The organism is Actinomadura rifamycini DSM 43936 (genome assembly GCF_000425065.1).
GTDB classification, from domain to species: domain Bacteria; phylum Actinomycetota; class Actinomycetes; order Streptosporangiales; family Streptosporangiaceae; genus Spirillospora; species Spirillospora rifamycini.
In genome coordinates, this window is record NZ_AULB01000037.1 from 1 (window position 1) to 55,400 (window position 55,400).

The following is a 55,400-nucleotide window of genomic DNA, read 5'->3' on the forward strand; positions in this document are numbered from 1 at the left end:
TGAAGGCCGCCAGGATCTGGGGCCTGGTCCGTGAACTGGCCGCCTCCGGGCTGCTGGTCCTGGCCGACAAGGGCTACGTCGGCGCCGATCCGCACATCCAGACGCCCTACAGAGGCAAGAACAAGCCCGAGCCACTCAAGGACGCCAACCGCTCCCACGCCAAGCTCCGCGGACCGGGCGAACGAGCCAACGCCCAGCTCAAGACCTGGAAGATCCTCACGAAGCTACGTTGTTGCCCCCACCGGGCCGGTCACCTCGCCAAGGCCATCCACGTCCTCCAGAACCGCGAGCTCAACGCATGTTGAAAAAGCTTCACTCACCCACCGCGCTCACGACGTCCGTGAGAGCCGTTCCCCGTATGCCCGCGGTAACGGCCCGGGGCGACACGCGAAACCGGGATAGCGGGCAACTCAGACGCGCCCAGAAGGGTTTCAGTTCCCTCCCTTTACCTTCTGGGCACGATGGAAAGCCTCTGGGACCCCCGCGGCCTGGAGGCTTTCCGCATGCCTGGACACAAAAAAGCCCCGGAGCCTCCCGCGTAAAGCGCAGGAAACTCCGGGGCGAAGGTGTTGCCACGGTGGGGCGTGCGGCGGAAAGTGCGGGCGCGACAGCGCGGAAACTTGAGAGACGCAACCGGCCGGCCTGCTATGGAACGCACGTGCGAGTTCCGCCGGGGACGGCGTCCGGCGGAAACCGCTAGTCACTGGTCGGTTTCCGCACTTCCCGGTATGATGGAAAGTCATCGGGACTCGCGGCCCCGGGGGTTTCCACATCTCTGGAAACGCAAAAAACGCCCCGGAGCCTCCGCGGTTTACACGGAAACTCCGGGGCGCAAGTGTGGGCGGACAGTGACAAGCGAGGGTGACAAGCCGGGGGAAGTGTGGGCACCCGCGGCGACACGCATGGAAAGTCGTGTCAATTCGCGGCTGACCGCAGGGCCGCACGGTTGACGTTCGCTGGTCACTATGGAAACTCGTTAGCATAGCTAAGTGTGTACAGTATGTGACCAACTGTGCGCTGTGGGCACCTCGAAACCCGTACAAAAGCTCTCCGCCTATGACCCACCGTTCGCCAACCTTGCTGGTAATCGGGCCACACCCCCGGGGGTCCGGTCACTCAGCGTGACGCGAGCCCACTTCCGGAGGTCGTTCGATTCCGCGTTCAACAACAACGACAACGCGAGCACGCACACCCGCAGGGCGCGGCGATAGGGGCGCTCGCGGGGCGTCCGCGGGACACGCGCCGTACGCTGCGCACGCATGCGCGACGCTCCCGGACGGAAAGGGGGGATTGCTCCTCCGCGGGGGATTTCGCGGGGAGCCAGTGCGTTCGGGTGCGATCAGTCAGACACACCAGCACCCGGCGACACGCACCGGGTGGCCTTTGCTCGTCTCTCAAATGCCCATGAACGGCCGAATAGGCGGGGGGATGTGTTACTTTCCGCCCCGCCTATTCAGCGCGCGTCAGGGACCGGCTCAGCGCGGCATACCGCTCCGCTTCCGAGTCTGGCAGTAGGCGTTGATTTCCGCCCACCCCATGCCCCGCTGTCGCATTGCCATGATCTGATCCCGTGTCGGTGCGGACGTGTCAAAGCCGTAGTGCACCGCGCTCGCGTCCCCCGCGGGGGTACCGAGCAGGGACTCCGCCACATGCATGGGCGGCACGCCGTAGCCGGTCACCACGAACGCGGTGCCCGCGGCGTGCGACGCCGTCAAGGCGTTGCTGTCTGCGGCGTCCGCGGCGACCGTGGCGTCTATCGCGGCGGTCACGTCCTCCTCCGCCGCCCCGGACGCAACCAACTCGTCCAGGGCGCGCCGGCGAGCCTGCCGGCGGGTCTCGACATCCCTGCCGCTGTGGAGACCCTCCGGCGGTACCGCGTACAAATCGTCAGTCACGGCCTTCCACCCCGAACCGGTTGCGCAGGTACTCAGTCGCCCGCGTGGCCTGCTCGGTCAGCTCGTAGACGCGCACATCGTGCCCCAGCGCGGACAGCGCGGCGTCCGGCCCACCGAACTTGTCGGGCGCGTTCCACGCACTGCCGCCCGCGGCGCGGTGCTGGATGGTCGCGGCCCGGTTGACCTCGCTCTTGAACTCCTCCGCCGTGCGCTCCAGTGCGGCGATGGCGTCCTTGAACGAGGCGAGCGCGGCGTAAGCGCGCGTCTTCGCGGCAGGCATCGCGGCAGGCAGTTCGGCCGCGATGGCGTCGCGAGCGGCCGCATCCAGTCGCTCGACCTCGCGGCGCTGCGCGGCGAGATGCGCGAGCACCTCCGCGCGCCGGATCGACGCTGAGTGGATCTCGGGGGGCCGCTTCGTGTCGCGCTTACCGTTCCTGTCGATCTCAGCGGCCGTGAGCGCGGCCTCCCGGGCGTGCGCGCGGTCCTGCCAGTCGTCCGCAAGCAGATCGTGATGCTTCGCGACCTCCGCCGCATAAGCGGACTCAGCGTCGAAGGCTGCGTCAGTCGCGGCCTCCGCGATACCCGGGATCGGGTGCGTTCGGAGGTTGATGTCCAGTTCCATGGTAGTTCTCCTTCGCGGAGCGGGGGAGCGGGTGGAAGGGGCGTCCCGCACCCGCTCCAATAGCGGGACGCCCCTGGGCTCAGTTGCCGATCGGCAGAACGGCGATGGTGGACCGCATCAGCCTTCGGGCCCTTCCGCAAGCGTGCGGAGCTGTCTGGTAAAGCACGCTGAGTCCGCACGCATACGGATCACACGGTCGGTGAGCGTCTCCGTGCGCGGCGGAAAGTAGTACCCCGGCGTCCGGTACGTCCGGCCGTGCTCGCGGGGGTGCGCGGCACGCTCCGCTGCGCTCGCGGGTTCGTCCGTGAGCGCAGCGAGGTTCAGCGCGGCGGTCACGGGGCGTGCTCCGTAACGTTCTGGAGTGCGTCACACCATGCGGCGTACATGGTGTTGACTTCGTCGTCGCGGAAGCGGCGGACGCGCTCCCCTAGCCACCGGGCGAGCACCTTGACGGATGGGAACGGATGACCGTCCGACGGACGCGGGATGCCAGCCGGCCAATCCGCGTCGGCAGGAAATACCGGCGGGGCGGGACGAGCGGTCACGCGGGGCAGCTCCGCGAACGTGAGAGCGTGGCGAGCATGCGGCACCTGGGTGGGCGGCGCATGGTCGCGGTACATCCATTTCAACCATTCGGCCTCTATTGCGGCAGCACGTGCGGCACGCTCCGCACGGCGCGCGGCCTTGCGGCGAAACGCGATCTCAGCGCGGGAGAGTTTAGCGGCGTACATCACTGGGCTTTCTGTAGGCGCGCCAGAATCCACGGGCACGCGGGGAATGCGGGGACAAGGGCGGGCTGTAGCAGGGTGTATCGGGGTTAGTAGGCCGCTCTAAGGGAAATTTATTCGTCCCCCTAGAGCGGCCTTGCAACCCCGCTACACCCTGCTACAGCCGCTGGATCTGCTCGAAAATCCGGTCTCCCGGCTCCGCGTCGACTCCAGCCGTTCCGGCGAACCGGATCCCGGTCACCAGTCGAGCGGTAGCGGGTACGCGGGGAATGCGGGGGGGCTGCCCGCGGTGATGAGGGCGGACGCCCTGCGTGACGGTTGTGACGCTTTTTAAGCCAAATCTATAAACTCCCCCATAGAAGAAGCCATAGGGAAGTAATAGGGAAACAGCCTAAAAACCGTCACAACCGTCACATGTGAGCTAGATCCGTGCCTGAATTCCGGGGAACCGCTCATCGGAAGCGGTCTTCACCATGCGCACGCCGCGAACGCCGCGACCCAACCGCCCGTCCTGCCGCGCGCGTGCCGCCTCCGCCCCGGGGATCTGACGCAGAACGGCTTGCGTGATCGCGGTCTTCGACTTGCTCTTTGGGACGCCGTGGGCGTACGCGCTGTCCGCGAGGTTCGCCGTAAGGATGAATCCGCCGTCCGGGCACGGTTCTAGGTACCCGTCGATCCAATCCGCGAACGGATCGGATTCGTTCCGGTATTCGTCAGTCGCGTCCGTGACGGCCTTCGGTTCGGTCAAGCCGTCCTCGAACCATCTGACCGCCCCTTCCACGACCCATGCCGCGATGCCGGTTAGCTCCGCGTCGCTCAACAGGTCGGATTTCAACGTGCGGTCCTCGCGGCCCACGAACGATTGCGCCCAGTTCACGCACCGAAACCTGCGCCATATGCCCTCATCCGTTCCTGTGATTCGCGGCTTGTCGTTGCCGCTCATGATGATCAGCCCTTGCGGCTTGAAGTCGTACGCGGCCTTGTGCTTCGGATCCGCTTGAAGCGGCGACGCCGCAGCGACCATCTTCAGAAACTGCTCGTCTAGGCTCCGGTCGCTCATCTCGTCACTGATGACGAGTCGCGCACCGTGAAGCATGGCGATCGTAGACCCCTTCCGCGGACCGCGGTACCAGAAGTCCGCAAGCGGCGTGACGGTGATCGGTGCGAAGGCATGCGCGAGCGTCTCGGTAAAGACTCCCTTGCCGTTCCGGCCGGAGCCGTAGAAGAACAGCAGGCACTCTTCGCTCGTATAGCCAGTGATCCCGTAGCCGGCGGCGCGCTGGAGGAATTCCCGCACCTCCGCGTCCGGCTGACTGGATTCCAGGTAGCTTTCCCACCGGTCGGACGTCGCGTACGGGTCGTAATCGATGTCGACCAACCGCGTGAGCATGTTCGCGGGGTCGAAGCGCGGTTCCGTGAAGTTGCCCGTGCGGAGATCGACCGTGCCGTTCCGGAACGTCAACAGCTCCGGGTCGCCGTCCAGCTCGTGAACCTCGCGGGCGATCTGCGGCATGGCCTGGATCTCTTTGAGTACGCGGTCAATCACGTAGCTCTGACGGAACTTACGCGCGATATCCACCAACGTGTTCGTGAGGTTGGTGTCGTCGTCCGCGAAGTTCGCGGCGGTCGCGAGGATTTCGCCGGTCACGCGCTGGACTAGCGCCCGCACGGGGGCGTCTGATGACGTTCCGGCCCATACGGTTCCGGTCCACACGAACCATCCGGGACCAGGGATGTGGATAACCACACCGTCCAGTTCGTTCGCCATGAACACGGCGCGGTCAACGTCGCTGTCCTGATCTCCGATCAGCCGCGAGCGGATAGCCTCGCGGGTCGACATGTCCGCCAACGTGAGTGACGCGACGCTGTACAGTTTCTCGTCTTGCAGAATCATGGGAGGCTTCTCCGCGGGCTTCATTGGGCTTCGGCCGGCCGCCCTTCCCGCGAAGCCCGTAGCAGGAAGGGCGGCCCGTGTTGCACGGATTGACTCGCCGTGCGCGTGAGTAAGAGCGGCGGAACGCCTTTCTCCCACATACTAGTCATGTGCCTGTAGGGCGCGGGTGTTCGCAGAAATCTCCGTTGTCTTCCCGTCGCCCCGCGTCCGCCCAGCTCAACCCGGATGCGACCCCGCGAAATCACTTCGCGGCCCGGTCGTCGCGGTGGGGGCAGGATGGGGCAGATGGGGCAGATTTTGACCCCAAGTTGCAAAGTCCCCCCTCTATAGAAGGGGGGGTTTCCAAATCGGGGTTCAAATCTGCCCCATCTGCCCCATGTGCCCCCCGCAGGGACGACGACGGTGCTTCACCGCGAGGGTGCGTGAGCGCGCCCCTGACACGCGAGAACCCCCGGGACCTACCGAGGATCCCGGGGGTTCACGGACGGCCCTCTACGGGCCGCTGAGCCTGCTACGCGCCGCGCACGCGAGCAGGACCGGAGCAGAAGACGTAAACGTATTCGAAGACCTCCACAACGTCCGCGGACACGTCGTCCTCCGCGATCAGGTCGAGGTATCCGCACATGCGCATGTCCGCGGCGTAGATGGCGCAAGCGGTGATCGTCGCTTCGGTGCCGAAGTCGTACGGGACGTACACCTCCGCGAAGACGCTGCGGTCAGCGTGCATGACCGTGTGGACGACGATGCCGTCGTCGTGCTCCGTCTCCGCGGTGAACGTGCCGGTAGCGTCCGCGACGACGCCGGTAAACTCTCCGAACATGACGTGACTCTCCTTGGCAGGGTCGTGTCCAGGGACCGGCGGGCGTTGCCGCGCCCGTTCGGTCCCGCTTGTGTTGTGGGTGTGGACAGTGCGCGCCCAGGGCGCGCGAGGACGGTCTACGGAGTGTCTGCGGTGCGTTCCCACCGCATGCGGATACTGACGCGGTCTTCGACGGGGACCCGCCTGGACACGTCACCTCCGCGACGGGTGCGGAACACGCGGACCTCCGCGAGCGCCGCGGCGAGGATGGCGCGGCGCGTCGCAAAGCCCGCGGTGTTCCATGCGTCGCTTACGGCTTCGTCGTCCGTAAGCCAGGTGACGTCGATCTGTGCCGCCGCTTCCAGTTCGCCGAGCCGCACAGCGGCGGACTCGCGGTCACGCTGAATCGCCGCTTTCTGGCGTTCGTAGTCGTCGGGGTCGTCTTCGAAAAGCCCGTCAAGGAACGCCTTCCGCAGACGTGCCGCGCGTTGCTTCACCTCTGCGACCGTGCGACGCGCCTCGGCGAGGTCCGCGGCGTCCGCCGTCTGCGTCTCGCCGAACCACGCCGCGGCTACCTCCGCGAGCGCGGTAGCGTCCCGCTCGTCCGCAGGGTCTAGCGCGGTCAACTTGCCGAGCGCGGTGTGTACCACGTGCGGCGCGATGTGGCGGTCTTGCACCGTAACGGGATCGGGGCAGGAACCCGGACGCGATTGGTTCCGCGAGCACCGCCAGTAGGCCGTTCCGTTCCACGACATCGGGCCGGCACACCCGTCGCACGTGAGGTTGCCGGACATCAGCCGGTTGCCCGTGTTGGGCTTGACCGTCCCGAACCCTGCCTTACCGGACAGGGCGTCCCGGGCGTCCTGGACCACATTCGCGGGGATCGGATCCGTACCGTCCGCGAGTCCCCAGATAGGGCGGCCGTTGATGAGTATGCGCTCCGACTTGTAACCGGTCGCCTTCCCACGGCGCGTGAGCCACCCGGCATAGATGTCATTCATGACCATGCTGCGGATTGTGGCCGTGTGCCACGCCCCGCCCTTCGCGGTGGGGACGTCGTCCGCGTTCAGTCCCTCCGCGACCTTCCGCAGGGACCGCCCCTCGCGGATCTCGTCGAAGATCCGGGCAACGATCGGCCATTGTTCCGGGTGATGGGTCAGCTTGCCGACCGCCTTACCGTAGCCGTCACGTAGGCGCGTGAGCCCGTACGGCGGACGCGTGCTGTATTCACCCTCCGCGCGCTGGCGGGTCTTCGCGTCCGTCACGCGGGCGGACAGCTTGGTCGTGTAGTCCCGCGCTTCGCGAGCCTTGACCGTCAGCATCACTTCCGCGCCAATGTCGTCGCGAGCGGAGTCGTACCCGTCGAGAATCGCGATCAGCCGGACGTGCGGGGGGAGTTCGTGGAGCAGGTGACGAAGCCCCATGCGGGACGCACGGTCAACCGCGTGAACGATCAGCACGGTAGCGAGGCCGGCGCGGAGCGCGTCCAAGACCGCGCGCCACCCGGGCCGGTCCGTCCGGTCGTCCTTGCTCGCGGACTCGTTGTCGAGGAACGCCCCCGGGTACTCCTCCGACATCCCGGGAAGCTCCGTGAGCGCGGGAAGGTCATTCGCGGGGAGGTACTCGCATATCGCCTTGTGCTGGTCCCCCGCGGACGCAACGCGCTGGCCCTTCCCGACCCGCCGCGACTTGCGGACATACGCGATAATGGAAGTCACTTGGTGCCCTCCGTCAGGGCCGCGGTGACGCACTCCGCGATGGCGGTCGCGCAGTCATCGCATACGGTGGGACCGACCTCCCCGGCGGGGAGGCGGCGGGTGACGAACTCGATGGTCAACTCCGTGTATGCGGAGTCCGAGCGGCAGAGAGCGCAGGTGAACATGTGGCGACGTCCTTCGGTGCGTGTCCCGGGCACCTGCGTCATGCGCCCGGAACGGGTGAACTGTTCGCACCGATTGGTCGAACGTCTTCATGCTGGGGCGGCTGCGCGCCGGGGAGACGCTGCTCGCGCACGGCGGCGGCAGCGGCATCGGGACGCTCGCGATCCAGCTCGCGAAGGCGCGCGGCGCCCGGGTCGTCTGCACGGTGGGGAGCCCGGAGAAGGCCGAGCGGTGCCGGGAGCTGGGCGCGGACGCCGCCGTGAACTACCGCACCGAGGACTTCGTCGAGTCCGGCCCGTACGACGTGATCCTCGACCTGATCGGCGCCAAGTACCTGGCCCGGAACGTGGACGCGCTCGCGGTCGGCGGCCGCCTTATGATCATCGGTCTGCAGGGCGGGACGAAGGCCGAACTCGACATCGGCGCGCTGCTGCGCAAGCGCGCGATGGTGCACCCGACGACGCTGCGGTCGCGTCCCGCCCGGGAGAAGGCGGAGATCGTCGCGGGCGTGCGGGAGAACGTGTGGCCGCTGATCGCGTCCGGGGACGTTCGTCCGGTGGTCGACCGGCGGATCCCCATGGCGGACGCGGCGCGCGCGCACGAACTGCTCGAAGAGAGCGGACACGTCGGCAAGATCCTGCTGACCGTGTGAGGATGAGGGGATATGAGCGAGCCTTCGAAGAACGAGTCCGGACCGGAGCCTCAGGTTCTCGTGGTGGGCCCCGGCGGCATCGCCATGGAGGGCGGTGACGCGGAGAAGGGCGACAAGTCGGTCGCCGAGATGGTCGAGCAGCCCGCGAAGGTCATGCGGATCGGCGGGATGATCCGCCAGCTGCTCGACGAGGTGAAGGCCGCGCCGCTGGACGAGGCGAGCCGCGCCCGGCTGCGCGAGATCCACAAATCGTCCATCAAGGAGCTGGAGGACGGCCTGGCGCCCGAGCTCGTCGAGGAACTGGAGCGGCTCTCGCTCCCGTTCACCGAGGGCACCGTGCCGAGCGAGTCCGAACTGCGCATCGCGCAGGCCCAGCTCGTCGGCTGGCTGGAGGGCCTCTTCCACGGCATCCAGACCACCCTGTTCGCCCAGCAGATGGCGGCGCGCGCGCAGCTCGAACAGATGCGCCGCGCTCTTCCCGCCGGGATGGTTCCCCCCACGGAAGACGAGCAGCAGCAGCACGGCACGCGCCACTCGACCGGCCCGTACCTGTAGACGCCCTGACGTTCGGGCCGCGCCCGCCCCGGGTGCGGCCCGCACACCCCTAGGCGGCCCCGGTCACGGGAACAGGCGCTCCAGCACCTGCGCGACGCCGTCGTCGTCGTTGCGGGCCGTCCGGTGCGTCACCGCCGCCAACACCAGCGGGTGCCCGTTCGCCACCCCGTACGACGTCCCCGCCCAGCCCAGCATCGGCAGGTCGTTCGGCATGTCCCCGAACGCCACCACGTCGGCCGCGTCCACCCCGCGCTCCGCGCAGAACTCCGCCAGCGCCGTCGCCTTCGTCACCCCGAGCGCGCTCATCTCCAGCAGCCCCCGGCCCGACGAGTGCGTCACCGTCACCAGGTCGCCGACCGCCTGCACCGCCTTCTCCGCCAGCACGTCCGGATCGGCGTCCGGATGGAACGCCAGCAGCTTCGTGCCCGGCCGCTCCACCAGCTCCGCGTCGTCCACGAACCGGCCGCCGAGCGCCTCGGCGTCCCACCGGCCCAGGCTGTAGCGGGAGTCGAACACGAACCCCGACGGGTACTCGACCGCGAACCGCAGCTCCGGCGACACCCCCCGCAGCCGCCCGATCGCCTCGGCCAGCACGTCCGTCGCGATCTCGTGCGCGCGCAGCACCGTCTCGGTGTGCAGGTCGTACAGGACGGCCCCGTTCGCGCAGATCGCGGCGCCGTGGTGCCCGACCGCCGCGGCGACCTCGGTCATCCAGCGCGGCGGCCGTCCGGTGACCATGACGAGCAGCGCGCCGGCCCGCTCGACGCGGGCGAGCGCGTCGACCGTGCGGGCCGAGATCGTCCCGTCGGACCGGACGATCGTGCCGTCGAGGTCGGTGGCGATAACGCGGGGCGCAGGCTTGGTCATGTCACCTTCCAGTGCAGCTGGATCACACCCTAGGCGACCGCACAACCCACTTGTCCGCCGAGTGCCCCTTTACCTCGTTCGTCCCGGATGCACCGCGGCCCGGGACGGACGTCCCGGGCCGCATGCGTCGAAGCCGTGCGCCGAACGATCAGCGGGCGACGGGCTCCAGCACGTCCGTCCCGAGGAACCGCCGCAGCGCCTCCGGCACCCGCACCGAACCGTCCGCGCGCTGGTGGTTCTCGAGGATCGCGACCATCCACCGCGTCGTCGCCAGCGTCCCGTTCAGGGTCGCGACCGGCTGGTTCCTGCCGTCCGCGTCCTTGTGCCGGACCGACAGCCGCCGCGCCTGGAACTCCGTGCAGTTCGACGTCGACGTGACCTCCCGGTACGTCCCCTGCGACGGCACCCACGCCTCGCAGTCGTACTTGCGGGCCGCGCTCGCGCCGAGATCGCCCGCCGCCACGTCGATCACCCGGTACGGGATCTCGACCTTGGCGAGCATCTCCTTCTCCCACTCCAGCAGCCGCAGGTGCTCCGCGTGGGCGTCCGCCGGATCGCAGTAGGAGAACATCTCGATCTTGTCGAACTGGTGCACCCGGATGATGCCGCGGGTGTCCTTGCCGTACGAGCCCGCCTCCCGCCGGAAGCACGACGACCACGCCGCGTACCGCCGCGGCAGCGCGTCGATGATCTCGTTCATGTGGTACGCCGCGAGCGGCACCTCCGAGGTGCCCACGAGGTACAGGTCGTCCTCGCCCAGGTGGTACACCTCGGCCGAATGGGCGCCGAGGAACCCGGTGCCCTCCATCGCCTCCGGCTTCACCAGCACCGGCGGGTACATCGGGACGAACCCGTTCGAGACGGCCTGCTCCATCGCGAGGTTCAGCAGCGCGTACTGCAGCCGCGCCCCCACGCCCGTCAGGTAGTAGAACCGCGCGCCCGACACCTTCGCGCCGCGCTCCATGTCGATCGCGCCGAGCGCCTCGCCCAGCTCCAGGTGGTCCTTCGGCGCGAAGTCGAACTCGGTCGGCTCCCCGACGTGCTCCAGGACGACGAAGTCCTCCTCGCCGCCCGGCGGGACGCCGTCCTCGACGACGTTCGGGACCGCCTTCAGCAGCGCGTCCAGCTCCGCGCCGAGCCGGTCGGCCTCGCCCTCGGCCTCCTTGACCTGCTGCGCCAGCTCCTTCGCCCGCGCCAGCAGCGTCTCCCGCTCGTCCCCGCTCGCCCGCGACACCGACTTGCCGAAACTCTTCTGCTCCGCCCGCAGCGTCTCGAAGGACGTCAGGGCGGAACGCCGCCTCCCGTCCAGATCGAGCAGCCGATCGACGATGCCGTCATCCTCCCCGCGCGCGCGCTGCGATGCACGCAGCCGCTCGGGGTCCTCTCGAAGAGCTCGCAGGTCAATCACAACAGCGAGGCTATCGCCCCCGCGCCGCGCCCCGGATCGTTTTTCAGGCCGCGCCGCTCGCCAGCAGCGCGTGCGCCGGCAGCGCCACGCCCCCGTCCCGCTCCGGATACCCCGCCACGACCTCGTCGTACCGGTCCTTGATGCGCGCGACCGTCGCCGCGTCCTGCCGTCCCACCACCACGCCGTTGCTGCCCACTCCCGCCAGCGCGCCCAGCTCCCACCACTCGTCCGGGTCGACGACGTGCTCCCACGTCGCCTCCTCCACGGCGACGTCCGCGAACCCGGCCCCGGCCATCAGCCGCCGGAACGCCGTCGGCTCCCCGTGCTCCATGAACGGCGGCACCGGCACGTCCGCGGGCCACGGCACCTCCGCCCGGTCGATCGCCTCCCGCACCAGCCCCAGCGCGCCCGTGCCCGGCATCGCCCAGCAGCTCACCGCCAGCCGCCCGCCCGGCCGCAGCAGCCGCCGCAGCCGCGCCAGCACCGCCCCCGGATCCCCCACATGGTTGATCACGAAGTTCCCGACGACCGCGTCGAACGCCCCGTCCGCGAACGGCACGTCCGGCAGCACCGCCACCCGCACGTCCGCCTCCGGCACGTTCCGCCGCGCCGTCTCCGCCATCCCCGGCTCGGCATCGACGGCCGACACCTCCGCGCCCCGCCGAACCGCCTCGGCGGCCACGGTCCCCGGCCCCGTCCCGACGTCGAGCGTCCGCGCCCCGTCCCCGACTCCCGCCGCGTCCAGCAGCGGCCCCACCAGGTACGCCGTCAGCCGGGCGAACCCCCGCTCGTAAGCGGAAGCCCGCCCGTCCCACATCCCCCGCTCGAACACATCAAAGTCCACCCCGCCAGTGTGCCCGGCCGCCGGGTCAGGGGGTGGGCGGGGTGCCGCCGATGGCGGTGAGCCAGGCTGCGGCGGCGGTGTAGTCGTCGTCGTGGGTGCCGCGGCGGATCTCGGGGCGGACGCGGTCGGCGCGGGGGTAGGAGCCGACGTAGCGGACGTCGGCGCAGATGCGGCGCAGGCCCATCAGGGCCTCGCCGACGCGGGCGTCGCGGACGTGGCCCTCGAAGTCCATCCAGAAGAGGTAGGAGCCGAGGCCCGCGCCGGTGGGGCGGGACTGGATGAGGGTCAGGTTGATGCCGCGGACGGAGAACTCGGTGAGGATCTCCAGGAGGGCGCCGGGGTGGTCCTCGCCGATGAACGCGACGACCGTGGTGCGGTCGGTGCCGGTGGGCTCGGGCGGGGCGCAGGGGCGGCGCAGGACGATGAAGCGGGTGACGGCGTCGGCGATGTCGTGGATGTCCTCGGCGAGGACGGTGAGGCCGTAGCGGGCCGCGGCGAACGAGCCGGCGAGCGCGGCGTCGTAGTGGCCGTCGGCGACGCGCTGGGCGGCCTCGGCGTTCGACGTGGCCGCGTGCCATTCGGCGTGCGGGACGTTGTCGGCGAGCCAGCGGCGGCACTGGGGCTGCGCGATGGGGTGCGAGGCGACGGACTTGATGTCCTCGATCGCGGTGCCCGGACGGACGAGCAGGGCGAACGTCACGGGGAGGTGGATCTCGCCGACGATCTGCAGGGGCTCGCCGGTGGCGAGTTCGTCGAGGGTGGTGGGGACCGAGCCCTCGACGGAGTTCTCCAGCGCGACGACCGCGGCGTCGGCGTCGCCGCGGCGCAGGGCGTCCAGGACGGCCGGGACGGTCGCGTACGGGACCTGCTCGGCGTCGGCGGCGCCCGGGACCGACAGGAGCGCCGCCTCGGTGAACGTGCCGCGCGGACCCAGGAAGGCGTAGCGTTCCGGCCTGGCGTCTGCGGTCACGAGGTCCCCCGGCGGTGGTGTGGAAAGGCACGCCTGACGTGGGCGTGGCGAGAGAGACCGAGTCTACTTGCCGCCGTCAGGTGCGGGTCGTCGCCTCGTCGCCGAAGTCGGCGAGGGGGTCGTCCATGGAGACGACGGGGCCCTTGCCGAGGCGGGCGGCGCGCAGGGCCTGGTTCTCCTCGGGGGAGAGCCGCTCCATGGGCTGCCCCGCCTGGACGGCCTTGGCGTAGGTGCGCGTCTCGGTGCGCCCGTTGATGGAGCTGACGACGACGCCGTCGCCGACGGCGTTGAGCAGCGCGAGCGAGAAGGAGCGCCGCCCCGTCATCTCCTTGAGGGCGTCGTAGTGCACGATGGCGAGGTCGCGCAGGGCGCACTCGTCGACCGTGCCGCCCGCGATCTGGAGCTGACGCCGCAGCATGTGCCCGCATTCGTCGACGACCTGGTTCACCCGGTTGTGGGCCACCACCGCGATGGACAGGCCCACGACTCCGGCGACCAGGCCGGCGACGGCCACCGTGACCAATATCACGGGGTGAGCGTACCCACCTCCGCCCGCTTCTGCGAAGGATCCGGAGGGCTGCCGTCGCGCAGCGTCCTGTCGACGAGCCAGCGGCCGAGGACGAAGACGGACGCGATGGCCGCGAGACCGAACAGATCTTGGATCACACGGCCGAAGAATTCGGCGATATATCCGTGTTCGGGGCCGATCATCCGGGCCCCCCACCAGGGCAGCGGCCACAGGAAGTAGAACCACGTCGCCGCGCCGAAAAGACATCTTCGCGTGTCTCGCCCGTCGCCTACCAGAGCACCGATGACGGGGATCATCCAGACGAAGTGGTGAATCCACCCGACAGGGGACAGCAGGACGGACAGCAGGCCGGTGATCGAGACCCCGGCGAGCAGCAGGCCGTAGGACGCCGGGCGGTCCGCGGCCGGGAGGTGGTCGGTCCCCGGGAAGGTCCGGGACGGCGGCCCGGCGAGCGCGTCGGCGGCGTGGGTCGCGCGGAGCGCGAGCCGGAACCCGATGTACGCCATGGCCAGCCACAGGACGAGCCACACCGCGGACCGGGCGGTCCCCTCCGGCAGGACCCGCGCGACGATGCCGTTGATCGCCTGGTTCGTCGTCCCGTCGATGGCGCCCGTCCGGTCGCCGCCCTGCAGCAGCGCGCCGAACCAGTAGTCGACCGAGTCGGACGGCAGCAGCATGAACCCGAGCAGGGTCGCCCCGACGGCCGTCATGACGGCGTTGCCCGCGGCGCGGAACCGTCCGGTGACCAGGAAGTAGATGAGGAAGACGCCCGGCACCAGCTTGATCGCGACGGCGAGCCCGACGAGGACGCCGCGCGGCCAGCGCGGGGAGCGCGTGCAGCAGTCGGCCAGGCACATCGCGAGCAGGAACAGCCCGACCTGCCCGAAGCGGATCTGGTCCCGGTCCGGAAGGATCCACGCGGCCGCCCCGACGAGCGCGCCGGTCGCGAGCGGCGCCCAGCGCCCCGTCCGCCGGAGCAGGTCGCGGAACGCGTACCGGACGACGACCACGAGCGCCGCGTAGACCAGCGCCGTCCAGACGATCTGGGCCGCGCCCCACGGCAGCAGCGTGAACGGGACGGCGAGCGCGGCGGCGAACGGCGGGTAGGTGAAGGGGAGGAACTGCGGCGGCTGGGTGAGCACCTCGTACAGCGGCGCGCCCCGCAGTACCGCGCGTCCGCCCTCGCGGTAGACCTCGAGGTCGACGAGCCGCTGGTCGGGCGGGTTGGTGAGCCAGTGCGCGGCGATCGGCGCGATCGCGGCGGCGGCGACGGCGATCCCGGCCAGCACGATCAGCAGGTCCGCGGGCCTGCCGCCCGCCGCCCGAGATCCCTTGACCCACATTTCGCCGAGTCTATTTGCGCGGCCGCGTCCCCCGGCTCGCCGCGTGCGCCCGATCCCCTCGCCGCGCACCGGCGGCGCCGGGGCGATCCGGCGACGCCATACACTCGACGCCATGGTTCAGCGGGGGACGAGGGCCGGAATTCTCCTTGCGACCCTCGCTGCGGTGGTCGCCGGGGCGGCGGGGCTGTCGGTCCTGCTCGCTCCCCCGGCGGCGGCGGCGCCCGAGGGGCGCGTGGTCGTCGTCGGCGTTCCGGGGCTGCTGTGGAGCGACGTCGACCGGGAGGGCACGCCCGCGCTGTGGGGCCTGGTCGAGGACGGGTCGAGCGCGGCGCTGAGCGTGCGGACGACGCGGCGGCTGACGTGCCCGTCGGACGGGTGGCTCACGGTGTCGGCGGGCCAGCGGGCCCGGCTGCCGAACGGGAGCTGCGCGCTGCCCGCGACGCCCGCGACGTCGGGCGCGGGGGTCCCGCAAGGCGGGGCGGTCGCGCCGGGGTGGCCGGCGATCGTGAAGGACAACGCGGGCACCGGCTACCGCGCGAAGCCGGGGCTGCTCGGGGACGCGGTGCACGCGGCGGGCGGCTGCACGCTGGCGGTGGGGCCGGGCGCGGTGCTCGGGCTCGCCGACGGGAGCGGGCGGGTGGACCGGTACGCCGGCTCCCCCGGCGACGTCCGGTCGGCGGACTGGGCGGCGTGCCCGGTCGCGGCGGTGTCGGTGGACGACGTCTTCCGCGCGCACGTGGACGCCGGGGTGGACGCGGACGGCGACCCGGTCGAGTTGGGCGCGGACGAGCGGGCCGCGGCGGCGGCCGCGGCGGACCGCGAGGTCGCGCGGGTGCTGGCGGGCGTGCCGGACGGGACGACCGTGCTGGTCGCGGGACTCGCGGACGCGAGCGCGGACCCGCATCTGCACGTGGCGGCCGCGAAGGGCGACGGGTTCGGCGACGGGTACCTGACGTCGGGCGCGACGCGCCAGGAGGGTCTCGTGACGCTCACGGACCTGACGGCGACCGTGCTGCGGGAGCTGGGGCTGGAGCAGCCGGACGCCGCGGTGGGTTCGGTGTGGCGGGGCGAGGCCACGGACGACTCGGCGGCCGAGCAGGTCGAGGCGCTGGACGACGACGACGTGGCGGCGCAGGGGATCAGCGCCGTGCAGACGTCGTTCTACTGGGTGCTGTTCGCGGCGCAGCTCGTCGCGTACGGGGCCGCGGCGCTGGCGCTGCGGCGGCTCGGCGGGGACCGGCGGTCGCGGGCGCGGATCCTGGGCGGGACGCGGGTGATCGCGCTGTTCGGCGGCGCGGTCCCGGCGGCGACGTTCCTGACCGGGCTGCTGCCGTGGTGGCGGGCGTCGAACCCGACGGTGATGCTCGTCCTGACGGTGCTGGGGTTCGGGGCGCTGCTGACGGGGGTGTCGCTGGCGGGGCCGTGGCGCAGGTCGGTGTTCCTGCCGGGGCTGGTGATCACGGCGGTGACGGCGTCGGTCCTGGCGCTCGACGTGATGACGGGGTCGAACCTGCAGCTGAACACGCTGATGGGGTACACGGCGCTGATCGCGGGACGGTTCTACGGGTTCGGCAACCAGGCGTTCGCGCTGTTCGCGGTGGCGGCGATCCTGACGGCGGCGTGGCTGTCGGAGTTCCCGCTGCGGCGGGAGCGCAAGGCGGTCGCGGCGGCGCTGGTGGCGGTCATCGGGGTGGTCGCGGTCGCGGTGGACGGGCTGCCGGCGTGGGGCAGCGACTTCGGCGGGGTGCTGGCGATGGTGCCGGCGTTCGCGATGCTGGGGATGCTGGTGACGGGCCGGCGGGTGTCGCCGGTGAAGCTGGGGGCGTTCTGCGCGGCGGGCGCGGTGGTGGTGCTCGGCATCTCGTACTGGAACGCGCAGAGCGACAATCCGACGCATCTGGGGCGCTTCTGGAAGGACCTGGTGGCCGGCGAGGCGTGGAGCGTCGTCGTCCGCAAGTTCAACGCGATGATCGGCAGCCTCGGGTACTGGCCGTACACGGTGGCGCTGATCGCGGCGGTGGTCTTCCTGTTCTTCGTGCTGGCGCGGCCGACGCGGTGGCGGGTGTCGCTGCTGGGGCGGGCCTACGAGCACAGCCGGACGATGCGGCCCGCGGTGATCTGCGCGCTGGCGGTCGGGCTGATCGGCATGCTGGTGAACGACTCGGGCGTGGTGATCCTGTCGGTGGCGTTCAGCCTCGCGACGCCGCTGATGCTGGCGGCGGGGCTGCGGTCGCTGGAGATCGACCTGAACGCAGGCACAGAAGCACCAGTGCCAGCAGAAGCGCGAGCAGGATCCACGGGACGACCGTCGGCCGAACGGTCGTGAAGAGCCACGCCAGGTCGTCCGGCATCCTTGCGAGCTTCGGCGCGCGCGCGGGCAGGTAGGCGAGGCTGAGCGCGGTGGTGTGGGCGAGCAGGACCCAGTCGACGCGCGTCCACGGCAGCAGCGCGAGGAGCGCCCACCCGAACCCGTCGTACCAGGGCAGCGCGTAGGGGGCGGCGAGGAGCCACGCGAGGACGAACGCCGCCGAGACGCGCGTGTGCTCGGCGGCGCCGTCCCGGGGGAGGGCGCGGACGAGCAGCGCGAACAGCACGAGGGCGAGCAGCACCATGCCGATCTTGATGAGGTCGCGGTTGGAGCCGCGGCCCATCGCGTCGTCCAGCAGGTGCCAGGGGGTCGCGAACGACACCATGTCGCTGGCGCGGTTGATCTGGTCGAGGGCGTGCGGGCCGGCGAGGGCGTACCCGGCGGCGACGGCGGCTCCGGCGCCGCCGAACAGGGCGAGGAGGCGGAGCCGCGCGTGCCGGTCGCGGAGCAGGGTCCAGGCGGGGCCGCCGCCGACGAGCGCCGCGGGGAGCTTGATGGCCGCACCGGCGCCCGTCAGCGCGCCCGCCGCGAGGGCCCGCCCCCAGCCGCGTCCGGAGAACACGGCGAGCGCCGCGACCATGGGGGCGATGGCGAGGACGTCGTTGTGCCCGCCCGACACCAGTTGGTAGAGCAGCAGCGGGTTGCACGTCCATAGGAGGGCGGTGCGCAGGCGGCGCGCGCGCGTCCGGGACGTCTTGTAGAGGATCCACGCGGTGAGCGCGAACGCCGCGACGTTGAGCGCCGAGAGGGCGAACACGGTCAGCTTCACCGAGTCGCCGCCGACCCAGGACGCGAACGCCTGCCCGGCCGTCGTGATCGGCCCGTACACGCTGGGCGTCGTGCGCCACTCCTCCGGCGCGCCGATCACCGGGTCGTGCGGGACGTCCGCGGCGGTCGTCGCGTACGGGTCGTGCCCGGTGGCGGCCATCCGCCCGTACGACGCGTAGTTCAGGTGGTCGGCGGACCCGACGGGCGGCAGGAACACGAACGCGACGGCCGCGAGGAGGCCCGCCCCCACCAGCGGCAGCGGACGGACGGTCCAGCCGCGGCGCGCGGCGGCCATGCAGGCGCCCAGCCCGCCCGCGCCCAGGACGATGCCCGCGGCGACGAGGGCGGTCACCAGGTACGGCGACGGCGCGGTGTCGAGGGAGTAGGGGGGTTCGGCGGCGGCTCCGGGGAGCGCCGGCTGGAACGCGGACGGCCCGAGCAGGGCGGTCACGAGGAAGCACAGCGTGCTCGCGCCGAGGGCGGCGAGCCCGCAGCCGCCGAGTCCGGCCGGAGCCGGGCGGGTCACGGGCGGGGGCCGCGCACCCGGGCCAGCCGCCCGGCCACCGCGGGGTCGCGGACGGCCAGGGCCCGCGCCACGTCCCGCAGCTGCCGGGCCCGGTGCGCCTGCGCGCGCCAGTCGGTGCCGGTGGCGCGGTGCGCGAGCGGCACCTCCACCTCCGTCACCCGGAAGCCGCGGCGCAGCAGGTCGATGGTGAGGGCGGTCTCCACGCCGAACCCGGCGGCGAGCGGCCGGGCCGCCTCGAACGCCGGGCGGGTGAGGCAGCGCTGCCCGTTGAGCGGCTGGGTGGCCTCCCAGCCGGTGGCGCGGCGGATGCCCTCGCGGGACAGCCGCACGACGAGCCCGTGGCCGCCGAGCTTGACGGTGGTGGCGAACACCGCGATCGACATGTCGGCCTCGCCGCGCCGGACGGGCTCGACGAGCGGGGCCGCCTCGCTCGCGGTGCCGGCGAGGTCGGCGTCGAGGAACAGCAGGTGGCGGGGCTCCTCGCGGCCGTCCTCGAGCAGCTTGACGGCTTCGGCGCCGCTCTCCATGGCGCAGCCCTTGCCGCGGTTGCGGCCGTGCCGCACGACGCGCGCGCCGGCCCGTTCCGCCACCCGGGCGGTGCCGTCGGACGACCCGTCGTCGACGACCACGACGAGGTCGGCGCCCGGCAGTCCGCGGGCGGCCTCGACGGTGTCGGCGATGCGGTCGGCTTCGTCCTTGGCCGGAATGATCACCGCTACGTCCTGCATACCGGCGATCGTAGTGCGCGCACCGCACGCTCGTGCCGGTTCGGGCGGCGGTTCACCCGATGTTCCCGCGGTCGGTCCGGTGCGCGGTTCGGTGGTCGGTTCGGTCGGGTCAGCCGGCGTCCATGGCGGGCGCGGCCTCGGTCACGGTGAACACGGTGTCGAGCCCGGTGACCTGCAGGATTCGCTTGACGGCGGGGCGCGGGGCGGCGAGTTCGAGCGCGCCGCCCTGCTCCTTGAGCCGCTTCATGGCCGACAGCAGCACGTTCATGCCGGTCGAATCGCAGAACTCGACGCCGCTCATGTCGACCGTGATGCGGTCGACGCGGTCGCGCAGCAGGGCCGCGAGCGCGGCCTGCAGCCTGGGCGCCGTGTACAGGTCGAGCTCGCCGGTCGCCGTGACGACGGCGTGACCCCCTTGAGACGCGGTCGAGACGTTCAGCTCCACGTTCGGCACACTATCCCGCCGAAGGCCGATGGGCCAGACGGTTCGCGGAGTGCCCCATGACATGGGGGCGTCCGGGCGTGTCGCCCGTCCCGACCTGCCCATACCCTTTGCGTACTACGCACGGTAATGGGATGTTTTCGCCCTTGCTCGTGGCCGCGATCTTCGCCGTTCGCCCCTCGCGGCGGCCCCGTTTGGGGGACGCTGAACCCGAACGGCGGCGGACGGCTCCGCCGCCGCGCGGGCCGAGCATTGGGGGGTGCGCCGCACATGACGGCCGAAGAGCGCGAAGCGCGGCTGCGCGAACGCCTGGAGACGATCCGCGCGCGTTCCGCGAAGGCGAGCTCGTGGCGCTCGTCCACCGGGCACCTCACCCGGCTGGTGAACAAGGACGGCTTCGTCCCCGTCAAGGCGCGCCTCTCCCGGGAGGACGTCGCCTTCATCACCGGCGCCCGCGACGAGGTGCTGGCGTTCGCCGACCTGGCGCTGCGCCTGCTCGACCTGCACCGCCCCCAGGACGCGGGCGGCATCTCCAGCGACCCCGACCGCCCCATCCGCCGCTGCCGCGCCTGCATGACCCGCTGGCCCTGCGCGACCGTCCGGCTGATGACCGAAGCCGTCGAGGGCTGACGGGCGCCCCGCCGGGATCAGACCGGCAGGGAGATCTCGAAGCGGCAGCCCGTGCCGGAGTTGGCGACGCCGATCTCGCCGGCGTGGGCCTCGACGATGCCGCGGGCGATGGCGAGGCCGAGCCCGGCACCGCCGCCGGGGCTGCGCGCCGCCTCCCCGCGGAACGCGACGTCGAAGACGCGCGGCAGGTCGTCCTCGGGGATGCCGCCGCAGCCGTCCGCGACCGACACCCGCGCCCGCCCGTCCCGGACCTCCCCGACGATCTCCACGGTGCCGTCGCCGGGGGTGTGCCGGATCGCGTTCACCACCAGGTTGCGCAGCGCGCGGCCCAGCTCCCCCGTGTCGACCCGGACGGGCCCGGCGCCGCGCACGTCGCCGGTCAGCCGGACGCCCTTGGCGCGGGCGAGCGCCTCCGCGCCGGCGACCGCCTCCGCGACCAGGTCGGCCAGCCCGATCCGGCTGCGGGTCAGGCGCAGCGCGCCCGCGTGGATGCGGGACAGCTCGAACAGGTCGTCCACCATCTCCGTCAGCCGCTCCGCCTCCACCCGGATGCGGGCGTGGTAGCGGTGGACGGTCGCGGCGTCCGCGACGACCTCGTCCTCCAGCGCCTCGGCCATCGCGCGGAGCCCGGCGAGCGGGGTGCGCAGGTCGTGGCTCACCCACGCGACCAGCTCCCGGCGGCTGGCCTCCAGGGCCTGCTCCCGCTCGTGCGCGGCGGCGAGCCGCGCGTAGGCGGCGTCCAGCTCGCGGGACAGCTCGGCCAGCTCCGCCGGGAGGCGCACCGCGGGCGGGCGGAACCGGTCCGCGCGGACGGCCTCGACCAGCGCCCGGTTCGCCGCGACGAGCCGGCGGCCGAGCAGCAGCGACACCGCCGTCGCCACCAGGCCCGCGGACGCCACCACCGCGAGCACCACCGACCGGTCGTGGTCGTTGATCAGCATCAGCAGCGAGATGACGAGGATGCCCGCGACCGTCGCGAGGACGGTCGCGGCGCTCACCACCACGAGCTGCGTCGCGACCGACCGCCCGCGCAGCGCGTGCAGCAGGACGAGCGCGACGGCGGCCACGGTGCCCGCCGCGAGCGTCGCGTAGCAGGCGACGAGGAGCAGGTCGGCGAACGGGATCACGCGCCCTCCCCTTCCGCGGCGGGCTCGTAGCGGTAGCCGACGCCCCACACCGTGACGATCCGGCGCGGCGCGGTCGGGTCGTCCTCGATCTTCTCCCGGAGCCGCCGCACATGGACGGTGACGGTCGAGGCGTCCCCGAAGGACCAGTCCCACACCTGCTTCAGCAGCTCGTCGCGGGTGAACGCGCGGCGCGGGTGGCGGACGAGGAACGCGAGCAGGTCGAACTCGCGGGCCGTCAGCGCGAGGGGCGCGCCGTCCAGCACGGCCTCGTGCGCGGCGGCGTCCACGACGAGGCCGCCGTCGCGCCACGGCCCGCCCGGGCCCGCCGGGACGGACGGGACGGCGGGGCCGCGCGCCCGGCGCAGCACCGACTTCACCCGCAGCGCCAGCTCGCGGGGGCTGAACGGCTTGGTCACGTAGTCGTCCGCGCCGAGTTCGAGCCCGGCGAGCCGGTCGGTCTCGGCGCCGAGCGCGGTCAGCATCACGATCGGGACGGCCGAGGACGCGCGCAGCCGCCGGCACACCTCGAGCCCGCCGACGCCGGGCAGCATGAGGTCGAGGACGATCAGGTCCGGCGGGTGGTCGAGGGCCCGGCGCAGCGCCGTCCGCCCGTCCGCCACGCACGTCACCTCGTGTCCGTCGCGGGCCAGGTAGCGGGCCACGACCTCCGCGACCGTGGGGTCGTCGTCCACCACCAGGATGCGGCCGGGGGCGGTCACGGGGCCACCGGCCGGGGGGTTCTCTCGCACGTCACGGGTCCCAAGCTACGGACCCCGCCGGGCGGTTCACCGCACGCGTCACCACTCTGTAAGGACTCGGGAGCGGAGCGGAGCGGGGACTTCACACTCGGCGACGATCGACGCTTTAATGGCCGAATGCCGCAAACTCGCTCCGCGACCTCCACCGGCGCCGTCGTCGCGCTCATCATGGTCGGGGGCGCCCTCGCCACCGGCGTCGCGATCGTCCTCACGATCTTCCGGAACTACCACTCGCTCACGATGATCGAGTTCCGCGCGTCGACGGTGTACTTCCTGATGGAGTGCTTCTTCGTCGGCCTGGTCGTCGGGGGCTCGCTGGTGTTCACCCGTCCGCGCGGGCCGCTGGCCCCGATCGGGGCGGCGATCGCGGCGTTCGTGGCGATGGAGGTGGGCGTCCGGATCGGGGCGTACCTGGCCATCATGCTGTCGGTCCAGCGCTTCCCGGGCACAGGGCCGATCGGCGACCTCATGGAGCCCGCGCCGGTCAAGTTCATGTTCTACGAGCTGCTCGCGTCGCTGGTCGCCGCGGGGCTCGCGCTGGTGAAGGTGCTGATGTCGTCCGGCGCCGGGACGGCTCCCGCGTTCGGCCCCGGGGGGCCGGGGCAGCCGTTCGGCGCTCCCGGGCAGCCGCCGGCGGGGCCGCCGTACGGGGCGCCCGGCCAGCCCGCCCCGGGCCAGCCGATGCCGGGCCAGCCGATGCACGGCCAGCCCATGCACGGGCAGCCCGCTCCGGGGCAGCCGCAGCCGCCGGCCGGGCCGGCCGGGCCGGGCGGGTGGGCTCCGGGGCAGCCGATCGACCCGCCGCCCTCGCCGGGCGGGCAGCAGTACCCGGGCGCCCAGCCGCCGCCCGCCCCCTAGGGGCGTCCCCGACCCGCGTCGGGGTCGAGGTCGTCCTCCAGGGTGATGACGGGCGTCGGTGGCGCCGCCTACCGTGGAGGCATGGGCAAAACAATCCTGATGATCCTCGGCGTGGTGCTGGCGGTGTGGCTGCTGTTCACCGTCGTCGGCGCCATCCTGTCGATGCTCAAGTTCTTCTTCTTCATCGGGCTCGTCGCGGTCGTCGTCGTGCTCGCCGTCACCCTCGTCTCGAAGATGTCCAGAAGCGGCTAGGAACCGGGACACCTGTCCCTTGCCGCCCGCTCGCCGATGGCCGCATGATTGCGCGGTAAGTGTGCGGTTATCGGCGAAAGGACGCATCGTGCCTGGTCTGACCGAGATTCTGCGTGAGCGCGCGCGCTCGCACCCCGACCGCATCGCGTACATCGCGGGCGACGCGCGGATCACGTACGCGGACTTCGACCGCCGCGTCGACCGGGTGGCCGCGGCGCTCGCGGAGGCCGGCGTCGGCGCCGGCGACCGGGTCGCCATCCTCGACAAGAACTCGCTCGAGTACGCCGAGCAGCTGTTCGGGGCCGCGCGGATCGGCGCCGTGCAGGTCCCGGTGAACTACCGGCTGGCGCCCGACGAGGTGGCCTACATCGTCAACAACGCGCGCGCCAAGGTGTTCATCGTCGGGCCCGAGTTCGTCCCGGTGCTCGACGCGGTGCGCGACCGGCTCGAGCACACCACGCACGCGGTCGTCATCGACGGCGCGGACGGGCACGCCCACGTCGACTACGCCGCCTGGGTGAACGCCGCGCCCGACGCGGTCGCGGACGCCGAGATCGCGACGTCCGACGTGTTCGTGCAGCTCTACTCGTCGGGCACCACGGGCCGGCCCAAGGGCGTGATGCTCACGCACGACAACTTCCTCGCGGGCCTGCCGATGGTGAAGGACGCCTGGTACGTCGACGAGTCGAGCGTCCTCATGGTCGCGATGCCGATGTACCACGTCGCGGGCAACGTCCTGACGGTCTGCGCCGTGCACGAGGGCATCACGGGCGTGATCGCGCGGGAGCCCGACCCGACGCTGATCGCCCGCGCGATCGAGGAGCACCGGGTCACGCACATCTTCCTCGTCCCGGTGCTGCTGCAGTTCATGCAGCTGATCCCCGAGGTGGCCGAGGCCGACCTGTCCAGCCTCCGGCTGCTGATCTACGGCGCGTCGCCGATCAGCGAGGAGGTCCTGCGGGGCGCCATGCGGATGCTGCCGAACAGCGGGTTCATGCAGGTCTACGGGCTGACCGAGACGACCGGCGCGATCACCATGCTGCCGCCCGAGGACCACGACCCGGACGGCCCGAACACGCACCGGCTGCGCAGCGCGGGCCTGCCCAACACGGTCACCGAGCTGCGGATCGTCGATCCGGCGTCGGGCGAGGAGCAGCCGGCCGGGCAGGTCGGCGAGATCCTCTGCCGCACCCCGCAGAACATGAAGGGCTACTGGGAGCTGCCGGACGCGACGTCCGCGGCGCTGCCGGGCGAGGGCTGGTTCCGCACCGGCGACGTCGGCTACCTCGACGAGGACGGCTACCTCTACATGCACGACCGGGTCAAGGACATGATCATCTCGGGCGGGGAGAACATCTACCCGGCCGAGGTCGAGAACGCCCTGATGAGCCACCCGGACGTCACCGACTGCGCGGTGATCGGCGTCCCGCACGAGAAGTGGGGCGAGACGCCGAAGGCCATCGTCGTCCTGTCCGCCGACGTCTCCGAGCAGGACCTCATCGACTTCTGCCGGGAGCGCCTCGCGCACTTCAAGTGCCCGTCCTCGGTGGAGCGCCGCGACGAGATCCCGCGCAACCCGACCGGCAAGATCCTCAAGCGGGAGCTGCGCGCCCCCTACTGGGAGGGCCGGGACCGGGCGGTCCACTAGCCCGCGCCGGCCTCCGCGAGCGCGCGCCGCGCGACGTCGGCGAGGTGGCCGGGGCACCGCCGGCGGGCGGGCCCCGGCCCCTCCTTGTCCTGGTACTGGTTCGGCCGGAGGAACGCGCGCTTCTCGGGGTGCTCGTAGGGCAGCGTGCCGAGGAACGAGTCGTACACGAGCGGGACGAGCCGGGCGAGCTGCGGCGGCGTGTACGTCTCCGGCGGCTCGGCCGTGCGGCCGTCGGTCAGCGGAAGCGGACGGCCGCCGACAGCGGGCGGTGGTGCGACTCCTCCACCGGCTCCGCCGGGACGCCGCAGGACACGCTCGCCGACTTCGACATGAAGATGAAGTCGTTCTTCTCGACGGCGGTGCCGCGCCAGTCCTGGAGGGTCTCGTCGCCCGTCCGGGTCGTGCCGGGGCCCTGGTCGCACTCGTTGTAGGCGTCGTAGAGGGGGTCGAGGGCCGCGCTCTTCGGGCCGTCCGCCAGGTCGCCGCCGACGACCACGCGGCCCGACCCGGCGATCCCGGCGAGCGCTTCGGCCTGCTTCGTCCGCCACTCCCCGGCGGGGTCGGCCTCGGCGGGGGTGAACTGCGTGACGCACACGCGGGCGCGCCACGCGTCGACCTCGCCGCACAGCGCGATCCGCCCGGCGCCGTCGGGGGCGGGCAGCTTCTCGGTCTTCTCCGCGGCGAGCGCCGCCTCGGTGCCGATCGCGAGGCCGAGCCGGCCCTGCTCGTCCGCGCACTCCCCGCCGTCCGGGTACTCGGCGAACGTCCAGCTCCAGCCGTCGAGCCCGTCCTCCTCGCGGAGCGTCTCCACCTGCCCCTCGCAGACCTCCTGCAGCAGGACGGCGTTCGGTTCGACGTCGCGCCCGCCGACCACCGTCTTCCCGGCGCGCTCGGCGATCCGCTCGGCCAGCTCGTCGGGGTCGCCGCCGAGCGGGCAGCCGGGGCGGGCCTCGCCGCACACGTTCCAGGTCACCGCGTTCACCGTCGCCGACGGGAGCTCGCGCACCGCGCTGTCGGCGTGGGCGGGGCCGCCGCCGGGCACGCCCTTGATCGCGGCGCCGGCGCCGGCGATCGTGACGACCACGGCGGCGGCCGTCACGGAGAGCAGGGGAATCAGGGCGCGGGGGGTACGCACACGTGCTCCATGTGGGGGAACTGCGGGGGGGCGACGTCGGAATCTCACCACATCAAGATCGCCACCGCCACCGGTTCCCGGCGACTCGGCCCTGCAAAATATGACAATTCAACCGCTTGACAGGTGTCCGAAACCCGCCCCGCACGGCGTTCACCGACCGCAGAAGGCCGGGCGCGCGCCCACCGGCGCGCACCCGGCCCGACCGTCCGCGGCGTCCGCCCGTCCCGCTAGTCGAGCAGCTCCACGACGGTCCCGGCACCGACCGTCCGGCCGCCCTCGCGGATCGCGAAGCCGAGCCCGGCGGCCATCGCGACCGGCCTGCCGAGGTCCACCGCCATCTCGACGTCGTCGCCCGGCACCGCCATGCCGCCCGCACCGAGGTCCACCGACCCGACCACGTCCGTGGTCCGGAAGTGGAACTGCGGCCGGTACCCGTGGAAGAACGGCCTGCTCCGGCCGCCCTCCGCCGCGGTCAGCACCCGCACCCGCGCCCGGAACCGCAGGTGCGGCCGGATCGAGCCCGGAGCGCTCACGACCTGCCCGCGGCGCACGTCCGTCCGCTGGACACCGCGCAGCAGGACCGCCGCGTTGTCCCCCGCCTCGGCGTGCTCCATCGCCTGCCCGAACGTCTCCAGGCCGGTGACGACGGACGTCAGGGTCCGCTCGTCCAGCCCGACGATCTCGACCTCGTCGCGCAGCCGCACCGCGCCCTGCGCCACCACGCCGGTCACGACCGTGCCGCGCCCGGTGATGCTCAGCACGTTCTCGACCGGCATCAGGAACGGCTTGTCGAGCACCCGCTCCGGCACCGGCACGTACGCGTCCACCGCGTCGAGCAGGTCGCCGATCCGGGCCGTCCAGTACGGGTCGCCCTCCAGCGCCCGCAGCCCGGACACCCGGACGACCGGGACGTCCTCGCCCGGGAACCCGTACTCCGACAGCAGCTCCCGGACCTCCAGCTCGACCAGGTCGAGCAGCTCGGCGTCCTCCACCGCGTCGGCCTTGTTCAGCGCCACCACGATGTGCCGGACCCCGACCTGGCGCGCCAGCACGACGTGCTCCCGCGTCTGCGGCATCGCGCCGTCCTGCGCCGACACGACGAGGACGGCCCCGTCGATCTGCGCCGCACCGGTGATCATGTTCTTCACGTAGTCGGCGTGGCCGGGCATGTCGACGTGGGCGTAGTGCCTGGTCGCGGTCGAGTAGTGCACGTGCGCGATGTTGATCGTGATGCCGCGGTCGCGCTCCTCGGGGGCGCGGTCGATCCCCGCGAACGGGACGGCCGACGCCAGCCCGCGGTCGGCGAGCACCTTCGTGATCGCGGCGGTCAGGGTCGTCTTGCCGTGGTCGACGTGCCCCATCGTGCCGATGTTCAGGTGCGGCTTGTCGCGTTCGAAGACCTGCTTGGCCATGGTTTCCGTCCTCACTCCTGGCTGGAAGGTGAGAACCCGCGCGGGCGCCGGGCGTCCGCGCGTCCTCCCGTCCACCCCCCTCCGCTGGTTCTCCGGAGGCGGGACGGAGAGGGGTCAGCGTCGCAGGCCGTCGAAGGCCGCCGCGTCTGCCGCCGCCGCGAAGAAGGCGGCCGGCACCGCGCTCGGCAGAACGGTGTCTGCGAGCGTCCGGGCGCCGGCTGCGAAGAACATGCCCCGGACACTACGGCGCGTCCCCCGCCGCGTCGATCGAATTTCCGCCCGGACCGTCCGGCGGCCCGCCCCGGTCGCGGGACCTCGGGAAACCGCGACCTAGACTGCGAGTGTGACGGAGACGACAGCGCACGAGCACCGGGTCACCAGTGAGGTCGGGCGGCTGCGGACCGTCCTGCTGCACCGGCCCGGCGCGGAACTGAAGCGGCTCACCCCGCGCAACAACGACAAGCTGCTGTTCGACGGGATCCCCTGGGCCGGACGGGCGCAGGAGGAGCACGACGCGTTCGCCGAGGCGCTGCGGTCGCGGGACGTCGAGGTCCTGTACGTGACGGAGCTCCTCCAAGACGCGCTGGAGTACGAGAACGCGCGGGAGCAGGCCATCGCGGACGCGATCGTCGACCTGCGGCTCGGCGACCAGCTCCGCCGCGTCGTCGAGGGGTACCTGCGCGACCTCGACCCCGAGGACCTCGCGCACACGCTCGTCGCCGGCCTGGCCCACGAGGAGCTGAAGGCGGGCCACGGGCTGGTCTACCGGCTCCTCGACGAGCAGGACTTCATCGTCGACCCCGTGCCGAACCTGCTGTTCACCCGCGACCAGAGCGTCTGGATCGGCGACCGGGTCGCGGTGACGAGCCTCGCGACGGACGCGCGGCGCCGCGAAGCCGACCTCGTGGGCCTGCTGTACGCGCACCACCCGCGCTTCGCGGGCGTCGAACCGGTGTACGGGCCGTCCCTGGAGCACCTGGAGGGCGGCGACGTCCTGCTGCTGGGCCCCGGCGTCGTCGCGGTCGGGACGGGCGAGCGGACGACCCCCGCGGGCGTCGAGCGGCTCGCGCGGCAGGTGATCGGCGCGGGCCTCGCCCGCACCGTCCTCGCCGTCCCCATCGCGCAGGAGCGCGCGACCATGCACCTGGACACGATCTGCACGATGGTCGACCTCGACACGGTCGTCATGTACCCGCCGGTCGCGCACTCGCTCGTCGCGTACACGGTCACGCTGGACGACGGCGACCTGCGGGTCGAGGAGCCGCGCCCGTTCCTGGAGGCCGCCGCGAGCGCCATGGGCCTCGACCGGCTCAAGGTCATCGACACCGGCCTCGACCCCGTCACCGCCGAGCGGGAGCAGTGGGACGACGGCAACAACACGCTCGCCGTCGCGCCCCGGCTGTGCGTCGCCTACGAGCGGAACATCGAGACGAACGCGCAGCTGGAGGCGGCGGGCATCGAGGTGATCCGGATCGGCGGCAGCGAGCTCGGATCCGGCCGGGGCGGGCCCCGCTGCATGTCGTGCCCGATCCTGCGGGACGCCCCGTAGCCGTCACGCGGGTGCGAGGACCGCGCCGCGCTCCAGCTCCACGCGGGAGCCGGTGAACCGCGCCCGCAGCCGCCGGTCGTGCGTCACGACCACCAGCGCGCCCCGGTAGGCGGCCAGCGCCTCCTCCAGCTGCTCCACGAGCATCGGCGACAGGTGGTTCGTCGGCTCGTCCAGCAGCAGCAGGTCGACCGGCTCGCTCACCAGCCGCGCCAGCTCGATCCTGCGGCGCTGCCCGTGCGACAGCGCGCCCACGCGCAGCCCCAGCTCCGACGGCCGGAACAGCCCGAGGGCCAGCAGCGCGTCCGCGTGCTCGTCCGGGGTGCCGGGACGGCCGTGCGCGTAGGCGCCCAGCACCGTGCGGTCCGCCGGGCCCGCCCGGCCGTCCTGCCGCAGGAACCCGACCCGGCCCGTGCGCCGCACCGCGCCGGCGTCCGGCCGCAGCTCCCCGGCGAGCACCCGCATCAGCGTCGTCTTCCCCGCGCCGTTCGGGCCGGTCACGAGCACCCGCTCGCCCGCCCGCACCGTCAGGGCGTCCACGCGGAGGCGCCCGCCGACGACCACGCCGTCGAGGGCGGCCGCCTCGGGTGCCGCGGCGCCCGCGGTGGCGAGCGCGGCGGTGAAGCGCAGCGGCTCGGGGGGCGGCGGCGCCGGATGGTCGTCGAGCCACCGCAGCCGCTGCCGCGCCTGCCGGATCCGTCCCGCGGCGCCGTGGGTCCGCGAGCGCGCGCGCCAGGCGCCGGTGCCCATGCCCGCCTGCGTCATCTTGCGGGGGATGGCCGCCAGCCGTCCCGCGTTGGCCGTGACCAGGTCCGCGTGGCGGCCCCGCTCCGCCTTCCACTCCTCGTGCGCGCGCGCCTGCGCGGCCCGCTCGGCGGCCTTCGCCGCGAGGTACCCCGCGTAGCCGTCGCCGTAGCGCCGCACCCGCCCGGCGTCGACCTCCAGGACGGTCGTCGTCACCCGTTCGAGGAACGTCCGGTCGTGCGTGATCGCCACGACCGTCCCGCGATGCGCGCGGAGCCGCCGCTCGAGCCAGGCGACGGCCCGGTCGTCGAGGTCGTTGGTCGGCTCGTCCAGCAGCAGCAGTTCGGGATCGGACGCCAGGACGGCCGCGAGGGCGAGCCGGGACCGTTCGCCGCCCGAGAGCGTCCCGAGCGCGCGGCCCCGGTCGAGGCCGGGCAGCCCGAGCGCGTGCAGCGCGGCGTCCACCCGCGCGTCGGCCTCGTAGCCGCCGCGGGCCTCGAACTCGGCGACGAGCGCCGCGTACGCGTGCAGGCCGTCGCCGTCCCCGTCGAGGTCGCGTTCGGCCGCCCGCATCCGGGCCTCCAGCGCGCGGAGGTCGGCCAGCGCCAGGTCGACGGCCTCGCCCACCGTCGCGCGGTGCGGCAGGTCGAGCGCCTGCGGCAGGTGCCCGAGTCCGCCGGGCGCGACCACCGTGACGTCCCCGTTCTCCGGCCGCACGGCCCCCGCCATCAGGCCGAGCAGCGTCGACTTGCCGGACCCGTTGTCGCCGATCACGCCGATCCGCTCGCCGGGCTTCACCGTGAGCGACACCCGGTCGAGGACGACGCGGTCGCCGTAGCGCTTGGTGGCCTCGACGAGCGCCAGTTGACTCGCGGTACGCAGAAGGCCCCACCTCCGTTCGGTCGATCGAGACGAGACGTTGCGTCTCGTCTTGATCCGAGTATGCGGGACGCGCGAAGGGAAGTCAAGACGGACCGTCTCGTCTACGTTTCGGGAGGCGTGGGCGGGCGCGCGGCCCCCGAACGCGCGGAACCCCCGGCACGTGCGTGCCGGGGGTTCCGGGGACGTTTGGACGCTCGGGCGGTGTCGACGGGGGCACGACAGCGCCCGAGCTTGACGAGGACACTACAAGGTGCGGAGAAGGAGGCGTCCGGCGGGGGTGTACTTTTCAACTACCTCGGCCGGGAAGGGTCCCGTTACGCGGGGAACGCCCTGGTCGTGGGCGTGGGAAGGCCGTTGCGGGTGTCGCCGCAGAAGTCGCTCGTCGACGGCTCGTCGAAGAGGTCGGGGAAGGCGGACAGGTCGGGCATGACGACGTGCTCGCCGGTGGTCGAGGCGACGCCCGCCGCCTCGTCCGAGCGGGGAGCCCGCAGCACGGCCCACACGGTGGTCGACCCGTCCTCGTGGCGGACGCCCCAGCCTTCGGAGAGGGCCTCGACGATGCCGAGCCCCCGGCCGCCGAGCGAGGAGAGCGTCCCCGGGCCGCGGCGCGGCTCGGTCATCGCGCCGCCGTCGCTGACCTCCAGTTCGAGGACGTCGCCGTGGCACACCCAGCAGACCCTGACCTGTCCGGACGGGAGCGGGCGCGCGTGCCGCAGCGCGTTGCTGATGAGTTCGCTCACGATGACGCTGGCATCGTCCACGACGGCTTCGTAGACGCCCGACTCCGCGAGTTCGGAGCTGAGGCGCCTACGGGCGACCGCGACGCTGGACGGCGCGTGTGGCAGCAGTACAACGCTCGACGCCCTCACCTCCCCGTCGATTCGCTTGCTCGGACGGTCCCGTCGCCGCTTTTCCGGTACGACCGGAATGCCCTGTTGACATCGTCCGGAAACCCGGACGCTCCAGTTTGCCACCTGCACAACGAGTCACCGGCCCTCCGGTCACGGTGATCACCCCCGGTTGCGGTGTTTCGACGGCGTCTCCGATGTCATCTCGTCACCAACTGCGGCCCACAATGGATCTATCCACCCGCCGCCGCCTTACTCCTCGGAACCGTGTTATCTGCGTCGCCCTCGGGTCCGGCGGACGGCCGGAACCGGGGGTCCCACGGACCAGAACCCTGCCAGGCGACGGGATCGGCGGCGCCGCGGAACACGCCGACCTCACCCGTCCGGCCCCACCCCACTGTCCTCACGGTTAGTAACCGGCCCCTCTATCGCGGCTGGTCAGCGGGCCTTCTGCAGGACCAATCGCATGCGGGTTCCGGTCCCGTCCGCGGCCGGGTGGGCGGACACGGTGCCGTGCTGCGCCTCGGTGAGGCGTTTCACGATGTAGAGGCCCAGCCCGATGCCGCCGAAACGGCGGCGGTCACCGGCGTCGCCCTGCACGAACCGTTCGAAAACGCGCTCGTGGTCCTCGGGCGGGATCCCGACGCCCTCGTCCTCGACCGTCACCTCGACGCAGGGCCCGGCGGCGCGCGCGCAGACGCGTACGGTGCCGCCGTCCGGGGAGTACTTGAACGCGTTCTCCATCAGCTGGCCGAGCACGATGTCGGTGGCCATCGGGTCGCCCTGCGCGCGCGGCAGGCGCGGGTCGATCTCCAGCTCGACCCGGTGCGCGTCCGACAGGGACCGGAACCCGGCGGCGACGCCCTCGACGACGCGGCGCAGGTCGAACGGCTCGACGGTGACGGTCAGCTCGTCCCGTCCGGCACGGGACCCCAGCAGCAGGTGCTCGACGAGCCGGCCCAGCGACTGCGCGCGCTCGGCGATCGTCGCGACGGCCGCGCGGCGGTCGGCGTCGGCGAGCTCGTCCCACCGGTTGACCAGCGTGGACGCGAACCCCTGCACGACGGTGATCGGCGTGCGGAGCTCGTGGCTGGTGGTGGCGAGGAACAGGTCCTTCGCCTCCTCCAGCGCCTTCGCCTCCGACACGTCGCGGAAGTCGAGGACCAGCTCGCCCGTCTCCTCGATCTCCGCCGTCAGCACGTTCAGCCACGTGCCCGACTCCAGCTGGTACGTCAGGTCCTCGCCGAGCGCGGGCATCTCGAACGGCAGCGGGCGCCCGATCGCGTCGTCCGGCGGGATCCCGGTGATCGCGTGCGCGGCCGGGTTCCACTGCCGGACGACCAGGTCGTGGTCCAGGACGGCGATGCCGTCGGCGCTCGCGTCGATCACCGCGCGCTCGTGCGCCCGCTGCCGGACCACCTCCGCGTACGCGACCGCGTTCCCGACGGCGACGCCCGCGTGCCCCGCGAGCAGTTCGAGCAGCTCCAGCTCGGTATGCCCCACCTTGCGGCCGGAGAACAGCGCGTACAGGGCGCCGAACGGCCTGTCCTTCACGAACGACAGCCCGAGCGCGATCGTGTGCAGCCCCTCCAGCTCCGCCCAGATCAGGTCGCCGAGCCGCCGGTCCCCCGTCGCGAGCTTGATCGTCTTGCCGGAGCGCAGCAGCTCCCCGACCAGGCTCGGCCGCAGCTCCGCGGACGTCCCGCGCATCCGCTCCGGCAGCCCCGACATGCTGACCAGCCGCAGCCGCTCGCCCTCGATCCGGACGAACCCGCCCGCGTCCGCGCCGGTCAGCTCGATCAGCGCCGCGGTGATCCGGTCGAGGACGACCGCGAGGTCCAGCTCCGCGTTCAGGTCGGCGACGATGTCGTTCAGCCGCCGCACCAGCCGCGCCCGCTCGGTCATGTGGTGCTGGACGATCTCGTCGTCCTCCACCGGCCGGTACACGCCGACCCAGCCGAGCTGCGCGCCGGACGGGTCCTTCAGCAGGCTCGTGTCGATGCGGACGTCGATGAGGCGGCCGTCGCGGTGGAACCGGCGGGTCGCGATCGAGATCCGCCCGCCGTCCCCGGCCCGGCGGGTGAGCAGCCGCTCCTGGACGGCGTTGTGCTCGGCCTTCAGCTCGTCCGGGACGATCGGCGGCACGCGCCCGATCATCTCCTCGGCCGTCCAGCCGAACATCCGCTCGGCCGCCGGGTTCCACACGGTGACGCGGTGCTTGCCGTCCACGGCCACGATCGCGTCCGCGGCGCTCTCGATGACCGCCCGCGCGATCGGGTCGTGGACGTGGTGATGCACGACTGTCATCGTGCCACCGGACCCGTTGCCGCGCCGGAGAACCGCAACGGAAAAGTTCTCACTCTTCCCGCCGCGGCAACGGAAGAACGCCACGTCAGCGCGCTGCGCCGCGCGGTTTCGCCAGCCGGCCGACGGCCAGCGCGGCCGCCCCGGCGAGCAGGAACGACAGCAGCGACGCGCTCATCCAGCTTTGCGGCGCGAAGTTCAGCAGGTTTCGGACGTCCGTCCAGAACCCGGCCCAGCCGCTCACCGTGCCCGGGTTGATGAGCTGGTACGCGACGAACCCGACCACCCACGCGGCGACCATGCCCCACCGCGACGGCGCCGCGGCCGAGCCGTCCCAGCCGTCCCGGCCCCGGCCGAGGAAGAAGTCGGCGGCCAGCACGCCCAGCATCGGGACGAACACCGACCCGATCAGCGACAGGAAGCCCGCGTAGTCGCCGATGTCCAGCGCGAGCGCCAGCACGGTGATCAGCGCGCCGAGCGCGACCGTCAGGACGCGGCGGTCGGCGCGGGGCGCGAGGTTCTGGATCGACACCGCCGTGGAGTACACGTTCGCGAACGACTGGTCCGCCTCGCGCAGCACGAACACGCCGAAGAACAGCACGCCCAGCGGCACCGCGAGGAACGGGTCGAACACGTTGCCGGTCGCGCCCGCCAGCGCGAGGGCCAGCAGGCCGAGGACGTACGCGACGATCTGCGTGACCGAGTAGCCGACGGCCGCCGCGCCGAACGCGCCGCGCTCGCTGCGCGCGTGCCGGGTGTAGTCGGCGGCGACCGGCACCCACGAGATCGACACCGCCAGCGCCGCGTCGGCGCCGATCAGGAAGCCGTCCCAGCCCCCGTCCGTCAGATCCGGCAGCGGCTCCCGCACCAACCGCACATAGAAGTAGACGAGCGCGACCATCACCGCCGCCGTCACGTAGCGGCGCAGCAGCCGCACCGAGCCGAGCGGCCAGATCGTCAGGACGGTCGTCAGCACACCGGCCGCGATCACGTAGCCCCACCGGGGGACGCCGTCCCACAGGTGCCGCGCCGCGTCCGCGATCACGATCAGCTCGAACGTCCCCCACCCGACGAGCTGCGCGATGTTCAGGACGGTCGGGACGTACGACAGCCGCGCGCCGAACAGGCCGCGCAGCAGCACCATCGCGGGACGTCCGGTCCGGGCGCCCGGCACGGCGGCGAGCCCGAGCATCAGCCCGCCGACGGCCGTCCCGACGATCATCGCGACGATCCCGGCGGCGATCGACAGCGTCGGCACGCCGTCCTCGTCCGGCGCGAGCACGGTGTACGCGCCCGAGAACGCCAGCAGGCTGACCCCGAGGTTCGCCCAGAACGCGCTCTGGTCCCAGAAGCCGAGGACCTTCGGCGCCGGCTCGTCCAGGGTGTACGGGACCTCGTCGACGGCGGACGCCATGCAGCACTCTCCCTACGCCGGCATTACCCGGACAGGTTCATGCGGTCGGCGACGCCTCTGGATTCGCCCTCTCAGCCCGGCCTCGGCCCGAGCTCCCGCGGAAATCAGACGGAAGTGTGCAACAACCGCCCAAAAAGGTCAAGCCACGTACGGGTCCCCGTCCCCCTCCATCGTGCGGCCCGCCGCCGCCCACGCCTGCATCCCGCCGGCGACGTTCTTCGCCAGCCACCCCGCCTGGTTGAGCGCCACGGTCACCTGCGCCGACCGCCCCCCGGACCGGCAGATCACGAACACCTCGCGGTCGCGCGGGATCTCCGCCGCCCGGTCGCTGAGCCGGCCCATCGGGATGTGGACGGCGTCGGGCGCGTGCCCCGCGTCCCACTCGTCCTGTTCCCGCACGTCGAGCAGGTAGGCGTCCGCCGGCACCTCGGCGGCCGGCACCGCCGGCACGTCGTCCCCGAAAATCATCACTCCTCCATGGAACCGCGCGAAACCCCGCCGCGTCGAATCACGCATGCGGTATCGGACGCCACTCCTCGCCGCGTCCGGCCTGGCTCTGATCCTTTCATTGGCCGGTTGCGGCGACGAAAGCACCTCGAGCGAATCCGCCGACGGCTCCACCGCGGTGCAGCCGTCCAGCTCCCCCGAGGAGACCCTCACGATCAAGGTCAAGCCCTCTCCGGACGCCCCCGCCACGACCTGGAACCTCACCTGCGACCCGCCCGGCGGCACCCACCCGAAGGCCGCGGAGGCGTGCGCCGCCCTCGCCGAGACCGCGGACCCGTTCAAGCCCGTCACCACCGAGATCTGCACGAAGATCTACGGCGGCCCGGCCACCGCCACCGTCCAGGGCACCTGGCGGGGAAGCAAGGTCGACACGGCGTTCTCCCGCGAGGACGGCTGCCAGCTCCACCGCTGGACGGAGGTGGCCCCGCTCTTCGGCGACGTGCCGAAACCGGGCTGACCTCTCCTTCCGAGGCCGGACGCCCGGTCCCGCGGGCCGGGCGTCCGGCAACGATTGGGTTGCGGAGCGACGGGTTGATCTTGTCGCCGTGGGGGAAATTTCCTAGATTCCCCACATCGGGGCCCCGCTTCCAGTCCTTGCCGTCACCCGCCACCGGCCCGCGACCCGAGCCGGGCGGGAACGGCCGTCCTCGCCAGAGGAGGCCCCATGTCCGAGGTCAAACGACGCGACCTGCTGGCCGGTGCCGCGGCCTTCGCCGGGTTCGCGACCGTCGGCCTGCTCCCCGGAACCGCCACCGCCGCGACCCGGCAGCGCCCCGGCGCCGCCCTTCCCCCCTCCCTCTCCGTCGGCGACCGGGCCGTGGTCGCCCGCGTCGACGCCCGCCGCGCGCTGCGGCACCTGCGGGTGCTCAGCGACCAGATCGGCTGGCGCATCGCCGGCACCGAGTCCGAGCACCGCGCCGCCCGCTACATCGCCCGCGAGCTGCGCGACCTCGGCTACCGGGTCGAGCTGCAGCCGTTCCCGGTCGCCGACAAGTACCTCGCGGAGATCCGCGCCCGCGGCGAGCGGCTCTGGCAGAGCAGCGCCTCCCCGCAGGCCGCCGTCGCCTCCGCGTCCGGCAAGGTCGCGGACGTCGGCAAGGTCACCGAGGTCACGGGCGACGTGCGCGGCAGGCTCGTCCTGTTCGACCGCGTCGTCGGCAAGGAGACCGAGCAGGCCAAGGCCGCGGCCGCCGCGGGAGCCGCGGCGGCCCTCATCGTCAACGCCCGCTCGGAGACCTACCCCGAGCGCAAGCCGGGCTCCTTCACCCCGAACCTGTCCGAGACCGTCGCGATCCCCGTGCTGGGCCTCGCCGAGTACCACGGCGAGCGGATCCGCGCGGGCGCCCGCAAGCTCTCCTTCAAGGTCACCCACCACTCCGGCCTGACCTCGTACAACGTCCTGGCCGAGCGGAAGGCGACCCTGCCGAACCCCGGCGGCAAGGCCGTCATCGTCAGCGCGCACTACGACAGCGTCCCCGGCTCGCCCGGCGCGAACGACGACGGCAGCGGGACCGTCCTGTGCCTCGAACTGGCGCGCGTCCTGCGGCGCCTGCCCACCCAGCAGGCCGTCCGCATCTGCCTGTGGGGTGCGGAGGAGTCCGGCCTGGTCGGCGCCCGGCACTACGTGAAGGAACTCGACGAGGCGGGCGTCGCGCAGATCACCGGCTGCTTCCAGAACGACATGGTCGCCACGAGCCACCCGCCCGCGGACACGTACTGGCTGCTGTCGGTGGACGGCGCGGACAACACCACCACCGCCGCGGTGAACGCCGCCGCGCGCCGGCTCGGCTACGCCGACCAGGCCGAGGGTCCCACCGCCCGCGGCTCCAGCGACCACGAAGCCTTCTTCGAGCGCGGGATCCCGGCGGGCAACTTCAGCTGGCGCGGCGGCGAGGCGCCCAGCCAGCTCGAGCCGACCTACCACACGCCCGAGGACACGATCGCCGACAACATCAGTCTCCAGCGCCTCCAGGTGTCCCTGGAACTGATCGGCTGCGCCGCCTACGACGTGGCCCGCCGCAAGTAGCGGCCGCTCACCGGAGGGCCAGGCCCGCCTCGCCGCGCGCGGCCTCGCCCTCCGGGAGCGCCCACTGCTCCAGCACCGACCGCCGGGCCGCGCCCAGCGCCCCCGGCGGCAGCGCGGCCACCGCCCCGGCCAAGGCCAGGCCCTCCCGCAACGCCTCCCCCGGCTCCACCAGTCGCGTGACCAGGCCCCACGCGAGCGCCTCCTCCGCCGCGACCCGCCGCGCCGTCAGCAGGACGTCCAGCGCCCGCCCCTGCCCGACGATCCGGGGAAGCCGCACGGTGGCGCCGTCCAGGCACGGCAAGCCCTGCGCCAGGTTCAGCGCGCCGAACTCGGCGGTCGTGGACGCGACCCGCAGATCGGCCCACAGCGCCAGCTCGAAACCGCCGCCGAAGCAGTAGCCCTCGATCGCGGCGACGACCGGCTTCGCCGGCGCCGCCCGCGTGACCCGCATGGGCGGCGGACCGTCCGCGGCCGGCACGGGGAACTCGCCCGCGGCCATGGCCTTGAGGTCGTTCCCCGCGCAGAAGGCGCCGCCCGCCCCCGTCAGCACCACGGCCCGGACGCCGTCGTCGCGTTCGGCGGCGCCGACCGCCTCCCCGAGCGCCTCGGCCATCGGCCCGTCCACCGCGTTGCGGCGCTCGGGACGGTCGAGCGTGATCAGCCGGACGGGCCCGCGGTCCTCGCTTCGGATCATGCGGGCACTCTAGATAGATCAATCTATTCAGCGCAAGCGGTAGGCTCCCCGCATGGCATCCGACACCCGGGCACGCCTGCTGGAGGCCGCGGCGCAGCTGTTCCGCGAGCAGGGCTACGCGGCGACCGGCCTCAAGCAGATCACCGCGGCCGCCGAGGCCCCGTGGGGCTCGCTGTACCACTTCTTCCCCCGCGGCAAGGAGCAGCTCGGCGTCGAGACGGTCGAGCACTCCGGCGCCCGCTACCTGCGCCTGTTCGACCTCGTCCACGAACGCACCGAGCGCCGCGCCGACGAGTCCGTCCACGACGTCTTCCGCCTCAGCGCCGACGCCCTGGAGCGGTCGGACTGGGGCGACGGGTGCCCGATCGCCACCGTCGCCCTCGAAGCCGCCACCACCAGCGAACCCCTGCGCCATGCGTGCGCCGAGGTCTTCGCCGGCTGGCGCGCCGCCACCGCCCGCCGCTTCACCGCCGAGGGCATCGAACCCGCAGCCGACCTGGCCCTCTACGTCCTCGCAGCGTTCGAGGGCGCCCTACTCCTGAGCCGCACCACCCGCGACACGACCCCCCTCCACGTCACCGCCGACCTGGTGGCCCACACCATCCGCACCCACCACCCCACCCCCTGACCGGCCGCCGCCCCTGCCCCCTCCGCACACCGCGAGCCCGGCCCGCCTCGTCGCGGAATGTCGGTCACCTCTCCTCGGAGCCGCAGGTTGAGCACCGCCGACTGCCGGGGCTCGACGCGCCTACCCTTCACGCACGAGAAGCCGTGATGGCCCGAGGCATGCGCAATCGGCGTCACCAGTCCGTCTTCGCGCCGTCCGGGACGTCGCCCTGCGTCCGAGTGGACAGCACGCGGCGCGAAGCGGCGCCGCTGCGGGACGGGCCGACGCCGCCGCGCATGGCGCGGCGCTCCTCGGCGTGGATGCCGATGACGAGCATCACGAAGATGCCGGACACGGCGCCCGCGAGGAAGACGGCGGTGATCGACGCCAAAACGAGGATCACGGCGATCCCTCCCCTCCGTAAGGCCCGTGTCCGGCGGGGGCGGCTCGGGCGGTCGGTGCTGCCTTACGGAAAAGAGAGTGCGCCCGACGCCGGGGACGGGATCACTACATGACTGGACGTGTTCATGACGTCCTCATAGGGTTGACCGCGTCCTAAGACGTCCCGGGACCGGACGGGTGAATGCCGAACGAACGCCTGCGCGCCGCATTGCTGCAACGCGGATTGACCATCGATGCGCTCGCCGAACAGATCGGCGTGGATCCCAAAACGGTAGAACGGTGGATCACCAAGAACCGAACTCCGTACCGGCGCACGCGATATGCAGTGGCTTCGCACCTCGGCGTGGACGAGACTTACCTCTGGCCCGACGCGCTCACCAAAGAGCAAGTCACCTCGGCATCCGGCACGGAGATCGTCACGATCTATCCGCATCGCTGGGCCGTCCCCAGGGACGCGTGGGGACGTCTTTTCACCGGGGCCCGGAACGAGATCGGCATCCTGGTCTACAGCGGGCTCTTCCTCGCCGAGGACGCCGGCGCCCAACGCATCCTCGCGGACAAGGCCCGCAAGGGCGTCCGCGTGCGGATCCTGCTCGGCGACCCCGACTCGTCCCAGGTGGCCGAACGCGGCGCGGACGAGGGCATCGGCGACTCGATGGCCGCGAAGATCCGCAACGTCCTCGTCCTGTACAAGCCGCTACAGTCCGTCGAGAACGTGGAGATCCGGTTGCACAGCACGGTCCTCTACAACTCGATCTACTACGCCGATGACCAGTTCTTCGTGAACACGCACGTCTACGGCGTCCCGGCATCGAACGCGCCGTTCTGGCACTTGAAGCAGATTCCGGGCGGTGAACTGGTGACGACTTACCGAACCAGTTTCGAACGCATCTGGGAAGGCGCGAAGCCACTACCGCAGGGGGACTAAAGCATGGCCCGCAGGATCGACTACTACGACGACCCGAACGCCCCCAAGGCCAACAGCCTCGTCCCGTCCGTGAACGTCGTCGTCACCGACGCCAACGGCGACATACTCATGATCCGCCGCACCGACAACGACAACTGGGCCCTCCCCGGCGGCGCGATCGATCTCGGCGAATCCGTCGCGCAAGCCGCCGTCCGCGAGACCAAAGAAGAGACCGGGATCGACTGCGAGATCACCGGAATCGTCGGGATCTACTCCGACCCTAAGCACGTCATCCACTACACGAGCAACGACGAGGTCCGGCAAGAGTTCTCGATCCTGCTCACAGCACGCCCCACGGGCGGGGAGCCTCGGACGAGCGACGAGTCCCGCGAAGTCCTTTGGGTCCCGGTAGAGCAGGCCACGGACCGCCAGATGGACCGCTCGATGCGGCTCCGCATCGGCCACTACCTGGAAGAACAGGACCGGCCGGTCATCACCTGAGCCCGCTCACTTGCAGGCCGACAATTCGCCCTGGACGCGGTGCACGGCCTCGATGAGGTGCGGCGACGACGTCGTGATGGACCGGGTGACGAGGTGGCCGTCCCCGTATCGGGACAGAATCTCTGAGAGCCGCTTCTCTACGGGCAACGCGTCGCCGTCCGGACTTGTGGTCATGTCGCAGTAGATCAGCGCGTCCGTGAGCTGGGGAGCGTCGTCGCCGAACTCCGCCGTGAGAGCGTCGGCAACGCCTCTCTCGCGAGCCTCCACGACCGCGCACGAATGGTGTGCCACGAGTCGGCACAAATGTTCGTCGGCGCCGTGGACGTCCCGCAGGAAACGGGCTCCGTCGAGCGGGTGAAACCCGGTGACCGCGAGATCGGGGGCGTATCCGACGTCATGCAGCCACGCGGCGGCCTCAAGCAGGTCGCCACGGTCACCGAGGATCGGCGCGAGGGTGCGGGCCTGCCGGGCAACGCCCTGCGTGTGCGCCCACCGGCGCGGCAACGGGCTCTCAAGGTGGTGACGTGCGATCTCTCGGGCCCATGTGGCAGTGCTGTCCATGTCTTCGACGCTACGGGCCCGACGCCGGACTTCCACGGACGTGCACAGATCATCTGGGGACGTCTCGACGGAGGTAGCGTCCCTTGCCGCGCACGCATTCGGCCAACCCGGCGGCCTCCAACTCGGCGAGCGCCCGCCGCGCTGTGTACCGGGCGACGCCGTACCGCTCGCAGATCCGGGCCTCACTGGGCAGAGCCGTCCCGTCCGGGAGCGCGCCCTTCTCGATCTGTGCCCGGAGATCAGCGGCGATGCGCTCGTACACGGGACGAGCGCGGTGGGGCGAGACGGGACGCACGAACCTTCCCACGCCCGTGACGACCACGATCAAGCCCTCCTCCTGGAGCACGTCCAGCGCCCGCCGCAGGGTGTTGCGGGCCACGCCGAACTCCCTGCTCAACTCGTGCTCTCCCGGCAACGGGGTCCCCGCCCGGTAAGTGCCGTCCGCGACCCGTTCCAGGAGAGTCGCCGCGATCTCGCGGTAGGCGCCCCAAGCGGCCATGTCGTCCCCCTATGCCCGCAGGCGAGGCCCTGAGCGTTCGCTCCGGGCCCCACCTTGCCCTTTTCGGCGCTCACGGCAGGAACCCACCGCTCCGCCGCGCCGGTCTCTGAGTGCCGAGGGCGCACCGGCGGCGGGCGCCGGGGGGCGCCCGTGCCGTCCGACATGCCGACTCAAAGCCCCCACTCCATGGGGATCGGGTCGCGCCGCGCGAGCCTGCTCTTGATGCGCACGATCGCGTCCGTGACCCGGTCGGCTTCGGCGAGCGGTTCGCCGTCCGAGCCGAAGAACCAGAGGTGGCCGCCGTCCCGGTCGTACGGACGGCACGTGATCAGGTCGGACGGCACCGGGTCGTCCGGGCGGCACCCGGCGGTGTCCTCGTTGCGGACCCGCATCCCTTCGCGGGTCATCTCGACCTCGAACCGCTGCACCTGCAAGCGGACCGTGAGGGCGGCCAACTGCGCCTCGGCCACGCTCGATCCGGTGACGGCGCCCGGTACGGTGGCGGGCTCTCGAGGCCGATCGATGGACATGAAACCTCCTGCACACGAGGTCACGCGGTCGGGGGTCGACGGGCCGGCAGCCGCGAGTGCGGCCCTTCGGCCATGTTGAGCAGCCTCGTTCGAGGCGTGGGACCTCTCCAGCGACAACCGGGGACGTCTTGGGACGTCTCCTGTTAGCGTCGTTCTCGCCCGCATCTCCGGAGGTTCGGTGAACGACTTGTTGAGACGCGCCCTTGCCGACGCGCGCCTGGCTGAAGCCGACGTTGCGGCTCGCTTGGGCGTCGACCCGAAGACCGTCCGCCGGTGGGTCACCGGACGGGCGCCCTACCCGCGCAACCGCGCACGGATCGCGGACCTTCTCGGCCGCGACGAGGGCGACTTGTGGCCCCGACTCGCCGTTCCGGACGTCCGGGAGGAGCCGCCGGTAGCCGAAATCCGGACCACCTACCCGCACCGCTGGGCCGTCCCTCGTCCTGTCTGGCACCAACTCTTCCGCAACGCCCGAACGGACATCGGCGTCCTGGTCTACGCGGGCCTCTTTCTCGCCGAGGACACCGGCATCATGCGCGTGCTCGCCGAGAAGGCCAACGCCGGTGTCAGGACCCGGATCCTGCTCGGGGACCCGGACGGTGCATGCGTTGCCGAACGAGGGAGCGACGAGGGCGTGGGCGAGTCGCTCGCCGCGAAGATCCGCAACGCCCTCGTCCACTACAAGGCTCTTCGAGAGGTCTACGGCGCAGAGATCCGACTCCACGACACCGTGCTCTACAACTCGATCTACCGAGCCGACGACGACCTGCTGATCAACTCCCACGCCTTCGGCATCGCCGCGTCCCACGCCCCAGTGCTGCATGTCCGCCGTGCCGAGGACGGTGACATGGCGAGCACGTACCTCGAAAGCTTCGAACGCGTCTGGGAAAACGCTTCGCCGGTCGGATAACGGCCGCAACACCTGGGCGACGCGGGTCGGCTGCTCCCTGAACGGGGGTCCAGGACGGTCGCGGATCTTGCTTCCGAGCGTACGGCTCAGGACATCCTTGCGAGGCTCGGACGACTGGCGCGCCCTCGCGCGCGCTATCGGGGGCCGGGACGGCTGAGCGGGCTGGGGCTCTTCGCGGGTGTGGGGGGCGTTAGGGTTCGCGCGTGAGTTTGAAACTGCGCCGGGTCGGGCTGCCGCATGTGCGGACGTTGGTGGGGCTGGCCGATGGGCTGTGGACGGGCGAGGGTGTTCGGCTCGGGCTCGTCGGGGCCGGGTGGCTGGCTGCGGACGAGAAGGTCGCCTGGACGCACGGGGACGCGCTGGAGATCGGGGACGGCTGGGAGCTGGAGCTCGGCGCGGTGCCGCCGGAACCCGACTCGTTCGTCGTGCTGCCGTTCGCCCTGCTGTGGCCGCCGGTGCCGGTGGACGGGGAAGAGCGCGACCTCGACGAGGACGACGAGGACGACGAGGACGATCTCGACGAGGACTACGGGGACGACTGGGAGCGGCTGCCGGAGGCGGGGGCCGCGGAGTTCGGGGCGGAGTTCCTGCGGGTGCGGGGGCTGGTCGAGGGGCTGATCGGGCCGCCCGCGAGCGTGCACGGGGACCTCGCGCAGGGGGTGCGCTGGGACGTCTGGGAGCGCGGGGCGACCGTGTTCACCCTGTTCGCCCAGGACGACGTCCCCTCCTACTCCCACTACGACCGCCTCGCCCTCGGCGTCTGGGACGCGGCGGGCTGGACGCCTCCCGAGTGACGCCCGCGCCCGCTGGTAGGCTGGCGGGCATGTCAGCCGCTTCGTGCGCGGCCGCTTGTGCGGCAGTGACCAGGACGTCCCGCTAGCGGCGGGACGTTCGGCTCACAGCACCCCCTTCCTGGAACGTCCAGTCGCTTCGTGATCAGTCCGGAGCGGCCTTTCGTGCTGCTCGGAAACTCTCCAGAGCGACGGAGCACCCGATGCTTTCAGGCGTCACTTCTTCCCGCGGGCAAAGCCCGTCTCCCACGCGCGCGTGGCTCGTGCTGGGCACGATGTCCATGCTGCAGTTCTTCATCGCGGTCGACGTGACCGTGGTCAACATCGCGCTGCCGTCGATCGGCGCGGACCTCGGCGTCGACGGGCACTCGCTGACCTGGGTGGTGGTCGGCTACACCATCACCGGCGGCGGGTTGCTGATGCTCGGCGGCCGCCTCGGCGACCTGCTGGGCCGCCGCCGCACCCTGGTGGCCGGCACGACGCTGTTCGGGGCGGCCTCGCTGCTGGCGGGGCTGGCGCCCACGTTCCCGGTGCTGGTGGCCGCGCGCCTCGTCCAGGGGGCGGGCGAGGCCGTCGCGCTCCCGGCGGCGATGGCGACCATCGTGCTGATGTTCCCCGAGGGGCCGCGCCGGTCGCGGGCCCTGAGCGTGTGGGCCGCGGTCGCCAGCTGCGGGCTGGTGCTCGGGTTCGCCCTCTCCGGGATCATCACCGCCCACCTGGGCTGGCGCTGGATCTTCCTGATCTCGGTGCCGTTCATCCTGGTCGTGCTCGTGGCCGCGCTCGTGCTCGTCCGGGCCGACCGTCCCGCTCCGCGCGGACGGACCCGGCTGGACCTGCCGGGCGCTCTGCTGCTGACCGCGTGCCCGCTGCTGTTCACCTTCGCGGCGGTCGAGGCGGGCGAGTCCGGGACGAACCTGTGGGTGAGCCTGGCGGCGCTGGCCGGTGCGGTGCTGGCCGCGGCCGGGTTCGTGCGGGTCGAGTCGCGGTCCCCGAACCCGCTGGTGCCGCTCGCCTTCTTCGCCGACCGCGCCCGCGTGCGGGCGAACCTGACGACGATGCTGCTCAGCGGGGCGCTGTCGACCTCGTTCCTGCTGTTCACGTTCTACCTGCAGGACCGTCTCGGGATCGGTCCGCTGGGGGCCGGGCTCACCATGCTGCCGCTGGCCGTCGCGCTCATCGCGGCCTCCGTCCTCGTGCCGCGGCTGCTGGGCCGCTGGGGAGCGCGCGCGTGCGTGCTGACGGGCCTCGGGGCCGCGGCGGGCGCGATGGCGGTGATCGCGCTCGTGGCGGTTTCGGACGCGGGGGCGGCGTGGCTGCTGCCCGCGATGCTGCTGATCGCCGCCGGGATGGGCTTCGGGCTCGTGGGGCTCCAGTACATCGCGGTCAGCGGAACGACCGACGAGGACGCCGGGATCGCCTCGGGTGTCCAGCGGGCGGCCGACCAGCTCGGCGGGGCCGCCGGCGTGGCCGTCTACGTCGGGGTCGGGTTCGCCCCGGCCGTGCACGCCGGCGACCCGTTCCTGGTCGCCGCGGTCCTCGCCGTCGCCGGGCTGGCCGTCGGCGCCGTGATCGCCGGCCGAGCCCCGGTCGCCGGGGAGCCGCAGGCCGAGTAGGAGACCGCGCCGCCACGCCCCCCGGCGTGGCGGCGCGCTCGGTCGATGACGAGCGGGTGCGGACGGCGCCGTCGGTCAGGTCCAGCCGAAGGACCACAGTTGGGCGTGCTGGGAGCCGCACTCGAAGAGCCTCAGCCGATCCCCGTCGCGGTGGCGCCCCTTCCCGGCGACGCCCAGGCACAGCCGGTCACCGGTCGCGTGCCGGACGGAGAAACGGCCGTTGCCCTTCTTCTCGAGGTACCACATCTGGTTGTCGCCGGGACCCGGGTGGCACACGCCCTCGGTGAGGGCCGCGCCCGGCACGCCGCCCTCGCGACCTGGTACGTCGAAGCAGTTGCGGGACTTGGAGTTGCGGACCACGAACAGGGAAGCGCCGCGCGGCCCCTTGCCCGGCCCCACCATGAGGTCCCACCTCTGGTTGTCCGGTGACGAGGTGTTGCAGTTCCATACGCGGACCGCGCTGCCGAGCCTGCCCCCATGGAGCCCCGGAATGTCGACGCACCTTCCGGCCTTGGGATTCTTCAGCATCACGCCGGTGACGGACGAGAACGTCGGATCCTGCGGCAGGGGCGTATCGGCCTTGCCGCCGGGCGTGGCGGGCGCCGGTTGCCCCGTGTTCCCGGTCGGCCGGCCGGCTTCGGTGCCGGACCCGTCGCCACCGCCGAGGAGGTGGGCGGTCGTGCTGGTCGCGGCCACCACGGTCGCCCCGACCGCCACCAGCATCCAGGGCCACGGCCGGCGCGGCGTCCTCGGGCCTTCCCCGGCACGGCCGGTCGGCCCGACGGACGAGTCCGCGGGGACGGCGTCGTGCACGGTCGTCCCGAGGCGCCAGGTGTCGTGGATGATGTCGGTGACCGTCTCGCGCTGGGCGTGCTCGCCCACGAACCGGGCCAGCAGGGCCTCGGCCGTCGGGCGGCGGCTCGGCTCCGGGTCGAGGGCGGACCGGATGACCGGCTCGAAGTCGGGCGGCAGCCCCGACAGGTCGTACGCGGCCTGCTGCGCTCGGGCGGCGAGGACCGCGGCGGAGCCCGTACCGAACGGGTTGCGCCCGGTCGCCGCGTAGGCGACGAGCGTCCCCCAGGCGAACACGTCGGCCGCGGTGCCGACCCGTTTCCCGAGCGCCTGCTCGGGAGCCATGTAGCCGCCGCTGCCGATGACGGCGCCCGTCCGGGTGTGGTGGTCGTCGGTGTCCAGGGCGCGCGAGATGCCGAAGTCGATCACGCGCGGCCCGTCGGCGGCCAGCAGCACGTTGCTCGGCTTGAGATCACGGTGCACCAGCCGGACGGCGTGGATCGCGGTCAAGGCGGCCGCCACCCCCGCCGCGAGGCTGCGCAGCGGCCCGAGCGGCAGGCCGCCGTGCGCGGTGACGTGCTCGCTGAGGGAGGGGCCGCGGATGTACTCGGTGACCAGGTAGGAGAGTTCGCCGTCCTCGCCGTGGTCGAGCACCTGCGCGGTGCAGAAGGGCGCGACCCGCCGGGCATGGGACACTTCGGAGTCGAACCGGGCACGGAATTCGGCGGATTCGGACCGGTCGGGACGGATCACCTTGACGGCGACCTTGCGGCCGGTGGCGGAGTCCAGCCCGAGGTAGACCACGCCCATGCCGCCCTCCCCGAGCCGGCCGAGCAGCCGGTGCCCGCCGACGGACGCGGGATCATGCGCTTCGAGGGAGTCCACCCCGAGGTCGGCGCCCGGTTGCTCCTGCGGTAACGGCATGATCACTGTCCATTCCTTCCCCACGGTCAGACGGATCGGAGCAACGGCGCCCTGCGCCGCCCCCCGGCGCAGGGTGATCACCACGTACGACGCCGCCCGTCCGGGGAAGGTTCGTCCGGACGATTCTCCAAGGGGTCGGGCGACAGACCGGTCAGGCGAAGAACCGGTTACTTGAGGAGGCGGGAGAGGCGGCGGTCGGCCAGGGGTTTGCCGCCCGTCTGGCAGGTGGGGCAGTACTGGAGGGACGAGTCGGCGAAGGAGACCTCGCGGACGGTGTCGCCGCAAACGGGGCATTTCTCGCCGGTGCGGCCGTGGACGCGGAGGCCGGTCTTCTTCTCGCCCTTGAGGTTGCGGGCTTCGAGGCCGCGGGAGCGCTCGACGGCGTCGCGCAGGGTCGTGACGATCGCGTCGTGCAGGGCGGCGACCTCGGTGTCGTCGAGGGTGGCGGCGATCTTGAAGGGGGACGTGCGGGCGGCGTGCAGGACCTCGTCGGAGTAGGCGTTGCCGATGCCCGCGACGACCTTCTGGTCGCGCAGGAGGCCCTTGATCTGCGTGCGCTTGCCGCCGACGATCTCGCGGAGGGCGTCGACGGTGAACGCGTCGTCGAGGGGGTCGGGGCCGAGGGCGGCGATGCCCGGGACGTCGGACGGGTCGCGGACGACGTAGACGGCGAGGCCCTTCTTCGTGCCGGCCTCGGTGAGGTCGAAGCCGGAGCCGTCGTCGAGGTGCAGGCGGAGGGCGAGCGGGTTCTTGGCGGAGGGCCGCGCCGGTTTGGCGGGCAGCTCGTCGTGCCAGCGGAGCCAGCCGGCGCGGGCCAGGTGGATCACGAGGTGGACGCCGTCGACGTCGAGGTCGATGAACTTGCCGTGCCGGGCCGCGGCGGTGATCGTGAGGCCGCCGAGGGCGGTGATCGGCGGGTCGTAGGTCTTGAGCGCGGAGATGGCGAGAACATCGACGCGGGCGACGACGCGGCCGACCGCGCGCTCGCGCAGGAAGGACGTCAGCGCCTCGACCTCTGGCAACTCGGGCATGGGACCAGTATCGGTGATGGGGACGACTGTCCACACCCCTGTGGAAAGCTGTGGATAACTCTGTGCACAACCGGGCGGGTGGGGCCCCTTCGGCGACGATACGTCCACAAACGCCGACATATCGCGGGGGAATGACTAGTCACTTCGACGCACAGGCTGTGGATAACTTTCGTACAGGGAGCCCTCTTTTCGGCGCGCGCGCAGAGTGTCGTCTTGCACGGCGGAGGGTGTGACGGGGATCTCGAAATAACCCCTAGGGGGTACGGGTTGCCAGGGGTGTCCGGTTATGGCAGCATGACGACAGCGAGATACCCCCAGGGGGTACAAGTGAGGGAGGAACCCGAGATGAGCACGAGCACCTACACCGTCGCCGGGATGACCTGCGGGCACTGCGTCAGCGCGGTCACCGAGGAGGTCGGCCAGGTCGCGGGCGTCACGAACGTGGACGTCGACCTGAAGGCCGGCACGGTGACCGTGACGAGCGAGGCCCCCGTCGACGTCGAGCTCATCCGGGCCGCCGTGGACGAGGCCGGCTACGAACTGAAGGCGTAAGCGGCCGCGGCCGCGATCAGCGAGCGGAGTTGAACGGTATGAACACCGCGACCAAGCTGGGGGCGTACGCCCTGGGCCTGGCCGCCGTCTTCGGCGGCGCCCTCGGGGCCGGCAACGTGACCGGTCCCGTGGGCGCGGCCCCGGAGACGGAGAGCCACGGACACGGAGAGCAGGGCGGCCACGGCGGGCACGCGGCCGGCGCGGCGGCGCCGGGCGGGCTCCAGGTGTCCGAGGACGGCTACACCCTGGCGCCCCGGCGGACGACCGTCGAGGCCGGGGAGAAGACGGACTTCTCCTTCACGATCAACGGACCGGACGGCCGGCCCGTCACCGGGTTCGAGCCGCTGCACGGCGAGCGGCTGCACCTGATCGTCGCGCGCCGCGACCTGTCGGGGTTCCAGCACCTGCACCCGACGCTGGCGAACGGCGTCTGGACGGTGCCGCTGACCCTGCCGGACGCGGGCGTCTACCGGTTCTTCACCGACTTCAAGCCCACCGGGGCGGCGCGCCAGTACACGCTGGGCACCGACATCACCGCCCCCGGCGACCTGCGGCCCGTCCCGCTGCCGGAGCCCGCGCAGACGGCGAAGGCGGACGGCTACGAGGTGCGGCTCACCGGCGGGCTCGTCCCCGGGAAGAGCAGCGAGCTGACGCTGACCGTCAGCAAGGACGGACGGCCGGTCGACGACCTCCAGCCGTACCTGGAGGCGTACGGGCACCTGGTCGCGCTGCGGTCGGGCGACCTCGCCTACCTGCACGTCCACCCGGACGGCGAGCCCGGCGACGGGACGACGCGGCCGGGGCCGGAGATCACGTTCTTCGCGGAGGCGCCGAGCGCGGGCGCGTACCGGCTCTACCTGGACTTCAAGCACGGCGACAAGGTCCGGACGGCCGAGTTCACCGTGCACGCGGGCAACGCGGCGCTCCCCGCCGACGAGCCGGCCGGGCCCCGCGAGGGCGGCGAGCCCGACGACGGCCACGGCCACACCCACTAGCGACACGAGACACGAGCGAGGGAGGGGCGATGACGACCGGCGCAGATTCCGGACGCGTCGAGCTGGCGATCGGCGGGATGACGTGCGCCTCGTGCGCCGCCCGCATCGAGAAGAAGCTCAACCGGATGGACGGGGTGACCGCGACCGTCAACTACGCCACCGAGAAGGCGAAGGTCGAGTTCACCGGGGACGTCACCCCGGACGACCTGATCGCGACGGTGGTGAAGACCGGGTACACGGCGGAGCTGCCGCCGCCGCCGAAGGCCGCGGGGGCGGCCCCGGAGGCGGCGGAGCCCGCCGACGAGTTGGCACCGCTGCGGCAGCGGCTGGTCACCTCGGTGGTGCTGGCCGTGCCGGTGATCGCGATGGCGATGGTCCCGGCGCTGCAGTTCGAGTACTGGCAGTGGCTGTCGCTGACGCTGGCCGCGCCGGTGGTCGTGTACGCGGGGTGGCCGTTCCACAAGGCCGCGTGGACGAACCTGCGGCACGGCGCGGCGACCATGGACACGCTCGTCTCGATGGGGACGCTCGCCGCGTTCGGCTGGTCGCTGTGGGCGCTGTTCTTCGGGACGGCCGGGGAGCCGGGCGTCAAGCACGGGTTCGAGTTCTCGATGACCCGCTCGGTCGGCTCGATGAACATCTACCTCGAGGCGGCCGCGGGCGTCATCGCGTTCATCCTCGCGGGCCGGTACTTCGAGGCGCGGTCCAAGCGGCGGGCGGGCGCGGCGCTGCGGGCGCTGCTGGAGCTCGGCGCGAAGGAGGTGTCGGTCGTCCGGGACGGCCGGGAGGAGCGGATCCCGGTCGAGGACCTGGCGGTCGGCGACCTGTTCGTCGTCCGTCCGGGCGAGAAGATCGCGACGGACGGGACGGTCGAGGAGGGCTCGTCCGCGGTGGACGCGTCGCTGCTGACCGGGGAGTCGGTGCCGGTGGAGGTGGCGCCGGGCGACGCGGTGACGGGCGCGACGGTGAACGCGGGCGGACGGCTGCTGGTGCGGGCGTCGCGGGTCGGCGCGGACACGCGGCTCGCGCAGATGGCGCGGCTCGTGGAGGACGCGCAGACCGGCAAGGCGCAGGTGCAGCGGCTCGCCGACCGGATCTCGGGCATCTTCGTCCCGATCGTGATCGCGCTGGCGGTCGCGACGCTGGGCTTCTGGATCGGGACGGGCGTCGGCGCGGCGGCCGCGTTCACCGCGGGGGTCGCGGTGCTGATCATCGCCTGCCCGTGCGCGCTGGGGCTCGCGACGCCGACGGCGCTGATGGTCGGGACGGGGCGCGGCGCGCAGCTCGGGATCCTGATCAAGGGTCCGGAGGTGCTGGAGTCGACGCGGACGATCGACACGGTCGTCCTCGACAAGACGGGCACGGTCACGACCGGGAAGATGGCGCTGGTGGACGTCGTCACGGCGGAGGGCGTCGCGGCGGACGAGGCGCTCCGGCTGGCGGGGGCGCTGGAGGACGCGTCGGAGCACCCGATCGCGCAGGCGATCGCGCGGGGCGCGCGGGAGCGGGCCGGCGCGCTCGGGACGGTCGAGGACTTCGCGAACGTCGAGGGCCTGGGCGTCCAGGGCGTGGTGGACGGGCGCGGCGTGCTCGTCGGGCGGCCGCGGCTGCTGGAGGAGTGGTCGCAGCACCTGACGCCGGAGCTGGAGCGGGCGATGGCGGACGCGCGGGCGCTCGGGCACACGGCGGTCGCGGTCGGCTGGGACGGCGCGGCGCGCGCGGTCCTGACGGTCGCGGACGAGGTGAAGCCGACGTCGGCGGAGGCGGTGCGGCGGTTCCGCGACCTGGGGCTGCGGCCGGTGCTGCTGACGGGCGACAACGCGGCCGTGGCGCGCACGGTGGCGGACGCCGTCGGGATCGACGAGGTCATCGCGGACGTCCTGCCGAAGGACAAGGTCGACGTCGTGAAGCGGCTGCAGGGCGAGGGCCGGACGGTCGCGATGGTCGGGGACGGCGTGAACGACGCGGCGGCGCTCGCGCAGGCCGATCTGGGCCTGGCGATGGGCACCGGGACGGACGTGGCGATCGAGGCGTCGGACCTGACGCTGGTGCGCGGCGACCTGCGGGCGGCGGCGGACGCGATCCGGCTGTCGCGGCGCACGCTGCGGACGATCAAGGGGAACCTGTTCTGGGCGTTCGCCTACAACGTGGCGGCGCTGCCGCTGGCGGCGGCGGGCCTGCTCAGCCCGATGATCGCGGGCGGGGCGATGGCGTTCTCCTCGGTGTTCGTGGTGAGCAACAGCCTGCGGCTGCGCCGGTTCCGGGCGCTCGCCGACGACGCCGGGGCGGTGCCGGCGTCCGCGGCGCCGGAGCGGCCGAAGGTCCCGGCGGCGAGCTGAGCGCACGGCACGCGGGAGCGCGCGGTCCCCTCGCGGGGGCCGCGCGTTCGCGCGTTCAGCGGGCGCGCAGCCGGTGGACGAGCGGGGCGAGCGCCGGGTCGGCGCCGGCCTCGTCGAGCGCGGCGCTGAGTTCGGCCCGGTAGGCGGGGGTCGCCTTGTCGTGCAGCGCCCGGCCCTCGTCGGTGATCACCGTGTAGACGCCGCGGCGGTCGTCCGGGCAGTGGTCGCGGCGGGTCAGCCCGGCCTTCTCGAGGCGGGTGACGAGGCGGCTGACCGAGCTCTGGTTGAGGCCGATGAGGTCGGCGAGTTCCTGCATGCGCAGCTCACCGTCCTCGGCGAGGGCGAGGCGGCAGAGGGCCCAGTACTCGGAGAGCCCGATGCCGTGCCGCTGCAGTGCCTTGGCGAGCCGGTGCTCGATGCGTCCGTAGAGGGTCACGACGTCGTCCCAGCACTGGTCGTCCGTCCGCATTGTTTCGCCACCCCGGTCTTTCCCGTCTTGACAACAGCGTACCGCCGCAACCAATATGCATGCACATACAGAACATGCAAGTACATACATCTAAGGAGGGCGACGTGATCGAGCGCATCGCCACCGCGCCGGACTGGTACGAGCCGTACAAGATCTCCCAGGCGATCCGGGCGAACGGCTTCATCCACGTCTCCGGCCAGGCCGGCATCGACGAGCGGGGCCGGACGGTCCCCGGCGGCTTCCTCGAGCAGGGGCGGCAGGCGTTCCGGAACGTGCGGCGGGTGCTGAACGAGGCCGGGGCCGACCTCACCGACGTCGTCAAGATCGGGATCTTCGTGCGGGACATGGCCGCCGACCTGGACGACGTCATCAAGCTCCGCGCGGAGTTCCTCAGCGAGCCCTACCCCGCCGACACGCTCCTGGAGGTCTCCTCGCTCGCGCAGCCGGACTGGCGCATCGAGGTCGAAGCCACGGCCGTCGCCCGCTGAACGCCCCCACCACGGAAGAGGACAGAGACCATGAGCGACCTCCTGCGCCCCTACGCGGGCCCGCACCTCGACCTCCCCAACCGGATCGCGATGGCGCCGATGACGCGCGGCCGGGCGGACGACGCGACCGGCGTCCCGAACCCGCTGGCCGCCGAGTACTACGCGCAGCGGGCCGGTGCCGGGCTCATCGTGTCCGAGGGCATCTGGCCGAACCCGTTCGGCAAGGGCGGGCCCGGCATCCCCGGCCTGGCGACGGACGCCCAGGTCGAGGGGTGGCGCGCGGTGACCGGCGCCGTGCACGCGGCGGGCGGCCGGATCTTCGCGCAGCTCTGGCACGTCGGGCGGATGACGCACCCGCTGACGCTCCCGGACGGCGCGCCGCCCGTCGCGCCGTCGGCCGTCCGGATCGAGTCGGCGCCGGTCTTCACCCGCGAGGGCATGGTCGAGCACGTGGTGCCGCGCCCGCTGACGACCGCCGAGGCGGAGGCGACGATCGCGGACTTCGCCAACGAGGCGCGGGCGGCGATCCGGGCCGGGTTCGACGGCGTCGAGGTGCACGGCGCGAACGGGTACCTGATCCAGCAGTTCCTCGCCGAGAACACGAACCGGCGGACCGACCGGTTCGGCGGCTCGGCGTCCGGACGGCTGCGGTTCGCGCTCGACGTCGTCGAGGCCGTCGCGGACGCGGTCGGCCCGGAGCGCACGGGCCTGCGGATCTCGCCCGGCAACCCGGAGAACGAGATCGCCGAGGAGGACCCGCAAGCGACGTACCGGGCGCTCGTGGACGCCCTGGAGCCGCGCGGCCTCGCGTACCTGCACGTCATCGAGCGCGGGGCGTACGGGGCGCTCGCCGACCTGCGGCCGCGCTGGTCGGGCACGCTGATCGGCAACTACAACGGGCCGGAGCCGACCGCGCGGCGGGCCGGGGAGGAGGCGCTCGCGGCCGGCCTCGCGGACGTCTTCTCGTTCGGCCGCCTGTTCATCGCGAACCCCGACCTGCCGCGGCGCTTCGCCGCGGACGCCCCGCTCGCGCAGTACGACCCCCGGCTGATCTACGGGGGCGGCGCGGAGGGCTACACCGACTACCCGGCGCTGGCGCCGACGTACTGATCGGCGAACGCGCCCGTCGGGGCGATCGGCGTGATGACGTCGATCAGGACGCCGTCCGGGTCGGCCACGATGAAGTGGCGCTGCCCGAAGTCCTCGTCGCGCAGCGGCAGCTCGGGCGACAGCCCGCCCCGGACGACGAGCCGGTCCCACTCGGCGTCGACGTCCTCGACCTCGAAGTTGAGCAGCAGGCCCCGGACGGGCGCGCGGTACGCCTCGGGCAGCGTCGGGTGCGCGTGGTCGAGGAGCGCCAGCTCGTACGGGAGCGGGCCGGGCCGGCGGAGGCTGACGTACCAGTCGGCCTCGAAGGTCGCCTCGAAGCCGAACAGCCGGGTGTAGAAGTCGCGCGACTCGGCGATGCGGGAGGTGCAGATCACCGGATAGAAGCTGGTCAGGCGCATGGCGTTCCCTTTCACATACCGTCGGTATGTCAAGTACGCTATTCACGTACCGTCGGTATGTCAACGAGGGAGCGCGATGGACGGCGTCCGGAGCAGGCGGCGCGAGCAGACCCGGCGGGCGCTGCTGCGCGAGGGCAGGCGCCTCTTCACCGAACGGGGCTACGGGGCGGTCGGGCTCGCGGAGATCGTCGCCGCCGCCGACGTGACCAAGGGCGCGCTCTACCACCACTTCGAGAGCAAGGGCGCCCTGTTCCGGGAGGTGCTGCGGGAGGTGCAGGACGAGGTCGCGGCGCGCGTCGCGGCGTCGGCCGACGCCGAAGCGGACCCGTGGGACCGGCTGCTCGCCGGGTGCCGCGCGTTCCTGGCCGCGAGCACCGC

Annotated in this window: 57 protein-coding genes, 1 pseudogene and 1 riboswitch (1 of these 59 running past the window's edge); of the genes and pseudogenes, 23 read left to right on the top strand and 35 right to left on the bottom strand. The window is 72.3% G+C overall.

Annotated features, from left to right (window positions below; all coding sequences use genetic code 11):
- Positions 1-305 (top strand): transposase family protein (locus H505_RS0129395; RefSeq protein WP_026404832.1); only part of this gene is annotated, 305 nt, incomplete at its 5' end.
- A 1,170-nt stretch (positions 306-1,475) separates the two neighbouring features.
- Here H505_RS0129395 and H505_RS0129400 read toward each other — a convergent pair.
- The 7 genes from H505_RS0129400 to H505_RS52535 all read right to left on the bottom strand — a co-directional run bounded on the left by H505_RS0129400 (position 1,476) and on the right by H505_RS52535 (position 7,775).
- The gene (locus H505_RS0129400) at positions 1,476-1,895 is read right to left on the bottom strand and encodes a hypothetical protein (RefSeq protein WP_026404833.1); all 420 of its coding nucleotides are present in this window, start codon (positions 1,893-1,895) and stop codon (positions 1,476-1,478) included.
- Positions 1,888-2,517 carry a hypothetical protein gene (locus H505_RS0129405; RefSeq protein WP_026404834.1) on the bottom strand — a complete coding sequence of 210 codons (630 nt, stop codon included), beginning with the start codon at positions 2,515-2,517 and terminating at the stop codon, positions 1,888-1,890. The genes H505_RS0129400 and H505_RS0129405 overlap by 8 nt, the downstream gene beginning before the upstream one ends.
- A gap of 332 nt (positions 2,518-2,849) precedes the next feature.
- Entirely contained in the window at positions 2,850-3,251 is a 402-nt protein-coding gene (locus H505_RS50165) for a hypothetical protein (RefSeq protein ID WP_157433172.1), read from the bottom strand.
- A 415-nt stretch (positions 3,252-3,666) separates the two neighbouring features.
- Positions 3,667-5,139: a DNA primase family protein gene (locus H505_RS0129415; RefSeq protein WP_026404836.1), complete on the bottom strand. Its 1,473-nt coding sequence runs from the start codon at positions 5,137-5,139 to the stop codon at positions 3,667-3,669.
- Positions 5,140-5,650: 511 nt separating this feature from the next.
- Positions 5,651-5,959 (bottom strand): hypothetical protein, encoded by a 309-nt coding sequence (locus tag H505_RS0129420; protein WP_026404837.1) that lies wholly within the window; start codon positions 5,957-5,959, stop codon positions 5,651-5,653.
- A gap of 116 nt (positions 5,960-6,075) precedes the next feature.
- Complete coding sequence (locus H505_RS0129425; protein WP_157433173.1) at positions 6,076-7,515, bottom strand: recombinase family protein; 1,440 nt, start codon at positions 7,513-7,515, stop codon at positions 6,076-6,078.
- Between the two features lie 137 nt (positions 7,516-7,652).
- Positions 7,653-7,775 carry a hypothetical protein gene (locus H505_RS52535; protein WP_281173494.1) on the bottom strand — a complete coding sequence of 41 codons (123 nt, stop codon included), beginning with the start codon at positions 7,773-7,775 and terminating at the stop codon, positions 7,653-7,655.
- 134 nt (positions 7,776-7,909) lie between these two features.
- Here H505_RS52535 and H505_RS45090 point away from each other — a divergent pair, with 134 nt between their 5' ends.
- Both H505_RS45090 and H505_RS0129440 read left to right on the top strand, forming a co-directional pair.
- Positions 7,910-8,470 (top strand): zinc-binding dehydrogenase, encoded by a 561-nt coding sequence (locus H505_RS45090; RefSeq protein WP_051301306.1) that lies wholly within the window; start codon positions 7,910-7,912, stop codon positions 8,468-8,470.
- Positions 8,471-8,482: 12 nt separating this feature from the next.
- Positions 8,483-9,025: a bacterial proteasome activator family protein gene (locus H505_RS0129440; RefSeq protein WP_026404839.1), complete on the top strand. Its 543-nt coding sequence runs from the start codon at positions 8,483-8,485 to the stop codon at positions 9,023-9,025.
- A 63-nt stretch (positions 9,026-9,088) separates the two neighbouring features.
- On the opposite strand, the gene H505_RS0129445 is transcribed toward H505_RS0129440, so the two are convergent.
- The 6 genes from H505_RS0129445 to H505_RS45095 form a co-directional block, all read right to left on the bottom strand.
- Entirely contained in the window at positions 9,089-9,892 is an 804-nt protein-coding gene (locus H505_RS0129445) for a Cof-type HAD-IIB family hydrolase (RefSeq protein ID WP_026404840.1), read from the bottom strand.
- Positions 9,893-10,040: 148 nt separating this feature from the next.
- On the bottom strand, positions 10,041-11,300 hold the full coding sequence (serS, locus tag H505_RS0129450) for a serine--tRNA ligase (protein WP_026404841.1): 1,260 nt from the start codon (positions 11,298-11,300) through the stop codon (positions 10,041-10,043).
- Between the two features lie 43 nt (positions 11,301-11,343).
- Positions 11,344-12,144, bottom strand: coding sequence for a class I SAM-dependent methyltransferase (locus tag H505_RS0129455; RefSeq protein ID WP_026404842.1), 801 nt, complete (start codon positions 12,142-12,144; stop codon positions 11,344-11,346).
- 25 nt (positions 12,145-12,169) lie between these two features.
- Entirely contained in the window at positions 12,170-13,114 is a 945-nt protein-coding gene (gene pheA, locus H505_RS0129460; RefSeq protein WP_026404843.1) for a prephenate dehydratase, read from the bottom strand.
- Positions 13,115-13,190: 76 nt separating this feature from the next.
- Positions 13,191-13,643, bottom strand: coding sequence for a DUF4446 family protein (locus H505_RS0129465; protein ID WP_026404844.1), 453 nt, complete (start codon positions 13,641-13,643; stop codon positions 13,191-13,193).
- The gene (locus H505_RS45095; protein WP_084550966.1) at positions 13,640-14,986 is read right to left on the bottom strand and encodes a glycosyltransferase 87 family protein; all 1,347 of its coding nucleotides are present in this window, start codon (positions 14,984-14,986) and stop codon (positions 13,640-13,642) included. The genes H505_RS0129465 and H505_RS45095 overlap by 4 nt, the downstream gene beginning before the upstream one ends.
- Before the next feature lie 163 nt (positions 14,987-15,149).
- Between H505_RS45095 and H505_RS52060 the strand changes: the two genes are divergently transcribed.
- Positions 15,150-17,312: a hypothetical protein gene (locus H505_RS52060; RefSeq protein WP_051301307.1), complete on the top strand. Its 2,163-nt coding sequence runs from the start codon at positions 15,150-15,152 to the stop codon at positions 17,310-17,312.
- Between the two features lie 502 nt (positions 17,313-17,814).
- Here H505_RS52060 and mptB read toward each other — a convergent pair.
- From mptB to H505_RS45110, 3 genes and pseudogenes are all read right to left on the bottom strand, one after another.
- A pseudogene (gene mptB, locus H505_RS52920) lies at positions 17,815-18,648 on the bottom strand (polyprenol phosphomannose-dependent alpha 1,6 mannosyltransferase MptB); the annotation flags it as partial.
- Positions 18,645-19,376, bottom strand: coding sequence for a glycosyltransferase family 2 protein (locus H505_RS0129485; RefSeq protein WP_034520459.1), 732 nt, complete (start codon positions 19,374-19,376; stop codon positions 18,645-18,647). The gene H505_RS0129485 and the pseudogene mptB, both read right to left, overlap by 4 nt.
- 109 nt (positions 19,377-19,485) lie before the next feature.
- On the bottom strand, positions 19,486-19,821 hold the full coding sequence (locus H505_RS45110; protein WP_051301314.1) for an STAS domain-containing protein: 336 nt from the start codon (positions 19,819-19,821) through the stop codon (positions 19,486-19,488).
- Positions 19,822-20,088: 267 nt separating this feature from the next.
- Between H505_RS45110 and H505_RS0129495 the strand changes: the two genes are divergently transcribed.
- Positions 20,089-20,448: a hypothetical protein gene (locus tag H505_RS0129495; RefSeq protein ID WP_026404847.1), complete on the top strand. Its 360-nt coding sequence runs from the start codon at positions 20,089-20,091 to the stop codon at positions 20,446-20,448.
- A gap of 17 nt (positions 20,449-20,465) precedes the next feature.
- Here the strand turns inward: H505_RS0129495 and H505_RS0129500 are convergent, their stop codons facing one another.
- Positions 20,466-21,575, bottom strand: coding sequence for a sensor histidine kinase (locus H505_RS0129500; RefSeq protein WP_026404848.1), 1,110 nt, complete (start codon positions 21,573-21,575; stop codon positions 20,466-20,468).
- Entirely contained in the window at positions 21,572-22,294 is a 723-nt protein-coding gene (locus H505_RS0129505) for a response regulator transcription factor (RefSeq protein ID WP_026404849.1), read from the bottom strand. The genes H505_RS0129500 and H505_RS0129505 overlap by 4 nt, the downstream gene beginning before the upstream one ends.
- A 156-nt stretch (positions 22,295-22,450) precedes the next feature.
- On the opposite strand from H505_RS0129505, the gene H505_RS0129510 reads away from it, so the two are divergent.
- The 3 genes from H505_RS0129510 to H505_RS0129520 all read left to right on the top strand — a co-directional run bounded on the left by H505_RS0129510 (position 22,451) and on the right by H505_RS0129520 (position 25,091).
- Positions 22,451-23,191, top strand: a complete 741-nt coding sequence (locus H505_RS0129510; protein WP_026404850.1) for a hypothetical protein — start codon at positions 22,451-22,453, stop codon at positions 23,189-23,191.
- An 81-nt stretch (positions 23,192-23,272) separates the two neighbouring features.
- Positions 23,273-23,443, top strand: a complete 171-nt coding sequence (locus H505_RS50750) for a hypothetical protein (protein ID WP_169528874.1) — start codon at positions 23,273-23,275, stop codon at positions 23,441-23,443.
- An 88-nt stretch (positions 23,444-23,531) separates the two neighbouring features.
- A complete protein-coding gene (locus H505_RS0129520; protein WP_026404851.1) occupies positions 23,532-25,091 on the top strand; it encodes a long-chain-fatty-acid--CoA ligase in 1,560 nt (519 codons plus the stop codon).
- On the opposite strand, the gene H505_RS50175 is transcribed toward H505_RS0129520, so the two are convergent.
- The 3 genes from H505_RS50175 to tuf form a co-directional block, all read right to left on the bottom strand.
- Complete coding sequence (locus H505_RS50175; RefSeq protein WP_157433176.1) at positions 25,088-25,258, bottom strand: hypothetical protein; 171 nt, start codon at positions 25,256-25,258, stop codon at positions 25,088-25,090. The genes H505_RS0129520 and H505_RS50175 overlap by 4 nt on opposite strands.
- 68 nt (positions 25,259-25,326) lie before the next feature.
- Entirely contained in the window at positions 25,327-26,226 is a 900-nt protein-coding gene (locus tag H505_RS0129530; protein WP_026404852.1) for an endonuclease/exonuclease/phosphatase family protein, read from the bottom strand.
- 227 nt (positions 26,227-26,453) lie between these two features.
- Entirely contained in the window at positions 26,454-27,638 is a 1,185-nt protein-coding gene (tuf, locus tag H505_RS0129535) for an elongation factor Tu (RefSeq protein WP_026404853.1), read from the bottom strand.
- Positions 27,639-27,981: 343 nt separating this feature from the next.
- Here tuf and H505_RS0129545 point away from each other — a divergent pair, with 343 nt between their 5' ends.
- Positions 27,982-29,187, top strand: coding sequence for an arginine deiminase (locus H505_RS0129545; RefSeq protein WP_026404854.1), 1,206 nt, complete (start codon positions 27,982-27,984; stop codon positions 29,185-29,187).
- A gap of 3 nt (positions 29,188-29,190) precedes the next feature.
- On the opposite strand, the gene H505_RS0129550 is transcribed toward H505_RS0129545, so the two are convergent.
- From H505_RS0129550 to H505_RS0129570, 5 genes are all read right to left on the bottom strand, one after another.
- Positions 29,191-30,810, bottom strand: coding sequence for a TlrC/CarA/OleB/SrmB family ABC-F type ribosomal protection protein (locus tag H505_RS0129550; protein ID WP_026404855.1), 1,620 nt, complete (start codon positions 30,808-30,810; stop codon positions 29,191-29,193).
- A gap of 314 nt (positions 30,811-31,124) precedes the next feature.
- Entirely contained in the window at positions 31,125-31,679 is a 555-nt protein-coding gene (locus H505_RS45115) for an ATP-binding protein (RefSeq protein ID WP_084550970.1), read from the bottom strand.
- 417 nt (positions 31,680-32,096) lie between these two features.
- Complete coding sequence (locus tag H505_RS0129560; protein ID WP_051301308.1) at positions 32,097-33,965, bottom strand: PAS domain-containing protein; 1,869 nt, start codon at positions 33,963-33,965, stop codon at positions 32,097-32,099.
- A gap of 85 nt (positions 33,966-34,050) precedes the next feature.
- Complete coding sequence (locus H505_RS0129565) at positions 34,051-35,376, bottom strand: purine-cytosine permease family protein (RefSeq protein WP_026404857.1); 1,326 nt, start codon at positions 35,374-35,376, stop codon at positions 34,051-34,053.
- Positions 35,369-35,485: riboswitch (TPP riboswitch) on the bottom strand. Its footprint overlaps the gene before it by 8 nt.
- Positions 35,486-35,514: 29 nt before the next feature.
- Positions 35,515-35,841, bottom strand: coding sequence for a rhodanese-like domain-containing protein (locus H505_RS0129570; protein ID WP_026404858.1), 327 nt, complete (start codon positions 35,839-35,841; stop codon positions 35,515-35,517).
- 103 nt (positions 35,842-35,944) lie between these two features.
- On the opposite strand from H505_RS0129570, the gene H505_RS0129575 reads away from it, so the two are divergent.
- On the top strand, positions 35,945-36,340 hold the full coding sequence (locus tag H505_RS0129575; RefSeq protein WP_245592656.1) for an SSI family serine proteinase inhibitor: 396 nt from the start codon (positions 35,945-35,947) through the stop codon (positions 36,338-36,340).
- A gap of 207 nt (positions 36,341-36,547) precedes the next feature.
- On the top strand, positions 36,548-37,909 hold the full coding sequence (locus tag H505_RS0129580) for a M20/M25/M40 family metallo-hydrolase (protein ID WP_026404860.1): 1,362 nt from the start codon (positions 36,548-36,550) through the stop codon (positions 37,907-37,909).
- 7 nt (positions 37,910-37,916) lie between these two features.
- On the opposite strand, the gene H505_RS45120 is transcribed toward H505_RS0129580, so the two are convergent.
- The gene (locus H505_RS45120) at positions 37,917-38,603 is read right to left on the bottom strand and encodes an enoyl-CoA hydratase-related protein (RefSeq protein ID WP_064743731.1); all 687 of its coding nucleotides are present in this window, start codon (positions 38,601-38,603) and stop codon (positions 37,917-37,919) included.
- A 52-nt stretch (positions 38,604-38,655) separates the two neighbouring features.
- Between H505_RS45120 and H505_RS0129590 the strand changes: the two genes are divergently transcribed.
- Complete coding sequence (locus tag H505_RS0129590) at positions 38,656-39,231, top strand: TetR/AcrR family transcriptional regulator (RefSeq protein WP_026404861.1); 576 nt, start codon at positions 38,656-38,658, stop codon at positions 39,229-39,231.
- A 172-nt stretch (positions 39,232-39,403) separates the two neighbouring features.
- On the opposite strand, the gene H505_RS0129595 is transcribed toward H505_RS0129590, so the two are convergent.
- Positions 39,404-39,613, bottom strand: a complete 210-nt coding sequence (locus H505_RS0129595; RefSeq protein ID WP_157433177.1) for a hypothetical protein — start codon at positions 39,611-39,613, stop codon at positions 39,404-39,406.
- 180 nt (positions 39,614-39,793) lie between these two features.
- Between H505_RS0129595 and H505_RS0129600 the strand changes: the two genes are divergently transcribed.
- Both H505_RS0129600 and H505_RS0129605 read left to right on the top strand, forming a co-directional pair.
- Entirely contained in the window at positions 39,794-40,540 is a 747-nt protein-coding gene (locus H505_RS0129600) for a helix-turn-helix domain-containing protein (protein WP_026404863.1), read from the top strand.
- A gap of 3 nt (positions 40,541-40,543) precedes the next feature.
- Positions 40,544-41,020, top strand: coding sequence for an NUDIX hydrolase (locus tag H505_RS0129605; protein ID WP_026404864.1), 477 nt, complete (start codon positions 40,544-40,546; stop codon positions 41,018-41,020).
- Between the two features lie 6 nt (positions 41,021-41,026).
- Here H505_RS0129605 and H505_RS0129610 read toward each other — a convergent pair whose 3' ends face one another.
- The 3 genes from H505_RS0129610 to H505_RS0129620 form a co-directional block, all read right to left on the bottom strand.
- Positions 41,027-41,581, bottom strand: a complete 555-nt coding sequence (locus tag H505_RS0129610) for an HD domain-containing protein (RefSeq protein WP_034520462.1) — start codon at positions 41,579-41,581, stop codon at positions 41,027-41,029.
- Positions 41,582-41,630: 49 nt separating this feature from the next.
- On the bottom strand, positions 41,631-42,080 hold the full coding sequence (locus tag H505_RS0129615) for a GntR family transcriptional regulator (RefSeq protein ID WP_026404866.1): 450 nt from the start codon (positions 42,078-42,080) through the stop codon (positions 41,631-41,633).
- Positions 42,081-42,250: 170 nt separating this feature from the next.
- Entirely contained in the window at positions 42,251-42,610 is a 360-nt protein-coding gene (locus tag H505_RS0129620; RefSeq protein ID WP_157433178.1) for a hypothetical protein, read from the bottom strand.
- 178 nt (positions 42,611-42,788) lie between these two features.
- On the opposite strand from H505_RS0129620, the gene H505_RS0129625 reads away from it, so the two are divergent.
- The 3 genes from H505_RS0129625 (at position 42,789) to H505_RS0129635 (ending at position 45,924) form a co-directional block, all read left to right on the top strand.
- Complete coding sequence (locus H505_RS0129625) at positions 42,789-43,520, top strand: helix-turn-helix domain-containing protein (protein WP_026404868.1); 732 nt, start codon at positions 42,789-42,791, stop codon at positions 43,518-43,520.
- Positions 43,521-43,723: 203 nt separating this feature from the next.
- Positions 43,724-44,314, top strand: coding sequence for a hypothetical protein (locus tag H505_RS0129630; protein ID WP_157433179.1), 591 nt, complete (start codon positions 43,724-43,726; stop codon positions 44,312-44,314).
- 272 nt (positions 44,315-44,586) lie between these two features.
- Complete coding sequence (locus H505_RS0129635) at positions 44,587-45,924, top strand: MFS transporter (RefSeq protein WP_026404870.1); 1,338 nt, start codon at positions 44,587-44,589, stop codon at positions 45,922-45,924.
- Positions 45,925-45,999: 75 nt separating this feature from the next.
- Here the strand turns inward: H505_RS0129635 and H505_RS48185 are convergent, their stop codons facing one another.
- Together H505_RS48185 and H505_RS0129645 are read right to left on the bottom strand one after the other, a co-directional pair.
- Positions 46,000-47,640 carry a serine/threonine protein kinase gene (locus H505_RS48185; RefSeq protein ID WP_157433180.1) on the bottom strand — a complete coding sequence of 547 codons (1,641 nt, stop codon included), beginning with the start codon at positions 47,638-47,640 and terminating at the stop codon, positions 46,000-46,002.
- Positions 47,641-47,807: 167 nt separating this feature from the next.
- Entirely contained in the window at positions 47,808-48,671 is an 864-nt protein-coding gene (locus H505_RS0129645; protein WP_026404871.1) for an Fpg/Nei family DNA glycosylase, read from the bottom strand.
- A 345-nt stretch (positions 48,672-49,016) separates the two neighbouring features.
- On the opposite strand from H505_RS0129645, the gene H505_RS0129650 reads away from it, so the two are divergent.
- The 3 genes from H505_RS0129650 to H505_RS0129660 are packed head-to-tail and all read left to right on the top strand — an operon-like array spanning position 49,017 to position 52,557.
- Positions 49,017-49,223 carry a heavy-metal-associated domain-containing protein gene (locus H505_RS0129650; protein WP_026404872.1) on the top strand — a complete coding sequence of 69 codons (207 nt, stop codon included), beginning with the start codon at positions 49,017-49,019 and terminating at the stop codon, positions 49,221-49,223.
- Positions 49,224-49,261: 38 nt separating this feature from the next.
- A complete protein-coding gene (locus H505_RS45130; protein ID WP_051301310.1) occupies positions 49,262-50,218 on the top strand; it encodes a hypothetical protein in 957 nt (318 codons plus the stop codon).
- A gap of 29 nt (positions 50,219-50,247) precedes the next feature.
- Positions 50,248-52,557, top strand: coding sequence for a heavy metal translocating P-type ATPase (locus tag H505_RS0129660; protein ID WP_026404873.1), 2,310 nt, complete (start codon positions 50,248-50,250; stop codon positions 52,555-52,557).
- 55 nt (positions 52,558-52,612) lie between these two features.
- On the opposite strand, the gene H505_RS0129665 is transcribed toward H505_RS0129660, so the two are convergent.
- A complete protein-coding gene (locus H505_RS0129665) occupies positions 52,613-53,026 on the bottom strand; it encodes a MarR family winged helix-turn-helix transcriptional regulator (RefSeq protein ID WP_026404874.1) in 414 nt (137 codons plus the stop codon).
- 104 nt (positions 53,027-53,130) lie between these two features.
- Between H505_RS0129665 and H505_RS0129670 the strand changes: the two genes are divergently transcribed.
- On the top strand, positions 53,131-53,514 hold the full coding sequence (locus tag H505_RS0129670; protein ID WP_233617420.1) for a RidA family protein: 384 nt from the start codon (positions 53,131-53,133) through the stop codon (positions 53,512-53,514).
- A 30-nt stretch (positions 53,515-53,544) separates the two neighbouring features.
- Positions 53,545-54,624: an alkene reductase gene (locus H505_RS0129675; RefSeq protein ID WP_026404876.1), complete on the top strand. Its 1,080-nt coding sequence runs from the start codon at positions 53,545-53,547 to the stop codon at positions 54,622-54,624.
- Here H505_RS0129675 and H505_RS0129680 read toward each other — a convergent pair.
- Positions 54,597-55,022 carry a VOC family protein gene (locus H505_RS0129680; protein WP_026404877.1) on the bottom strand — a complete coding sequence of 142 codons (426 nt, stop codon included), beginning with the start codon at positions 55,020-55,022 and terminating at the stop codon, positions 54,597-54,599. The genes H505_RS0129675 and H505_RS0129680 overlap by 28 nt on opposite strands.
- A 76-nt stretch (positions 55,023-55,098) precedes the next feature.
- On the opposite strand from H505_RS0129680, the gene H505_RS0129685 reads away from it, so the two are divergent.
- On the top strand, positions 55,099-55,400 hold the 5' portion of the coding sequence (locus H505_RS0129685) for a TetR/AcrR family transcriptional regulator (RefSeq protein WP_026404878.1). Its footprint extends 289 nt past the window's final position; the window shows 302 of its 591 coding nt (coding positions 1-302); the start codon lies at positions 55,099-55,101; the stop codon falls past the right edge of the window.

Coding starts and splice junctions, on each gene's coding strand:
- H505_RS0129405 (WP_026404834.1), bottom strand. CDS start 2,517: ATGGAACTGGACATCAACCTCCGAACGCACCCGATCCCGGGTATCGCG.
- H505_RS0129415 (WP_026404836.1), bottom strand. CDS start 5,139: ATGATTCTGCAAGACGAGAAACTGTACAGCGTCGCGTCACTCACGTTG.
- H505_RS0129420 (WP_026404837.1), bottom strand. CDS start 5,959: ATGTTCGGAGAGTTTACCGGCGTCGTCGCGGACGCTACCGGCACGTTC.
- H505_RS0129425 (WP_157433173.1), bottom strand. CDS start 7,515: ATGTCGGAGGAGTACCCGGGGGCGTTCCTCGACAACGAGTCCGCGAGC.
- H505_RS45090 (WP_051301306.1), top strand. CDS start 7,910: ATGCTGGGGCGGCTGCGCGCCGGGGAGACGCTGCTCGCGCACGGCGGC.
- H505_RS0129440 (WP_026404839.1), top strand. CDS start 8,483: ATGAGCGAGCCTTCGAAGAACGAGTCCGGACCGGAGCCTCAGGTTCTC.
- H505_RS0129445 (WP_026404840.1), bottom strand. CDS start 9,892: ATGACCAAGCCTGCGCCCCGCGTTATCGCCACCGACCTCGACGGCACG.
- H505_RS45095 (WP_084550966.1), bottom strand. CDS start 14,986: ATGTGGGTCAAGGGATCTCGGGCGGCGGGCGGCAGGCCCGCGGACCTG.
- H505_RS0129485 (WP_034520459.1), bottom strand. CDS start 19,376: ATGCAGGACGTAGCGGTGATCATTCCGGCCAAGGACGAAGCCGACCGC.
- H505_RS0129495 (WP_026404847.1), top strand. CDS start 20,089: ATGACGGCCGAAGAGCGCGAAGCGCGGCTGCGCGAACGCCTGGAGACG.
- H505_RS0129510 (WP_026404850.1), top strand. CDS start 22,451: ATGCCGCAAACTCGCTCCGCGACCTCCACCGGCGCCGTCGTCGCGCTC.
- H505_RS50750 (WP_169528874.1), top strand. CDS start 23,273: ATGGGCAAAACAATCCTGATGATCCTCGGCGTGGTGCTGGCGGTGTGG.
- tuf (WP_026404853.1), bottom strand. CDS start 27,638: ATGGCCAAGCAGGTCTTCGAACGCGACAAGCCGCACCTGAACATCGGC.
- H505_RS0129560 (WP_051301308.1), bottom strand. CDS start 33,965: ATGACAGTCGTGCATCACCACGTCCACGACCCGATCGCGCGGGCGGTC.
- H505_RS0129565 (WP_026404857.1), bottom strand. CDS start 35,376: ATGGCGTCCGCCGTCGACGAGGTCCCGTACACCCTGGACGAGCCGGCG.
- H505_RS0129580 (WP_026404860.1), top strand. CDS start 36,548: ATGTCCGAGGTCAAACGACGCGACCTGCTGGCCGGTGCCGCGGCCTTC.
- H505_RS45120 (WP_064743731.1), bottom strand. CDS start 38,603: ATGATCCGAAGCGAGGACCGCGGGCCCGTCCGGCTGATCACGCTCGAC.
- H505_RS0129590 (WP_026404861.1), top strand. CDS start 38,656: ATGGCATCCGACACCCGGGCACGCCTGCTGGAGGCCGCGGCGCAGCTG.
- H505_RS0129600 (WP_026404863.1), top strand. CDS start 39,794: ATGCCGAACGAACGCCTGCGCGCCGCATTGCTGCAACGCGGATTGACC.
- H505_RS0129605 (WP_026404864.1), top strand. CDS start 40,544: ATGGCCCGCAGGATCGACTACTACGACGACCCGAACGCCCCCAAGGCC.
- H505_RS0129610 (WP_034520462.1), bottom strand. CDS start 41,581: ATGGACAGCACTGCCACATGGGCCCGAGAGATCGCACGTCACCACCTT.
- H505_RS0129615 (WP_026404866.1), bottom strand. CDS start 42,080: ATGGCCGCTTGGGGCGCCTACCGCGAGATCGCGGCGACTCTCCTGGAA.
- H505_RS0129620 (WP_157433178.1), bottom strand. CDS start 42,610: ATGTCCATCGATCGGCCTCGAGAGCCCGCCACCGTACCGGGCGCCGTC.
- H505_RS0129635 (WP_026404870.1), top strand. CDS start 44,587: ATGTCCATGCTGCAGTTCTTCATCGCGGTCGACGTGACCGTGGTCAAC.
- H505_RS48185 (WP_157433180.1), bottom strand. CDS start 47,640: ATGCCGTTACCGCAGGAGCAACCGGGCGCCGACCTCGGGGTGGACTCC.
- H505_RS0129645 (WP_026404871.1), bottom strand. CDS start 48,671: ATGCCCGAGTTGCCAGAGGTCGAGGCGCTGACGTCCTTCCTGCGCGAG.
- H505_RS0129650 (WP_026404872.1), top strand. CDS start 49,017: ATGAGCACGAGCACCTACACCGTCGCCGGGATGACCTGCGGGCACTGC.
- H505_RS45130 (WP_051301310.1), top strand. CDS start 49,262: ATGAACACCGCGACCAAGCTGGGGGCGTACGCCCTGGGCCTGGCCGCC.
- H505_RS0129660 (WP_026404873.1), top strand. CDS start 50,248: ATGACGACCGGCGCAGATTCCGGACGCGTCGAGCTGGCGATCGGCGGG.
- H505_RS0129665 (WP_026404874.1), bottom strand. CDS start 53,026: ATGCGGACGGACGACCAGTGCTGGGACGACGTCGTGACCCTCTACGGA.
- H505_RS0129675 (WP_026404876.1), top strand. CDS start 53,545: ATGAGCGACCTCCTGCGCCCCTACGCGGGCCCGCACCTCGACCTCCCC.
- H505_RS0129680 (WP_026404877.1), bottom strand. CDS start 55,022: ATGCGCCTGACCAGCTTCTATCCGGTGATCTGCACCTCCCGCATCGCC.